Raw genomic sequence first — 57,671 nt, forward strand, 5'->3', positions numbered from 1 at the left:
TAGCAATTTTGATGTTAAATTGTGCCAATTCAGTTTTCAATCCTTCGGCAATGGATTCCATAGCGTGTTTGGAAGCACAATAAGCCGCAACATAAGGAACAGTCCAAAGACCACCCATTGACGTGGTGAATACGATTTTGGCGGCTTTTTTCTGATTCACCCATTTTTTGATAAATCCTTGTGCTAATTGAAGCCCGCCAAAAACATTGACATCAAACATATAACGTACTAAATCCAAAGGCTGTTCCGCGATTGGTCCGCCTTCCATAATTCCCGCATTGCTGATGAGAATATCAATTTCATATTTGTTAATGATGTATTCAATGTCACGGGAATCTGTTACATCTAATTTATCAGCAATTAATTCGATACCTGAATCTTTAGCTTCACGAATCAAATCACTCATTTGCGGATAAACTTCTGCCGTTGCGATAACTTTGTGGCCTTTTTTTGCTAGGTCAAATGCAGCGATTTTTCCAAAACCACTTGCAGCTCCTGTAATTAAAATTGTTTTGCTCATTTTAAATTGATTTAAAAGTTATAGAGCAAATTTGGACTAATTACAATTGTTTTTTGTTGCTGAAAAGTTCAAATATTTATTGGTAAAACGTTCGCTTGGTAATATTGAAGTTGCCTTCAATTTTGCCAAAAAAGTAAAGTTGTTTTTTTAATCCTTAAAAAATGAGTTTTAATGATAGTTCGAATCCTGCTCTCCAAACTAAAAAGCCCTAATTAAAATTAGGGCTTTTTTTATACAAAAATTTCATTGCTAAGAACTAAAATCTTCCGTAAATAAAAAAAACATATAAAAACTACGAATCCTTAGATTCGCAGTTTCTATATGTTTTTAAGGTAATTCCAACTACTCTCTTAACCCTTATAAATATTGGATTAAAAATTATACTATTTTAAATACTCAAAACCAGAAAATTTCAAGTAAACTTTTGTGCAACTTTTCTGTTGATAAAGCAAGGTTTTATCTCATAAATACTGATTTTCAAATCGTATTAGAGTAAATATCTTTTAAACTTTACTTTTGCAATTATTCAAAAAATACATTTAGAGGATCGATGTAAACTTTATTGATTTTATTCTCAAGATTTGTGCAGGCAGCTATATAAGCGATGTAATTTTTATCAATATTCACTTCGTACAAATTATACTTATTATTATCTAAAAGCACGGATGGACTCGAAACATTTATTGTGTTGAGAGGAATAAGCAATCCTCTTCCATCGGCTTTGACAATAGCTTCTTTTCGAGTCCAAAAAGTATAAAAATTATCATCATTAGTAATCTCTTTTTTTTCTTCTTCGGAAAAGACATTCTCAAAATTTTCAAATTCTATTGGTCTTATTTCTTCAATATCAATTCCTAAATTCTGTTTTTCATCGGTACTAATTACACAAACAATATATTCACCTGAATGAGAAATATTAAATCCAAAGTCACTATCCTCAAAATACGGTTTTCCATATTTTGTTTTTTCCATTAACTCAAGAGAATTATTATATCCTAATTGACAGATTGCTTCTTTTAATAACAGTTTTCCATATAGATAGGCATGAGAATCTTGCCATCGCATATATTCTCGTGATCTTTTTTGCATCTCCATTGGTAAAAGGGAAGCGGCTCTTTCAAAAGAATAAATACTTAATTGCTTACATAGCGTATAGTATACTTTTGTCATTATTTTTTAATTTATTTGGAATTTGATAACAGCTTTTTATCATCCTATACACCACTCTAATACAGCTTTTGCACTATGCGCTTTATTTTCAGCTTGTTGAAAAACAATACTTTTAACTCCATCAATTACACCAGGTTCAACTTCTTCTCCTCTATGAGCGGGCAAATCATGCATAAAAACTGCATTAGGAAATTTATTCATTAATTCTTGAGTCACTGCAAAAGGCTCAAAGATCTCTCGCCAATTAGCATCTAATTTTGATGTTCCTGTAGTTTGCCAACGTGTAGTATATACTATATCTGATTCTTTGGGAAGATTTTTTAAATCATGAAATTCTTCGATAATAGTATTTCTTCTGATCCCTTCTTCTTTGGCATACTGCAATAATATTGGATCAATGTTATAATTTGGGGGCGTAAAAAACCTGATTTTCATATTCGGAATTTTAGCTATGGCTAATGCCAGTGCCGTAGTCGTATTATTTCCTTCACCCAGATAAATAATTTCCAAACCAGATAATTCTCCAAAATGTTGTTTGATTGTCGTAAGATCTGCTAATGCCTGCGTAGGATGTTCATCTTCTGTCATTGCATTGACTATGGACATTCTTTTTTGATTTGCAAAAGCTCTAAGTATTTCCGGGCTTTCTGCTGTGCGTAATACAAGACCATCTAACATTTTGGAAAGCACCTGCAAGGTATCCTCCATTGTTTCTCCGGTATTTATTTGCAGATCATTTGGTCCATAAGCAATTATTTGTGCACCTAATCTTAGGGCTGCAGTCGAAAAAGCTGTTCTTGTTCTAGTTGATGTCTTTTTAAAATAAATACCCAGAATTTTTCCTTTTAATTGATGCCCGAGTTCTACCCTATTGTCAGAGTATTCAATACCTCTATCAATTATTTCCAGCATTTCGTTAGGAGACAAATCCTTTAATGATATTATATGTTTTTTCTCAGCGGTTTTTATTAAACTCATCTTTAATTTTTAAATTTTAGTTAATATTTTTTTATAGTCTATAATTCTGCATTAAATGCTAATTACTTTAACAAACTATTCTCAAATAGTTTGATATATCGATTATGTGTAGATTAATATTTAGAAATGTACTGATCCTGTTCTAATTCTATTTTATCTAAAAAAGAATTATAATGTTCGAGTGACTTGTCCCAACTAAAATCTTTTAACATTCCTCTTTTTATAATATTTTCCCAAACCTGCGGCTGATCCCTGTAAACTTTTGTTGCCTGCCTTATAGCTTTACAAAGGCTTTCCTGCTGAAATTCTTCAATGTAAAACCCAGTGCTTTCTTCAGAAAATTCTGTGTGAGGAATTACCGTATCTTTTAATCCTCCTACTGGCCTTACCAGCGGAACTGTTCCAAATTTCATGGAATACATTTGCACCAAACCGCATGGTTCAAATAAGGACGGACAAAGTATCATGTCTGATCCTGCCAGGAATTGATGCGCTTTTTCTTCTGTATAGTTATGTATGTAATTAAATCGTCCTGCGAATTGTTCTTTACAAAGTGTAAGTGTTTTGTGTATACTTCCGTGAAGCCCTTTTTCAGGATTGCCATAAATAATAAGATTTACTCCAGAATCTACTATTTTTTGTACCTGCTTTTGAGATTCTTCGGTGGTATCCCATAAATTGATAAGAAGATTAATTCCTTTTTGTTCTGTTAACCTCGCCATTAAAAGTACAATTGGCGCATCAGCATTATCAAATTTCATTTCATTTACTAATCGCTTTTTCCATTCTGCCTTGATATCCTTATACGAAGTAACATCATAATGCATGTCTAAATAAGGACTGCATTTTGGAGACCATGTAGTATAATCAACTCCATTTGGTAACGTGTAAATCTTTTTTCTATTGATCAATTCTAAGAACTTGAGCCCTACATGCGGAACATCACCTTTTAAGAGTTCTTTTGCATATGATTTACTTACAGTTGCAATACAATTTGCATTTTTAAATGCCAACGCAAAGAACGTAATCACTCCATATTCTTCATGGATAGATATTAATTCATTAAAAACTTCCTCTCCTAATAAATGAATCTGATCTGGGAAAATTTCGCCTTGATGCTCATAATTATGAATTAACACTACTGTATTGCAAAATTCATTTAGAGAATTTAGTAATTCCGGAAAGGCAAAACAACCGCATACATGCCAATCATGAAACATTAAATGTCTTGGATTCATCTCCAGATTTTTTATGAGCTGCAGGGTTGCCTTAGCAAAATAAAAATATACAATAAATGAAAAGTTCAAACCATAAGGATTTCTGCCATCATCGTTTGCCTGATCATTTCCTGTGCTTTCCATATCGCTGAACAACAAGTCGTCGTCCATATTGAGAAAATAAAATTTCACATTATCTTCCTCATAATAATAATATTCAAACCTATAATCTACATTCTGAATATCAATAAAAAATGATCCTTGTAGAGTAAGATTTTCTGTATTCATTCTATTTTTATAATAAAATGAAATGACTATATTTTCTTCTCGTTTAGAGAGGTAAAACGGTAATGTACCTACCACATCTCCCAATCCTCCTCGTTTATAAAACGGGGCCACTTCTGAGGCTAAATGAATTATCATGTTTTTATTTTTTGGTTAGAATTATTGTATTAAAGAAAACTATACAAATTGTTTTTGCTATTGGTTATGATACATAACTTTAGATGAATAGGGATTTAGTGTTATATCATCAGATAAATGAGTCAACTTACATGCAACATCACTAAAATTAAAATAAAAAAGAAGTCGTTGATTATGATGGCTTCTTTGGATGATTAAGGTCTTTTTTTCATTGTCTGCCAGTTCAAATGTAAGATCTCCATAATAAAAAATATCTTTATGCTTAGCTTTAAGCTCATTGAGTTTTTGGAGGTGATCATGTAAATTTTCAGAACCTTCAGTGCCGCTATAAAATTCCATACATCTGCGATTTTGAGGATCTCCTAATCCTTCCATTCTGGTTTCTTCACCATAATAAACCATTGGTGTACCGGGCAAAGCATATAAAAGCGTAAATGCCAAAGCATATTCCTCTTTCTTTTTTATTACCGATTGAAATCTGGAAATATCGTGATTGCTTAAAAAATTCCATGAATATTGGTTCAGCCTGAATGAATTTTTATAATTCATATCTAATATGGTAGAGGCCATCTCTCTCAAAGACATTTTTCCGTTAATGAAAAAAGGAGTTATTACTTCTAAGTACAATGAAAAATTCGTTAAACCATCAATTCCTGTATCAGAAGAAAATATATTGGTATTACTGTCCCAACTTTCAGCAATAATGATGGCAGCGGGATTTATTTTTAAAGTAGCATCAACAAATTTTTTCACAAAACTTTCTGGCATTTCTGTACATACATCCAATCTCCAGCCATCAATTGAGAATCGTTCAGTCCAAAATTTAGCTACATTTATAAAATAATCACTTGTTTCAGGATTAAGAAGGTTAAACTGCGGTAATTCTTCGTATCCGTGCCAACAGGAATAATGGCTACGTCCTTCAGAATATAACGGAAACTGCTCTACTTCAAACCAATCTATATATTTGGATTTTTCTTCATTTTTAACCAGATCTTCAAATGCGAAAAATTCACTGCTGCAATGATTGAGCGTTATGTCTAAAATAATTTTCATTCCACGAGCGTGAATTTTTTCGATTAGCTCATCAAGATCTTTTTCGTTTCCTAATATCGGATCAATTTTAAGATAATCTTTACTATCATAGCGGTGATTGGATCTCGAATATACTATTGGATTTAGGTAAATAAATTCGAATCCCATATTTGAGATATAATCAATCTTTTCTGAAATTCCTTTGAGCGTTCCTCCAAAAAAATCAACAAAATTAGGATTATCGCCCCAATCTTTTAACGTATTGGCTGTGTCTGGTGTTTCAAAATTTAAAAAACGATCTGGAAAAATCTGATAACCTGCACCATGGCAAGTTTTTTTATCTTTTTGCGTTAATTGAACAGACAAGTCATAATTCATAACCTTATCAGGCATTAACTGCCTTTCTAATTCAGAATTTTCATGAAGATAACAAAGTTGGTTTTCGCTAGAAATTTTTATGTAGTAATTGATATTAGTATATTTTAATTCAATTCTGATTTTCCAAAACGATTTGTTTTTATTCGTAAAATGTCTTTTTAGTTCATACTCTTTCCCATTTATTACGATAGCGATATTTTTAATCCATTTCTGATACGATATAAGCCTAAATTCCCATATATCATCTTCAATATGATTTATAAAAGTTTCGTTATTTTCAAATTTGATGGGGCTGAACATTTCAGTTTCCAAAACCAAAGGCGAACGTTTATGAGTATCATGTTCTGAAATAACATTAAGATTGTTATTTATTGGGGTTTTAAAATCTTCATTAATAAAGTAATGATAGAATGATTTTCCTTTTGGCAAATCCAGAGTAACTTGAAAATATCCGTTCCCTCTATGTTTCATTTCTTTTCTAAAATACCGGTCTTTTACCGGAAAGACTCCAATATGAACTTTTTTAACTTTAGTATCTGCTGAAATGTATAATAACTCTTTCTGAACGCTTTTTTTTGACATAAGTAGTTGGATTATGATTTGGTAAGTTATTTGGTCACTGCTTAAAAACTTATTTTTCGAATTTTAAATTTAACTTCGAATACACATTTTAAAAATCAGGAATTAATAATTCGAGAGAAAGAACAAATTGTCCTTTGATTTGGTTAATATCATTTTTAGATTTTCCAATTCCAGAAAATAAGGCATTGTAATACAGCACCAATGCCTTTAAGAAAGGTTGATGCTAAAGTGTTGTTTCTTATAAATGTGATTAAGACGTTTTTTGCATTAAGATGCAGCAATACGTTTTGGCTTTAACAAAAACTTAAATCGTTCTTATTTAAGCTGTTTTCCAGAGTGAGTAAACATCTTTGCTATTTTACTAGTGGATATTCTAGTTTATAAGGTATGCAAGTCTGTTTTTTTTAAAAAAAATTCGGGTTATTTTCGATTAAAAGAAACTGATCTCTTTTAATCGAAAACAAAGCAATTGATTCTTAACTATTCAGATTCGTTTCTAAATAATTTTATCATTTGAACTCATCAACTAAAGTCTTAGATTTAGTTTAATCTATTTTTTTCTTGTTGTGCGCCACCATTTCTATCGGTTGATTTTAGTTTTACATTTCCAAATTTATAGGTAAGACTTAACCTGATTACTCTGCTATCGAAGGTTCTGACAACATCAAAATTGCTATTTGGAAGATTACTAAAAACGCCTCTTTCACCCCAAGTGTTAAAAATATCACTTATAGCCAGTTGGACATTCATGTTACTATCCAAAAAGGTTCTATTAATTCCTAAATCAACTCCGTAATACGATTTAAGATTTAGAACTCCATAAACATTTGATGATATGTAGTTGGCTCTTAATTCTGCTGATGATCTATCGTCAATAGTTATATTATGAGTACTACTTACCTGCCATGCAAGTTTTTCTAATTGAAGTGGTGCTCCTTCAATTTCATCCGTATTATACATATTATAAAAGACCGAAACGTTATTATAAGTTTTCCACCACTTTGCAATTTCAATTGGAGCATTTACATTTAAGCTATAAGATTTAAAGCTATTAAGATTTGCATCTGTTTGTGATATCGAATTCGTAACCGGATCTGTTATAACTATATTTGCAATCACATTTTTTGTATTGCTATAATTTAAATCAAATTTATACTTATTCTTTAAAGTGTATCCCAGCGAGTAAGAGTCTGTATATTGAGGATTTAAATATGGATTTCCAAATCTAAAAGTATATGCGTCGATGTAATACACAAAAGGATTTAATGAAGCATAATTTGGTCTGTCAATTCTTCTTCCATATCCTACATTCAAAGCATTGTTGTCATCTATCTTTTTTTGCACAGAAATAGTCGGAAAAAGATCTGTATAATTTCTACTTACCACACTATTGTTAGTTACAGAATTTCCATCGGACGATGTTTTTTCTGCACGTAATCCTGCTTGAAAAGAGTATGAACCTGACTTGAAATTATAATTGACATAAGCAGCCAGTACCTTTTCTTTATAAATAAATTGATCACTTCGGCTGGCATCATTTACATAATTTCCGTCATCCTGTAGTATATCATATTGCAGTATATTATCCGTTTTTACAGAACTAAATTTTAGCCCTGTTTCTAATTTAGATTTTTCGCTAAATGGATGTGAAAAATCTGCTGTTCCAACATAAATGTCTGCATATTGTGGCGTAAGGTTTCTAAAATTATAAGGAGAGCGATACTCTGTGCCATCTGCATCTAAATAGCGATTACCAAACTGAAAACTCTCATTTTTATTAGACAAAGAGTAGTCATAACTCAAATTCACATTTGTACCTATCGTATCAAGTTTTACGTTGTAATTTATATTTGTTGTTAAATATCTGTTTGGATATTTTCCTATGGTTGATCCTATAATTGTTGAATCAACTTGTTGCATCTGCGATCCGATATCATTTCTTCCATTAATTTTCGAATTTCCTTTTACATTATTTCCGCTAATGATAAAACCTAACGTACTATTGGGAGATATATTTATATCTGCTCCTACTTTGAAATTATTTACTTTAAATTGATATTTTTCAAAAGACGAAGAATTAAAAAAAAGTGATTCTCCTGATAGTCCCGTAAATCGGTCGATATCAATTGTTCCAAAATTTATATTATCCGAATAATCGTAACTCGCAAAAATATTAATCCTTTTATTTCTATGGTTCATCGCTATTCCTCCATTAGTTTTGCGATAAACTCCTTGTCCTTCACTAAAATTTAGATTTATATTGGTTCCTTCGTCCTGGCTTTTTTTCATTATGATATTAATGATTCCTCCATTTCCTGAAGCATCATATTTAGCAGGTGGATTTGTCATTATCTCAATTGATTTAATGCTGCTTGATTGTGTAGAAGTTAAAAGACTTGTCAACTGATCTGGAGAAAGATATGTTTGTTTACCATTAATTAGGATTAAAACATTTGTTTTTCCAACCAAACTGATAGAACCGTTGATATTGCTTACACCTGGCGCTTTATTTAATATGTCTAAAGCTGTATTTCCTGTAGCAAGTGTACTGTTTTCAATATTTATGACAACTCTATCTTCCTTATTTTGAATTAGAGGTTTTTGACCTACAACTGTAACAGTATTAAGAACAATGCTTTCTTCTTCTATCTTTATGGTTCCAATCTCTTTCTTTTTATCTACTTCAACACTGAATATATTAGATTTGTATGTTTTGTAACCTAATACACTTACCGATAAATAATAGTCTCCGGTAGCGACATTTTCAATAACAAATAATCCATTTTCATTAGTAAGGGTTGCTTTAACCATTTTAGAATCTGAAGAATTAAATAATGCCACATTTGTATATGGTAACGCTTCATTTTTTGTTGAAGTTATCTTTCCTTCTATTTTTGTATTTATTGGAGCTTGCGCTGCTACCTGAATTGTTTGAAGTATTACGAAATAATACATGATACTTAACAAAATTGATTTTTTATATGATTTCATAGTCATTTTTTTTTACAAAAAGAGTGCTCTACCCTACAAAGATTTCCTTTTGGGTTGTTTAAAATATGGGTTAAAAACGGATTAGAAAACTAATACTTAGCTCGGTTTTCGAAAAAAATAATGAATGATTAGGTAATATAGTAATAGCCCTATTGATAGAAATATACTCAGAACGCCATAAGGTAAAATTGATTCGTCCATTTTATAAGGCAGAAATTCCTGTACGATTAAACCAATTCCTCCAAAGAAGCTAATAAAAATCCATTTCAGTAATTTTATTTTTCGCTCTTCAGGATCATCTTTCTTTGACTCTAATATGAGACTAATGAGATTTTCATCATTCATATTCGTTTCTATAATTCTCCTTTTGAATCTGTACTTCATCAAATTATTTAGCAGCATTACTATTAACCAAGTGGTTACTGTAATCATTATAAAGGGTGCAATTTTCTCAATCATAATATTGTGTTTTATTAATTAGACAACCATATTGAGTTTAAGGTTGCAATTAAAGCGTAAAAATTTTAAATTATTTTATAATTGTACTCCGATGGTACTAAATACGTTTTTTATTAAGCCTTTGATCGAGAGTTTTACTAAGTAATATTGCACCAATTATAATTAAAATAAACCCTTTGAATTTAGCAATTATAGCTAAAATTGGTATAAAAAAATCTTTTAAACCATATAACATTGCTGCAATTACGCCAACTCCAATAATAAAAGTGATACCAAAAAACCAGTAAAACTTTGTGTCGTCGGCTTGTTTTTTTTCTATTTCTATTCTTCTAATAACTGATGATTTAAATGAATACGAAAGATCCTGTGGCATCTTTTGTTTTAAGTTGTCGTACAAAAAATTGTATGCTTCAAAATCCGGATCGTCTTTCATTTCCAGTAATGTATTTTCTATTTCCGGATTGCTTTCATCCAGAAGTTTTTGGATAATAGTATCTTTATCTACTTTCATAAGTGTTTTTAAAATGATCGTCCATTTTTTCCTTTAACATTTTACGTGCCCTAAACAAATGGCTTTTTATAGTACCCGTTGCCATTCCTGTTGTTTCATGAATTTCCTGAATAGAAAACTCCTCTAAATGATACAAAGTAAGTATCAATCTATACTGTTCAGGCAGGCGGGCTATTAGTTTGTTCAGGTATTCAGTCGTATTAATTTTGATTAATAATTCGTCCGGTCCATCAGTCCCGGTATCAATCGTTTCATTATTTTTTAAATCACTATGCGTTTTATTTTTTTTATTTTTTTTCAGATAATTTAGCGCTGTGAAATAGGCTATTTTTGCTATCCATGTTGACAATTTCGACTCATGCTTGAAAGTACCTATGCCTCTGTAAATTTTCACAAATACTTCCTGGCATACGTCTTCTGTATCCATTTGTTCAGGAAGTATTCTTTTTACAATAGTAAAAATCAAATTTTGATATTTATCTACTAAAAAAGAAAAAACCTTTGTGTCCCCTTTTGCTATTAAGTCTATGATTTCTTTTTCTTCCATCTCGATTATATCAAGTAGACAACGTGAATATATATTTGGTTGCAAAATAACCAAGATAATGCGTTTTTTTTATTTTGATGATTATTTAGTTTAAAAACCGTTTAAAAGATTTCTCTATATAAACGATTATAATTTTCTAATTTACATCAATATTACAAACACATCATCTTAGTTAATCTGCTAATATCTTCATATATCTATTGCCACAAGATTATGTAAATGATTATTAACAATATCAATAACGGCCTGCTGTTCATTTAATAAAAAAAAGTGACCTCCTTTAATGTAATATACAGCGCATTTTTTGGTAGTGTATAATTTCCATTGTTCTGCTTCTTCAACAGTAATTTCTTCATCTTTTCCTACAAGAACAGAAATATCAAAATTAAAAGGAATAATTTCCGGTCTTTCCACAAATGTTTCAGCAATCTTGAAATCACTTCTTAATATGGGAACGAAGATTTCGTTCAGGTCAGAATTCTCAAAAATCTCGCGAGGTGTAACTCCCAAAGATAAAACCGCTTCTTTAAACTCTAACGCATTCATATCGCTGTAAAGTTTTTTGGTTTTTCGAATATGAACAGGTTTCCTTCCAGAAAAAAACACATGCAAAGGAGCCTTTTTTCCAAGATTTAATATCTTTTGAACCAACTCATAAGCCAATAAAGCCCCCATACTATGCCCAAAAATAGCATAATCAGATTCAGATATATCATCTTTTATAATATTGAATATATCATTTACAGCCTCTTCTAAATTGTTATATGGTTTTTCCATAATGCGGTTTCCTCTTCCCGCTAAATTAATGGGACATAATTCTATTTCTTTTGATAAATTTTTGTTCCATTGTTCATATAAATTCGCCGCTCCGCCCGCAAATGGTAAACAGAATAGCTTGATCTTTTTTGTCATTTTAAAAAATTTAATTGAGTATCATTAATTATTGAAAAAGTCTTAATACTTTCTCCATTATATTTTCTCCATCAATTCAAGTACGGTCATTTTTGGATTCTCTTCAATAAGATCAATTATTGATGAAAATTTTTCCCAAAGCTCCTCCATTTGATTGTTATCAAGGTACATCAGCTTATAATTTACATAAATCAGAATTGAGTCGTCATAATGTTGCATTGTACAGTTAACATCAAAATATGATTTATTATTTTCTCTCATCAGATGTTTTGATTTTGATTCAGCAGGTGAACTATCATCAATTCTGGCATAATTTAGAAATACAGGTGCGACAACACCTAAATTCAAATCAAGTTTAGATAAGATTTTTTCATAATTATAAAATCTATAATTAGAAGTTTCGTTGATTGTATCAGAAACACTATTAACTAATTTCCCTATACTTAAATCACTTTCCACATCAATTACAGCTAACATATCAGAAGCCAGATAACCGATTACATCTTCAAATTCTTCAACAACTCTATTTGTTATTGACAACAAAATTCCCGTTGATTTCTTTGATTTCATTTTTCCAATGGCAATTGAGTAAAAAGATACAATTAATAGAAAATAACTTGTTCCAAAATTGTTTCTTATTTTCTCTAACTTTTCAAGTTTTTCATTGTCTATTACAAAAAGATATTGTGCTCCATCTTCCTTTTCAAGAATATCATATATATGCCCATATGCTTCTGTAAAATGCTCGTCCTCTCTATTTTGAAGTTCTAAACATTTTTGTATATCATTTTTCAATGTTGTTTTATAACTGTTGTTAGAATCTTTTATAACCTCAGAATATGGAGTGCCATTCAATGATAAGCTTCTCATAATTTTTTCCTCATAAAAATTCTCAGTTAACAGCTCCGTTTCTTTCCTCAGTTTATTTACTAATATGGCATAGTCTTTAAACTGAATTTTAGGCGGCATTAATTCTCTGTGAGTATTTAGTTTTAAATTATTATATATCTGATTTAATTCAGATTTCATAACTTTCATAGTAGTCTTATCTGCTATGACATGGTGCATCGTAATTATAACTTCTTGGATTTCGCCTGGGAAGTTTAAGATTTTTATAGATATACTTGGCTCTTTCTCAAAATTAAATCTTCTATCAAAGGCCTTAGTCATTTCTCTTTTTTGCACCTCATCTATTGATTCTCCTTCTAGTACAACTACGTTTTCGACAATTTCATTAATGTCAATTTCTGGATGAATTCTTTGTTTTACCTGTCCGTTTTCAAAAAACAATGTTGTTCTAAGAATTTCATGTCTGTCTATTAATTTAGATATTGCATTAATCATGATTTCATTATCCATATGATTAACGGATAAAACTGTGACTACATTGAATGCCAGATCACCTTTTATTCTAAATCTGATAAACTCTTTAGTCTGCTCAAAAGTTGCATCATAAACTGTGCTTTCCTCTAAATTATCTAGTTGATTAAAATCAAACTTGAATAGGTCTACACTATCTTTTTTGATATTTTCTTTATCAGAAACTTGTTGCGTCATCAAACGTATAGTTGCATAATTAAATACATCTTTTAGGTTAAAGTCTTTTGAAAATGTTTTTCGGATTAAGAGATTAAGCTTCATTGCATTTAATGAATGTCCTCCAACATCAAAAAAGTTATCTGTTACACTAATTTTCGAAGCATCAACTCCCAAAGCCTCTGCCCAAATACCTAACATTTTGGCTTCTTCTTCGTTACGAGGCATTTCTATTACTCTATCCAACTTAGTTTCCGGATCCGGTAATGATTTTCTATCAATTTTTCCACTAGCAGTAATAGGCAACTTGTCTAACTTTGTGAAATAAAACGGAATCATGTATTCAGGAACATGTATTCTTAAATAACTTTTCAATTCCTGAATATCCAATTCATCTGAATCAGTGACAAAGTATCCAATCAGGTAATTTTCTTCATTACGGCTGCGATAATCTACTACAGCATTTTTTATTTGAGGATGATTCAATAAAGCGTTTTCTATTTCTCCCAACTCAATTCGATGACCTCTAATTTTTACCTGATGATCATTTCTGCCTTTATATTCAATAGTCCCGTTAGGTAGCCAACGTGCTAAATCTCCTGTCTTATATAATTTATACTTATCCTCACTGTCGAAAGGATTTACAATAAATTTTTCTGATGTTAATTCAGGTTTATTCAAATATCCTCGTGAAGTCTGAACCCCTCCAATTAGCAATTCTCCCAAAACTCCTATTGGTTGAATGTTATTATTGTCTACAATATAAATTTGTGTATTGGCGATAGGTTTTCCAATAGTTACAATTCCTTCCTCATTTGCTGTAAGATCAATAGCAGTAACGTCGATAGCCGCTTCTGTAGGTCCGTAAAGATTATGAAGTTTTACTCCGTTAAACTTTCTTCTAAAATCTTTTACAGCTGCTAATTTCAGTTCTTCTCCACTACATATTACAGCACGTAAATTTGTACTTCCGAAATTTTCAAATGCCAACAGAAAAACTGATAATGCTGAAGGCACAAAATGCATGATAGTGATCTTTTCTTCACTAATAACTTCCTGTAAATAATTTGAATTTTTATGTCCCTCAGGAATTGCAAATACTAGTCTGGCTCCTGATATTAAAGGAAGTAATAATTCCCAAACCGAAACATCAAAACAAAAAGTTGTTTTTTGTAATATATTATCAGCTTCTGTTACCTCCAGATAATCACGCATCCATAAAAGGCGATTATAAATTCCATCATGTTGATTCATAACTCCTTTTGGATTACCCGTAGTTCCTGAAGTATAAATAACATAAGCCAGTGATGTTACCGGAATATTTAGGTTTAGAGATGACTCTGATGCTTCGTCGTATATAGATTTATCGTCAATATTTAGATGTTGTGTGTCACTAAATAAATGCTGATATTTAGATTCTGTTAATACAACAATCGGTTTTGTATCTTCAATAATATAATCTATTCGGTTTTTTGGGTACGCAGGATCGATAGGAACATAGGCGCCACCAGCCTTTAAAATTCCTAATATTCCAATTATCATCTCAAATGAGCGATCTACACATATAGGCACCAAAGTTTCAGTGGTAACTCCTTTCTTTATTAAAACATGAGACAGCTGATTTGAAATACTATCTAACTCAGCATATGTTAATTTTTTTCCATCAAAATGAACTGCTATATTTTCAGGATTAGACTGAACTTGTTTGTTGAATAAATCTAATACAGTTAGATTGTCTTCATATTCTACAGCTGTAGAATTAAACTCTTTTAATAGCTCACGATCTTCATTGTCAGCTTTTGAAAGAATGGTTTCTTTTCTCATCAAAGCTGTTTGACTGTATAAAAACTGATCTAATATTAACTTAAAGTAATTAGCAAGCTTTTTTACGTCTTCCTTGCTAAAAACTGCTGTTGAATATCTTAATAACAACCTGAAACTTTTATTATAAACACCACCATGCTCCTGTCTAAGATCATGAGCTTCTATATGAAAGCCAAAAGGGAAATGCTCATTCAGATAAAATTCAGATAATGAATCTTCTTCTAAAACTATTGAGGCATCATATGCTTCCCATTCTTTAAAAATTTGGAAATCTAAATAATTAAAAGCAACATCAAAAACAGGATTATGCTGACCTGATGGTTCTTTCGTAATTTCTAATATTTTATGAAACGGAACTCTTTCATGATATTTTAGTTTTCTTAATTTATCTTCTATGTATGTGATATAAGCTCCCCAAGTTAAACCTGCAGGTATTTTTGCCCTAAAAGGAATTGTATTTAAAAAGCAACCCAAAAGTCTGTCTCCGTCAGGTGTTAATGGTCTGTTATTGGTAACAATACCAAGTGTTACATCATCTTTATACGTCAACATGTTCATCGTATATATATAAGCTGCAAAGCACAAATGCTTGAAGCTGGTATTATACACTACGGCAAGTTGTTCCAATTCATCTCTAAAATCATTACCTAACTCAAACACGTCGCTTATAAATACATGTTCTGCCTCTGTAGATGGCAATTCAAATCGGGAATAACCTTCTAACTCGTCCTGCCAGTAGCTGATTGAATTTTGGTCTTTTGCAGCTGCGAGCTCACCAGTAATCTGATCTTTATAGGTACTTTGTAAAGGTTTCGGAATATAATTTCTATCTTTTACCAAAGTAGAATACATATTTAGAAATTCTGTTAGGAAAGAAGACAGACTCCAACCATCAAATAATGAATGGTGAAAATCCAACAGTAAATATTGGTAATCATCTCGTACTTTTATAATATTGATACGCCACAATAATGAAAATGAAAGGTCTGTTATTCTCCTCTTTTCTTCCAGTAATTTATTTTTTATAAAAGCTTCCTGCTCTTTCCTGTCAAGGTTAGAAATATCAATAAAATTTACTTCGGGTTCTGCTTTCTTCAGGATGATATGTGCAAAATTCTCCAAATCATAGACCTTGCGCAACGTTGTATGTTTATCGATCATTAAGCCTAAAGCATGCTTAAAGAGTTCAAAATCAAAATTACTTACCGGATAATCATACATATTTTGCTCATGATAAATAATTTCATGAATATCGTTTGATTTACTTTTTAGATACTCGAAAACCATTCCTTTTTCGACACCATTCATCGGGTAAACCACTTCGTATGAATCTAAAAATTTTCCTTCTTTCCTGTAAGCTTCCCCAAACAGGCGCACTTCTTCCTGCGCTTCTTCATAGATCAGGTTGCTAAGGCCATCTTTTGGCGTAACTGTTATCTTCTGCGCCAATTCTTCAATGGTTTGGAAAGAATATAAATCTGCTATTGTAAGTGATGTATTTAGTTTGATGTTGATATTTGAGATCAATCCAATGGCTTTCAGAGAATCACCACCTAAACTAAAATAATTATCTTGTATACCAACTTTTGGAACTTTTAGTACTTCTGCCCATACTTCCGCCATTTTTGACTCTTCTTCTGTAGTTGGCGCTTTATAAGTTTCTCCTAATGATTCTTTATCAATTGACGGCAATTTTGCTATCGCAATTTTATTATTCGAGGTAACCGGAAATTCTTCCATTTTTACAAAATAAGATGGAATCATATATTTAGGCAGGTGTTTGCCTAAATGCGCCCTAAGTGCTGCTACTTCCAGAACTTCTTCTCCTGTGTAATACGCACACAAATAGGCATGCCCTTCTTCTGAATCTCTTTTGATCACCACGCAATCCTGTATGGATTCATGCTGACGTAAATTATGCTCAATTTCTTTTAGTTCTATTCTAAAACCTTTTAATTGCACCTGACTGTCGATACGTCCCAGATATTCTAAATCGCCGTTTTCTAATAATCTTCCCAAATCGCCGGAACGATAGAAACGTTCTCCTTTGCGATAAGGGTTGTCCAGGAATTTGGAATTGGTCAGTTCTTCTTTGTTCAGGTAACCTCTGGTTATTCCTGCACCTCCTACATAAATCTCTCCAGAAACCCCTTGTGGAACTAACTCCCTGTTTTCATCCAGTACATATAATGAGGTCGTTGGAATCGGTTTTCCTATATTACTTATATTCCCTTCTATATCTTCAAGTTCGATTTCCTTATAAGTAGCATGGACAGTCACTTCGGTAATTCCGTACATGTTTACCAATTTCACATCTGGATATTGTTCCTTCCATGATTTCAATTTAAAAGGCACAAGCGCTTCCCCGCCAAAAATTACATAGCGCAGATCATTTAGATATATGTCCTTACGGCTGCATTCGTCCATCAGATTGTTAAATGCCGTTGGCGTCTGGTTTAATACTGTTACTTTATGATTTTTTAAAACCTGTAGGTAACGCGAAGGATCCATCGCTACAAATGATGGTATGATAACCACTTTACCGCCATAAAATAAAGCTCCGTACATTTCCCAAACACTAAAGTCAAAACAGTGGCTATGGAACATCGTCCAGACATCTTTTTCACTGAAATTGAATTGAAACGCATCGTTGAAAAAAAGACGTACAATATTACCATGCTCTACCATAACTCCTTTAGGATTTCCAGTAGTTCCTGAAGTATAGATAATATAACACAAATCTTCCGGACGATTCATCTGCACAATATTGGCTACTTGAATGTCTTTATCTATAACTTTTTCTAATAAAATTTTCTTAACTGCTGATTCTCCCAACAATCCTTCATGTTCCTGATCTGTAATCACAATGGCAGTTTTACTGTCTTCCAGCATGTAATGTATTCTTGCCTCTGGATAACCCGGATCTAATGGCAGATAACAACCTCCGGATTTTAAAATCCCCAACATTCCAACAACGGTATACACATTCTTGTCTACCAATAAACCTACAATGTCGTTGCGGCCAATACCCTGTGAACGTAAATCTTGTGCCAAAATATTGGACAAATTATTTAATTCAGCATATGTGAGTTTATCGCCTTCATATACAACAGCTACAGAATTAGGATGTTTTTCTACCTGTGACTCAAACAGATCAATTATAGTGGAAGATTGTGGATAAGAAACATCAAGAAGATTATTTATGCTGTTATTTATCTCCTTGTCAGACTCCTGAAGAATTGTTTCCTTTTGCAAAAGATCTTCTGTACCAGTTAAAAATTGATCTAATATGGATTTAAAGTAACCGGAAAGTTTTTGTACTTCTTCTTTGCTAAAAACTGCTGTCGAATGGGTTAGAGCTAATCTGAAATCACTGTTATCAGCATATATATGAAAATCTATACTGGTATTATTATTCATATAAAAATTCGATGCCTTAAATTCATTCGGCCTTACTATTTGATCGGTCTTTTGTATTTCAGCATAAAGTCTGAAGTCTATGTAATTAAAAGATATATCAAAAACAGGATTGTGCTCATTTGCAGGTTCCTTCGTAATTTCTAATATTTTATGAAACGGAACTCTTTCATGATACTTTAGTTTTCTTAACTTATCTTCTATGTAATTGATATAGCCTCCCCAAGTCAGACCTGCAGGTATTTTTGCTCTAAAAGGAATTGTATTTAAAAAACAACCCAATAGTTTGTCTCCATCAGATGTCAATGGTCTGTTATTGGTAACGATACCAAGAGTTACATCATCTTTATAACTCAACATATTCATCGTATATATATAAGCTGCAAAACACAAATGCTTGAAACTGGTATTATACGTTAAGGCAAGTTGCTCTAATTGGTCTCTAAAATCTTTTCCAAAATTGAACCACTCACTTCTGAATTTATGTTCTGAATGTTTGACTGGTAATTCAAATCGGGAATAACCGTCCAGTTCCTCCTGCCAGTAGCTGATTGAATTTTGGTCTTTTGCAGCTGCCAACTCACCAATAATCTGATCTTTATAGGTACTTTGTAAAGGTTTTGGAATATAATTTCTATCTTCTAACAACATAGAGTAAGTGCTGGACAGTTCTGTAACAAACCCTGTAAGACTCCATCCATCAAAGAAAGAATGATGAAAATCCAGCAGTAAATATTGGTAATCATCTTGTACTTTTATAATATTGATACGCCACAATAATGAAAATGAAAGGTTTGTCATTCTCATTTTCTCTTCCAGTAATTTATTTTTTATGAAAGCTTCCTGCTCTTTCCTGTCAAGGTTAGAAATGTCGATAAAATTAACTTCAGGTTCTGTTTTCTTCAGGATGATATGCGCAAAATTCTCTAAATCATAAACCTTGCGCAACGTTGTATGTTTATCAATCATTAAACCTACAGCATGCTTAAACAGTTCAAAATCAAAATTACTTATCGGGTAATCGTATATATTCTGCTCATGATAAACAATTTCATGAACGTTTGTGGGTTTACTTTTTAAAGAGTGAAAAACCATTCCTTTTTCGACGCCATTCATCGGGTAAACCCCTTCGTATGAATCTAAAAATTTTCCTTCTTTTCTGTAAGCTTCCCCAAAAAGGCGCACTTCTTCCTGTGCTTCTTCATAGATCAAACTGCTTAAACCATCTTTTGGCGAAACTGTTATTTTCTGCGCCAATTCTTCAATGGTTTGGAAAGAATATAAATCTGCTATTGTAAGTGATGTATTTAGTTTGATGTTGATATTTGAGATCAATCCAATGGCTTTCAGAGAATCACCACCTAAACTAAAATAATTATCTTGTATACCAACTTTTGGAACTTTTAGTACTTCTGCCCATACTTCCGCCATTTTTGACTCTTCTTCTGTAGTTGGCGCTTTATAAGTTTCTCCTAATGATTCTTTATCAATTGACGGCAATTTTGCTATCGCAATTTTATTATTCGAGGTAACCGGAAATTCTTCCATTTTTACAAAATAAGATGGAATCATATATTTAGGCAGGTGTTTGCCTAAATGCGCCCTAAGTGCTGCTACTTCCAGAACTTCTTCTCCTGTGTAATACGCACACAAATAGGCATGCCCTTCTTCTGAATCTCTTTTGATCACCACGCAATCCTGTATGGATTCATGCTGACGTAAATTATGTTCAATTTCTTTAAGCTCTATTCTAAAGCCTTTTAACTGCACCTGACTGTCGATACGTCCCAGATATTCTAAATCGCCGTTTTCTAATAATCTTCCCAAATCTCCGGAACGATAGAAACGTTCTCCTTTGCGATAAGGATTGTCCAGGAATTTGGAATTGGTCAGTTCTTCTTTGTTCAGATAACCTCTGCTTATTCCGGCACCTCCAACATAAATCTCTCCAGAAACCCCTTGTGGAACCAACTCCCTGTTTTCATCCAGTACATATAATGAAGTCGTTGGAATCGGCTTTCCTATATTGCTTATATTCCCTTCTATATCTTCAAGTTCAATTTCCTTGTAAGTCGCATGGACAGTCACTTCGGTAATTCCGTACATGTTTACCAATTTTACATCAGGATATTGTTCCTTCCATGCTTTCAATTTAAAAGGTACAAGGGCTTCTCCGCCAAAAATTACGTAGCGCAGATCATTTAGATATATGTCCTTACGGCTGCATTCGTCCATCAGGTTGTTAAATGCCGTTGGCGTCTGGTTTAATACTGTTACTTTATGATTTTTTAAAACCTGTAGGTAACGCGAAGGATCCATCGCTACAAATGATGGTATGATAACCACTTTACCGCCATAAAATAAAGCCCCGTACATTTCCCAAACACTAAAGTCAAAACAGTGACTATGGAACATTGTCCAGACATCTTTTTCACTGAAATTGAATTGAAACGCATCGTTGAAAAAAAGACGTACAATATTACCATGTTCTACCATAACTCCCTTAGGGTTACCAGTAGTTCCAGAAGTATAGATAATATAACACAAATCTTCCGGACGGTTCATTTGCACAATATTGGCTACTTCAATATCTTTATCTATAACTTTTTCTAATAAAATTTTCTTAACTGCTGATTCTCCCAACAATCCTTCATGTTCCTGATCTGTAATCACAATGCCGGTTTTGCTGTCTTCCAGCATATAATGTATTCTTGCCTCTGGATAACCCGGATCTAAAGGCAAATAACAGCCTCCGGATTTTAAAATCCCTAACATTCCAACAACGGTATACAGATTCTTGTCTACCAATAAACCTACAATGTCGTTGCGGCCAATACCTTGTGAACGTAAATCCTGTGCCAAAATATTGGACAAATTATTTAATTCAGCATATGTGAGCTTATCGCCTTCATATACAACAGCCACAGAATTAGGATGTTTTTCTACTTGTGACTCAAATAAATCAATTATAGTGGCAGATTGTGGATAAGAAACATCAAGAAGATTATTATTTATTTCTAATGTAGTATTCTTTTCTGTTTGTGAAAGCAACGATAGTTCTGCCAAAAGCATTTCCGGATTTTGAGCTATCTGCTTCAATACATTTTTGTAGTAACTAATGAACCTTTCAATTGTTGTTGTTTTGAAAAGATCAGTAGAATATTCTAATTCAAAATTCAGCCCGGATTCATCTTCTTTAGCTCCTAATGTAAGGTCAAATTTAGAAGTTGTCGATTCGATAGGATATTCCTCAATGTCTGCAGTTTTTATTTTAAAAGATTCCTGCTTAATATTTTGTAATACAAATACGCAATCGAATAAAGGATTTCTACCTGGATCGCGTTCTAAACGTAAATCATTTATCAGCTCTTCATAAGGATAGTCATCATTATCAAGATAACTAAGTACTTTTTGATGTAGTAATTGCGCATATCCCTTAAAGCTCAAATTACTTTCTATACTTATTGGTAATGCTAACGTATTGGCAAACATCCCTATAATATCTTCTAATTCATGATGCTTTCTTCCTGCAACCAATGTACCAATAACCAAATTGGACTTTCCGCTAAGTTTTGATAGAACTATAGCATAAACTCCTAATAAGAGTGTGAAAAATGTAATATCATTTTTTCTAACGATTTCATTTAGTTTATGTTTTTCTTCATTAGAGACGCTAAATTTTGCAACACTTCCTTTAAATGTTCTTTCTTTTGGTCTTGGAAAATCATAAGGAAGTTCTAATACATTATGTTTTTCTTCGAATTGTTGCGCCCAAAAGTTTTTTTGGCTTAATACCGAAGCTTGGTGTGAATCGCTTAAAAACCATTCTGCATAATCGCTGAACTGTGTTTGCAAAGGAATTAAATATTTACCTTCATATAATTTAGTGAATTCTCTCATTAGAATCTGTAGAGAAACTCCATCTGATGCTATATGATGCATATCTATCAAGATATAGCGAGTATCTTGTGAAACCTCCATCAATCCTACTCTAATTAAAGGTGGATTACTTAAATCAAATGGTCTGATAAATTCATGAATAGCAGATTTAATATCCGTTTCTGTATTATTTACATGATATATTTCAAAGGGAACATTTGTTAAAACCGTTTGTATAGGTTTATTATCTGAATCTAAACTAAAACGCATACGAAAGCATTCATGTCGTTTGATTAACGACTCAAAAACATTTTTAAGTTTTTCAACATCTAATTCTCCGGTAACCTTTAATACTCCGGTTTGGTTATATGCTAAAGATGTTTTGTTTAACTGGTTAAGAAGAAATATTTTAAATTGAGCCGGTGTTAATGGATACGATTCTTTTTTAGACGCTTTTGGTATTTTACTTTCTATTAAATTAAGATCTTTTCTTTTGTTTAAATAACTTATTAAATCATCTTTATTTGCTCTTAGTTCTTCAATAATAATAGGATTATCGAAACTTTTTGGAACAATTATCTTTAAGTTTTCATCAACAACTTTAAGGTTAATTTCCAGCTCTTTTAATTTTAATAATAACTCTTCCATATTAGAAATATTTTTAATGTTAATTTGGCTTTCCGCCCAATAATGTTTTTATTTTCTGTTTTTGTAGTTGATATGACTAATAACTTTTTCAAGTATGACCCGATATCTTTTAATGCGTAACGAATCTGTAATTCATATGATATTCTGCGTGTTTTGTTACCGCAAACAGAAGTTTGCAGTAATAAAACACTTAAATACTTTAAATTATCTTAGATATTAATCTCTTTTTGCTCGTGTTCTTCTAAGGAGTGTTCTGTACGAATCCACAAGTTTGCATCAATAAAATTCGCCTGTTGTGTAACGGTTACTTTTTGAAAAAGTTCAACAAGTTTCATTTCTATATTGAATATTCGTTTTATTTTATTTGCTATTTGGACTGCAATAAGCGAATGTCCTCCCAACTGAATAAATCCCTGTTCAACACTTATACTTTGAGGATCTACACCTAAAACATCTGCCCATATTTCCACTACCTTCTTTTGAGTTTCAGTAGTTGCCGGCACATATTTATCTGCAACCGTTCTATTAGGAATTGGCAATGAATCTCTTTTTAGTTTACCATTTGAAGTTAAAGGGATTTTCTCTAATTGAGTAAAGAAAGAAGGAACCATATAATCCGGAAGACTAGCGTTAAAGTGCTCTCTTAGTGTTTCTCCATCCAACTCTTCGTTGGATACATAGTACGCAGATAAGTATGCATCATTCCCTAAATTTTGTAGTATTACAGCACCTGCAACAACAGAATTATGGGACAAAAGCGTTTGTTCTATTTCCTGAATTTCAATACGATATCCTCGAAGTTTTATTTGGTTATCCATTCTGCCTTTAAAAGCTATGTTACCATCTGGTAGCCAACATGCCAAATCACCACTTCTATAAACTCTATCTTCGCCATCAATCCAATTTGATACAAATTTTTCGTTCTCGATACCATTACCCAAATAACCTCGAGCAAGACCAGCACCAGCAATACAGAGTTCTCCAAGAACTCCTTGTGGCACAGAGTTACCTAAATTATCTACTATATAAATTCTTTCATTTGGTAACGGAACACCAATTGGCAGTGAGCTGTACTTATCTAATTGTTGAATATCAATTTTATAAAAAGTAGAATCAACACAAGTTTCTGTAGGTCCGTATAAATTATATAAAGTAGTACTATTGGTTTCTGAATTATTATAAAACTTTCTAACCAACTCTTTTGGCAATGCTTCACCTGCTAACAACCATACTTTAAATTCTGGCAAATCAATAGTTCCTTTTAGGCTTCTTAACAGCAATCCTAAATGTGTAGGTGTTCCATCACTTACTTCTATCCTGTTTTTCTTGTAGAAATTATATAATTCTACGCCATCCATTTTCTCTTTTTCCTGACATATGTATAAACAATGTCCTTTTAAAAGAGCGCCAAAAATTTGTTGGCATGAAGCATCGAAATAATAAGAAGCTATAAGTCCTACTCTAAGACCAGATTCGAGATCTTTGTAAACTGTTTGAGCAAGTCCTTCGGCAAGATTTACCACAGCACTGTCTTCTATCAATACTCCTTTTGGAAGACCTGTTGATCCTGATGTGAAAATACAGTACGCTAAATCAGAAGAAGTTCTGTTAATGCCCAAGTTATTCTTATCATATTTATCTATTGAACGAGCATTTATGTCATGAATATCGATAATCTCTTTATATGATTCTAAATGTTCTGTGTGTCCTAATAATAATTTAGAAGCACTCGATTCAATCATATACTTTACACGGTTATAAGGCAATTTAAAATCGATAGGCAAATAGGCCGCTCCACTTTTCAATATCCCCAGAATACCAATTATAATATCCTCAGATCTATTTAATAAAAGGCCAATCATATCGCCTTTTACTACACCCTGATCTTTAAGATAATGAGCTAATTGATTACTACGTTCGTTTAGTTCTTTATAACTAAAAACTGAATTATCGTATACAAGTGCTTTTTGGTTTGGAAAATCAACCACTTGTTTTTCAAATACTTCAACAATATTATTTGTTACTTCAAAAGATATTTTAGACTTGTTAAATTCTTTTATTATAGCTGTTTCCTCGTTATCAAGTATTTTTATATCGCTAATAGAAACATCTGAACTTATCTGATCAATTATATTTTTAAAGTACTTTACAAATTTTTCAATTGTTGACTTATGAAAAAGATCAGTTGCATATTGAAAACTTAAATGCATCTCTTCTTCAAGAATATTTACATTTAGCATAAGATCCATTTGTGAAGTATCTGCTTTAAGAGGATATTCTTTAAGCTCCAAATCTGAAAATTTAGCTTCTATTAACCCAACGTCTGAATACACAAACATTACATCAAAAAGAGGATTACGGCTAGTATCTCTGCTTACATCCAAATCATCAACCAGTTTTTCATATGGATAATCTTGATTCTCTAAACTTTTAATAGAAGTTTCATTTACTCTTTTTAGAAAAGTGTTTAAACTATCCTCTTGGTCAATATGGTTGCGTAAAGCTAATACGTTGATAAAAACACCTAAAATATTCTCTAAATCAGAGTGTCTTCTACCAGATACAGGAGTTCCTACAATCAAATCTTTTTGATTCGTAAGCTTGTATAACATTATTTTAAAAACTCCAAGAACTAAAGAAAACATTGTCACGTTTAGTGTCTTAGCCAGATTATTCAGTTTTTTGGTTTGTTCTATCCCAATTTCAAAATCAATTCCGGCACCATTATGACCAATTACCGACGGACGTTCATAATCTGTTTGTAATGTAAGTATCAATGGTTGTGTTGCAAATACTTCCTGCCAATATTGCTTTTGACTTTCTATATTTTTTTTGTATTCTTTACTTTCTTGCCAAACAGCATAATCTTTATATTGTAAATCAGCTAGAGCTAATTTTTCTCCTTTGTAAAGAGAGATTACCTCACGAATAAATATTCCCAAACTAACTCCATCTGAAATAATATGATGTCTATCTGTAATTAAAATGTGTTTTTCATCATTAATTTTAATAAGACCTACTCGCAAAAGAGGAGCCGAACTCAAATCAAACGGACGAATAAATGTAGAAATTATCTCAGAACTGTTTTCTAAAGTAGCATTTAAGAACTCTATCTTAAAAGGTACTTCTTTTGCTATAGATTGTACAGGATAATCATCTACTAATTGAAAACTTACTCTGAAAATTTCGTGATGTGCTATAATTTTAGAAAAAACTTGCTCCAGTTTTTCTTTATCCAATAAACCCTTTAGAATAAAGGCCTGAGGTTGGTTATATACTGTTGATTTATTATTAAGCTGATTAAGAAAATAAAAGATTTTCTGAGCAGAAGACAAAGGATAAAACTCCATTTTTTTTGCCTCAGGTATTTTGAAATAATCTTCCTGTAAACCTGTATCAATATCTTTGGCTAACTCTTTAATATTTTTATTATTGATAAGTCTTGTTAAACTTAGAGACACCTTAAATGTTTCTTTGATTCTGTTTGCCAGGAAAACCAGCTTCAAAGATTGTCCTCCTAAATCGAAAAAGTTATTGGTAATTCCTATTAGAGAACTATCAAGTTTTAATACTTCTTCCCAAATCTTTACCAATTTTTTTTCAGTTTCAGTTTCAGGAGCTACATAATTATCTACCGCATGCAGTTTATATTCAGGCAAAGATTTTCTATCTACTTTACCATTAGAATTAAGTGGTAATTTTTCGAGCTGCATATAATATGATGGCACCATATAATCTGGTAAATACTGCGCTAAATGATTTCGAAGATCAGCTACCTGATATGCAGTAGAAGCTTCATAATAGGCAACTAAATATTTTTCGTCTTCAGATTCTTTCAATTCTACCACAGAATGACTGATTTCCTCAAATGAATTCAATTGATGTTCTATTTCAGACAACTCTATTCTATAACCTCTTAGTTTTACCTGATCATCTATTCTGCCGCAATACTCCAGATTTCCGTCTGGCAACCATCTTGCTATATCACCTGTAAGATATACTCTTTCTTCGCCATCAATCCAATTGCTTCTAAATTTTTGCGAACTCGTTCTTTCATCACCTACATAATATTGCGCAAGACCATCTCCTGCAATAATAAGTTCGCCAACTGCACCCGGCGGCACTAAATTACCATAAGCATCAGCGATGTAGATTCGCTCGTTTGGAAGAGGTTTTCCTATTGGAATAAAAGGATAATCGTCTAAACGGTCTCTATTTACCTGATAACTTGTTGAATCGACGCAGGTTTCCGTTGGACCGTAAAAATTGTATAATTGTACATTATCTTTTACTAAACCGTAGAATTTTTTTACCAGTTCTTTTGGTAATGCTTCACCGGCTAATATCCACGATGAAAGATTCCCTAAAGATGTATCTTGTACCAAAGAATCAAGTACCAAACGAAGATGAGTTGGAGTTCCATCTGATAAATCAATATTATTTGTTTTATAAAAAGATTTTAGCTTGGCACCGTCTCCACGACTTTCGTTGTCCATTATGTATAAACTATGTCCCTGCAGCAGACAACCATATATTTGTTGTACAGAAGCATCAAAAGAAAAAGAAGCTAAAAGGGCAATATTCAGATTTTTATCTTCATAGGATTTGTATACTTTTTCTTCTAATCCTTTAACCAAATTAATTACACTTCGATGATTCATCATCACCCCTTTTGGTTTCCCACTTGAGCCTGAAGTAAATATGCAATAAGCCATATCTGTAGCATGAATTTCAACAGATATATTATCCGAACTTTGTAAATCTATTTTAGGTGAATCAATGGATTGAACTGGAAGATAGGCTGTGAATCTTTCTAAAAATTTTTCCTGAGTTAGCAAGAAAGCAGATCGACTCTGATTCAACATATAGCTTATCCTTTGTTCCGGCAAACCAGGATCTATTGGTAAATATCCTGCACCTGTTTTTAGTACTCCTAAAATACATACTATCATATTTACAGAACGTTCAAACATAAGACCAACAATATTGCCGGGAACTATGCCTTCGGAAATCAAGTAACTGGCAATCTTGTTAGATCGTTTATTCAGTTCTTCGTAGGTAAGTTTCTCTTCTCCATAACATACTGCAAGTTGTTCCGGATGTTTTTGTACCACATCTTCAAATACGGCAACCAAATTTGTTTCCGTTGGATATTGCAACGCTGTGTTATTAAAATCCTCAACCAGCAATTTATATTCTTTTGCAGGTAGAATATTGATTTTAGATAACTTAACATCAATATTTCCCGCTATTGCTTTTAAAATATTCTTGTAATAAGCTATAAAGCGATCTATTGTTTCTGCCTTAAATAAAGATGTGCTGTAATCGATGTAAAAAACATGCTTTTCTTCTTTTTCAAAAACACGGAATGACAAATCTAGTTTAGAGCTAATGTTATTATAATCAACATGTTTTAAATATAAATCTTTGGATTTGAATTCTGATATATCAAAATTGTAATATTCGAACATAATATCGAATAAAGGATTGTGACTCAGATCTAATTTTAATTCTAATTGCTCAACCAATTTTTCATAAGAGTATTCCTGATTAGAAAAACATTGCAGTGTATTCTCTCTAACATTATCAAGCAAATCTGAGAAGTTTTGATCACCTTTAGGATAATTTCGCAACGCTACTGTATTGATAAATACACCTATTAATTTTTCAAGATCAACGTGTTGGCGACCTGCAGTAGAAGTTCCAATAACTACATCTTCCTGACCTGATAATTTAGATAATAAAACGATGAAAGAAGTTAGCAACAAGGTGTACATGGTAACTTCTTGTTTCGAACACACTTCTGCCAATGTATTGACTTCCTCACTATTTAATTCAAAAGATGCAGTAGCTCCTTTAAAATTGCTAATTCGTGGTCTTGCAAAATCTGTTGGTAAATTAAGAATAGCCGGAACATCTTTATACTGATCCAACCAAAATTCTTTTTGCTTTTCAAGTTGATTTTCTTTTTCCTTATTTTGCTGCCATACGGCATAGTCTTTATATTGAATGCTTAAAGGTTTCAACTCCTGATCATCTAGAAGTGCTGTAAATTCCTCCATAAGGTTTACATACGAAACTCCATCAGTTACAATATGATGCATATCAATAAGCAAATAAGCCGCATTTTTTTGCGTTCTTTTGAGTGCAACTCTAATTAGAGAAGGAATACTTAAGTCAAAACTTTTTATAAAGTTTTGCATCGATTCATCTAAGCTGCTCTCTAAATCTGATACGTCTTCTATATGAAAATCAATGGTGTCGTGAACTTTTTGAACTGGTTCTCCATCTATTAGATGAAATGAAGTTCTTAAAGATTCGTGTCTGTTAATAATGATATTAAAAGCTTTTTCGAACGCTTTAATATCAATATCTCCCATTACTTCAAAAACTGTTGGAACATTATAAGCGGTCATTTCCGGATTTATCTGACCAAGTATAAACGTGCGTTTTTGCGCATTAGACTGCGGATAAAAACTGCTGATTTGGGCAGAAGGAATATGTCCAAAAATTACTTTTGGAGAATTTGATATAAGTTCTGATTGAGCGCCTATAGTACGGTTTTCAAAAGCTTTGCGAATACTAATTTCTATTCCAAAAGATTTGTGAATTCTAGAAATTAATCTAATCAGGATCAAAGAATTACCTCCCAGCTGAAAAAAGTCATCATTTAATCCTATGGAAGTAGCGCCTAAAACTTCTTTCCATATATGAAGTAATTCCTGCTCTACATCTAAACTTGAAGAAACAGTAACATTAGAAAATTCGGTTACGTTATTCTCAATTTTTGAATTGCCATCCGATTTATTATCTTCATCCTTTAGCGAATTTAAAAATTCATCATTTTTTCCGTCTAAATGATCTTTTAAAAGTACAAACCTTTGAATTTTTCCACTTGTAGTTTTAGGAATTTTATCAACGGCTATTACTTTTTCTACTGTTAAGCCAGTTCTTTGCCCAATGTGGTCTTTTATTGTTTTTTCAAGATCAATAAATTCCGAAACTGTACCATTAAACACCATAAATACATAGATATCATCATGATGTTTATCTGGATTGAAAAGACTACAAGTAACTGCTTTTTGAAATTGTATTTGTGGCAATTCATTAATTAAATCGTCCAGATCATTTGGAAAATAATTTTGTCCGTTTACCAAAATCATTTCTTTTTCCCTACCTGTTAAGATTAGGTTATTATGATTTATAAATCCCAGATCTCCTGTATTTAACCATCCGTCTTCAGAAATTGTTTCTGCAGTTTTTTCCTCATCATTATAAAATTCTAATGTAACTGCTTTACTTCTAAGATGCACAATTCCTAGCGTTCCTTCCGGAAGAGTTTGCATGTTCCTGTCGGTAATTTTTATCTCGGTACCCGTAAAAGGACCTAAATTTGCAAATGAAACAGCGTTTATAGAATCGGCGTCTACGATCTCAATTGCGTTACCAACTTTTAATTTGTGTCGGTCTAAGATGTATTCTCTAATTCTATTATCATCTTTGAGCGTAAAAGCTACCCCCAATACCGATTCTGCCAATCCGTAAGCCGGTCCAACTACACCTTTACTAAGACCATAAGGAGAAAGTACGCGTTCAAATTCATCACAAATAGCAACTGATACAGGTTCTGCCCCGTTGATTATCAGTCTTAAGTTATTAAATGATAAACCTTTTAGCTCATCAGGATTCAAATTGTCTATGGTGTGTTTAAAGCCAAAGTTTGGAGAGCCTGAAATTGTTATATTGTGACTGGCTAAACTTTTTACCCATAAATCCGGATACGCGAAAAACACCATAGGTGGCATTAAAAATTGCGGTAGATTTTTTAATAATGGAAATATGTGAAAAAATACTAATCCCAAATCATGCGTTAATGGCATCCATCCAAGAAATGAATCTGTTGCTTGAATGTCAATTAAATTAGACATTGTTTCAATATTATATACAATGCTATCCTGTTTATTCACAATACCTTTTGGATTTCCGGTAGAGCCTGACGAAAATTGAATAAACACAGTATCTGACGAATCTCCCGGAAGAACTGTAGCCAGTTTAGAATAGGTTATTTCGCCAAGAAATATAAATCTATAATCAATATCAACAAAGGTTTCAGAATCATTTTGTAAATATTCCTTCCAACTATCTTTCAAGGTAGGTAAATCAGTTATCAGGTATGGATTATTTAATCTTCCCCATACTTTTCTGATTTTTCGCATTATGTCGATATTTACTCCAAACACAATAGGTACTGGAATAATTTTACCAAAAACACATGCCCAGAATGTAACCAAAAAGTTTTTGTTTGACAGAAACTGAAACACTAATTCGTCTCCGGGTTTTATCCCTTTTTCCTGTAGAACGTGTAACATACCCCTCGCCTCCATATAGAGCTTTTTATAAGAGATATATTCTACTTGATTTTCACTATCTATTAATGTGATACCTGTTTGATCACCTGATTCAATATTTTTCTGAAATATTTCTTGTATAGTCAATTGCTTTAACATTTTAATTTTAGATGTAGATTAAACTAATTCCTCACTCATTACTTGAAAAGAATTTGCAATTATTTTAGTTGACAATTGTCTTACCGAAGGCCCGGTAAGAAATTCAATTGGTGCTATTTCAACAGCAAGACTCTCTTTTATCATTCCCATAAATTCAATTGTCAGAACTGAATCTACACCTAAAAGATTTATACCTTTATCAGGATTGACATTGTCTGCCGAAATTTTCAAAATTCTTCCTAAATGTTTTTTTAAGAGCGTAATAATGAACTCGTGTTGTGAATTTGGATCTAAACCTGATAATTTTTCTCTATTACCTGCCTGTACTTCACTCAAAGATTCTTCCTGATTATTATTCATCTTATCAATTTCGCTGAATAATGCTACACCACTTTTTCCAAAACTCTTTGAGATTATACTCCAATTCAAATCAAAAAATCCAATTTGAGTTGGTTTCTCTTTGACGAAGAAATCGATACCCAGCATTACCTGTTTATTAGTAAAACTGTTGATTCCGCTTCCTTTTAGGATCTTTTCAATATTTTCATTTCTGGAAACCACTCCCGACTCTTTTAAAACACCAAGATTTACTGTAGTTGCTGCCAGATTCAGACCTTTTCTCCAAAGGGCAAACGAATCTAAAAATGCATTGGCAGCCACATAATTTGCCTGACCAATGTTTCCTATTAATGAAGATATCGAAGAGAATAAAACAAAAATATCGAGATGCAATTCCTTGCTCAAATGATGAAGATTCATTGCTCCATCTATTTTTGGTTGAAATACTTTCATGAATCTGTCTTCATTCATATCTAAGAGATAACCATCGTCGAGCACCATTGCGCTATGAAAAATTCCAATAAGTGCTGGTAAATCTTCTTTTATTTTGTTGAAAACTTGTTGGAGATCTTGAAATTTAGAGATGTCTACAGCATAAACCTGGACATTAACTCCTTTTTTCTTCATTTTTTCAACATTCTGTATGGTATCTGTATTTGTTAATCCGCTTCTGCTAAGCAAGGCTATATTTCTTGCACCTTTTTCCACAAGCCAATTTGCAATCTCTAAACCTAATCCTCCTGTTCCTCCGGTAATTAAATAGGTTCCGTCTGTTCTTACTTTCCCTTCTTGTGTATTGGCAACCTGAACAGGTTCATTTTGGAAATCAATTACAACATTACCCAATTGCTTGTTGTCTTTGATTTGATTGAATGCTTCTAAAATATGATCCACAGAGAAAACAGTTGAAGGCAAAGCAGGTAATTCTCCTGATTCTAAATAGTTTACCAAGTCTGCTAACAAACCTTCTATTTTTTCTTTTTTCTCAATCAACATTCGATCAATATCCACAGAAATATAAGAGAGATTGTGATTGAAAAATTTCATATCCATAGAATCATTGCCCATAATATCCTTTTTACTGATGTCTAAATAGATCCCATAAGGAGCTAATGACGAGAAGTTTTGATAGGCTAATTCTCCAGATTCTGAACTTAATATTACATCAACTCCTTTTCCGTTGGTTTCTTTTTTTATGTGTTTTGCAAAATCTAAATTCTCAGAATTATAAATATGCTGAACTCCTAATGTTCTTAAAAAAGAACTGTTTTCATCAGATTCGGTAGTAACAAAAATCTCGGCTCCTATATGTTTAGCATAATTAATTGCTGCCAAACCTACGCCATTAGTAGCATTATGGATAAGTACTTTATCTCCTTTTCCTAAACCTGCCCTATCTCTTAAACAGTAAATAGCAGTCAGGTAACTTATGATAACGCTAGATTCTCCAGTGTTTAAGTTTTCCGGACATTTTACTGCTAAATGTTGTGATGTAACGGTGTATGACTGAAATGTGCCGGGAGCTAATGCTAATACTTTATCGCCAACTTTAAACTTTTTAACATTCGAACCTACGCTCGTAACGATACCTGAACATTCCTGCCCTAAACTTTTTTCAGAAAAAGTTCCTTCTACTAGTTCGTCTGTTATTTTGTGTGCTATTTTTAAACAATCAATATCACTAAAAACAGTATTTTTTATTAAAATTTCTATTTCGTCAGGTCCTGACTCTTTTCGTTTTAAATTTTCAAAGTAAAGATTTTCAAACCAAGGAGTTGCCGGAATTTTTAACTGAAGTGGTTCATTTTGAAAATCAACAGTTTTTAACTTTGTTTGCTCGTCTGTTTCCCAATTAACCATTTTTTTATGATAAACGAGTCCGTTTCTAATGGCCAATTCCTGGTAAGAATCGCTTCTGTTATTTACGATATCTGCTACTTTATTCCACGTTCTTTCAGAAGCTTCAATCGATGAATTTTCTTCTACATCAATTAATCTGACCTGACAATTAGGAACTTCATTGACAATTAACCTTCCCAAACCATGAAAAATACTAGCTTCCAAAGATGAAATCACGTCACTTTCCACGGCTATCTGACTGCCTTTGGTTATTAGAGTTAAGTTAAAATCTGTATCGCTTTTCTCTGAGAAAAACTTAACAATATTTAGAAACGGCATTATTTGGCTTACACATCTTTCACTCGTGTGAAGTTCATCTTCAAGATAATAAAAACCAGTAAAAGGCATTATAACTAAGTTGACTTCTTTATGGTAAGGATTCCAGATGTCATTGATGCTGTTTTCATCTTCTAAATTAATTACAAAATGATTTTCCCCTAATTCTTTAAACTCATTTCCGGATTCTGCAATAATTGTCGATCCTGCCACTAATTCCTGCAAAGGCAAACTATCAGCGTAATTATTTGTAAAAATGTAAGTTAAAGAATCATGTTTGACTTTGTTATAAACAACATTTTCTTTTTCCTGTATCCATTTTGTCTGGAATAGGTTTTTCTTTAGAAAATCATCAGTTTGCAATTCATTTTTTACAAGTCTCTTACATTTAAAGCCTTCTATTAGCATTAACACTTTACCTTCTTCATTACAAATAGTTAAATCTGTAACGATACAATGGTCATCTTTAAATTTCAATATAGAATAACAGTAAATTTCAGTTTCAGGTGCTGAATAAAAATGGATTTTTTTGATTGATACAGGAACAACATCCATGCTCACAAGCGCAATAATTGTTTGAAAACAAGAATCTAACAATGTAGGATGAATAAAATAATCGTCTGCAGCCTGAGCGACCTCATCATGAATAGTAATTTTTGCAACCAATTCTTCTTTTCCGGATCTTATCTCCTTGATACATCTGAAATGAGAACCATAATCGAGTTTAGATTTACTTAATCTTTCATAGATTTCTTTTTCATTTATAACAGTCTCCAAGCTACTTGTTATTGCATTAATGTCTATTACAGGAGTATTTTCCTCAAAATTTCCTATGGCAAATTTACCTGATGACATCTTTGTCCAATGAGCATCTTCTTGTCCGTTTTTACTTTGAATATTATAATTTCCATTGTTTGGATTTACGGATACGTGCAATTTTTGAATTTCATCTTCATTGATGACCAACATTTGAAGAAACTTTACGTTCTCTAACATAAATGGCACTTTCTGACTTATTTCATGCTGAAAAATGTCTATAGCGATACAAATGTAGCCGGCACCCGGAAAAGCTACTTTACCATGTACTACGTGGTCGTTCAAGAAAGGAAAAAATAAATCATTTAACTCAAACTCATAGGCAGCTATTGGCCCGCTTACTTTTTCTCTAAAAAGTAAACTGTTTGCACCATTTGACTGATTTTTTGAAACTGTTTTGGAATCTCTCCATAAATATTCTTTTTGCCAAGGATAAGTAGGCAATTGTATAAAAGGCAATTTGTCAATCCAGCTTTCCCATTTTATCGGATAACCGAGTGTGAACAGTCTCGAAATGTTTTCAAAAAAGTTAAGTTGTTCTCCTTCTCTTTTATTTAGAGTTTGTAATGAATAGCAATCTTTCCTGTTTTTAATGCATTCGTGTATAGAATTTTTTAAGACAGGATGCGGTCCTACTTCAAGAAAAATGGTATAATCATCTTGTAAAATAGTTTCTATCGTTTTTGCAAATAATACAGGTTCTCTTACATTATCATACCAATACTTGTTATCGATTTGATCTCCAGCAATTATATTTCCTGTTACTGTAGAATAAAGATCAATTTTAGTTTCAGATCCTTTTACAGTTTTTAATGCCTCTAATAAATCATCCTCTATAAGTTGCATTACTGGACTATGATATGGCACAGTTACATCTAATAATTGGCAAAAAACTCCCATCGAATCATATTTTTCCTTCAGCATCTTAAGCGATTCTGAATTTCCGGATATTGTTATTGATTTTGGGGCATTGATAGCTGCGATAGAAATATTTTCATAGCCACTGATGGTATCTTTTGCTTCCAATTCAGAAAGTCCAACAGCCAACATTGTACCTTTTCCTTCTGTTTTAGATTGAAGACTGCTTCGATAGTAACTTACTTTGATTGCATCTTTTAGTGATAAAGCTCCTGAAATATAAACAGAAACTACCTCACCAACGCTATGTCCTACAACCGCATCAGGAGTAATACCATAATAATTAAGCAATCTGGTAAGCGCTACCTGAATTACAAAATTTGCGGGCTGTGCAATAGTGGTATCCAGTATTTTTGAGGTTTCTAAAGGCTTGATAAGTTCTTCATAAATAGACCATCCGGAAATAGCCGTGAATTCAGCATCACATTCCATTATAGACTTCTTAAAAACAGGTTCTGTTTCCATTAGTTCTCTACCCATTTTCCACCATTGAGGTCCCATACCGGTATACACAAAAACTATTTTTGGTTTTTTACCTAAAAAACTCTCCTGACTTACGCCTTTTAATAAAATCCCTTCTTCATAAGCTTCTAATTTTTCTATTAAATCTTCTTTTGAAGTAGCAAAAATGGTCAAACGTTCAGAATGATTACTTCTTCTATAGATAACATTACTAAGGATTTGCTCAAACTGTTCACCATTTGCTATGATATATTTCTTGTATTTACCAGCCAACTCTTTTAATGCAGCTGAACTTTTAGCACTTATTGGAAATATAAAATGATTGGTTTTTAATCCCTGAGATTTTTCCTCTGTTGTGGTTGAATTGTACTGTTTTAAAACGATATGTCCATTCGAGCCTCCAAAACCAAAAGAATTAATTGAAGCAAAAGAGTCTTCGCCTTCTGGTAACGATTCCATTGAAGTTGGAATCCTTAAATTGCTTTCTTCATAATTTAAAGCCGGATTTGGATTTTTAAAATGTAAGTTGGCAGGAACTTTATTATTTTTAAGGCATAATGCCGTTTTAATAAGTCCTGCAATTCCAGACGCGGCTTCCAAATGTCCTATATTCGTTTTAACCGAACCAACTAAACATTTGGAATTTCTATCTCCATTTATTGACAGTGCTCTGTTAAGCGTTTTAAACTCAATTGGATCTCCAACTTTAGTTCCTGTACCATGAGCTTCTACATAATGTATTTTATCTGTATCTATAGAGTTCTCTTTGTATATCTTGTTAATCAATTGCAATTGAGCATCTGGATTAGGAACAGTAATTCCATTGGTTCTACCATCTTGATTTGTACCAGTTCCAACTATTGTGGCATATATTCTGTCATTATCTTTAATAGCTTCATCAAGAGGCTTTAATATTACAATTCCAGCACCTTCACCTCTTACATAACCGGCTGCATCACTGTCAAATGCTTTACAGCGACTATGAGTCGAAAGAAATTTTCCTTTACTCATTAGAACAGAACTTTCAGGAGCAAGCATATAATTTACTCCACCAACCATTGCCATAGATGACTCACCATTCCAAATGCTTTGACACGCAAGGTGCGTTGCCACTAATGATGAAGAGCATGCTGTATCTAAGGTAAAAGATGGTCCTTTTAAATCGAATATATAAGATAATCTATTTGATAGCATTGTCATAGCAACACCACTAATTGTGTGTGAGTTAATATGAGATTTGTTTTCTGATGAAGCTTGTGTCAATAAATTATCAAGCATAAATCCCCCAACAAATACGCCTGTATTAGTACCCTTAACTGCCTCAAGTGGTATTCCTGCATTTTCAAGAGCCTCATAGGCAACTTCCATAAGCATTCGTTGTTGAGGATCAAGACATTCAGACTCTCTGGGAGACATATCAAAAAATAAGGAATCAAACTCCAGGACATTTTCTTTAAGAAATCCACCTTGTTGAGCTCTTATTTTTCCTGATCTCGCATCATTTTTACTGTAATATTTTTTATTATCCCATCTGTCAAAAGGGACATTGCCAATAGTGTCTGTTTCATTCAACATCATTTCCCAAAACTTTTCAGCTGAAGAACTCGAACCTGGAAATCTGCATCCTATACCTACGATCGCAATTGGTTTATTTTTATTAGCCATAATTGAATAGTTAATTATTTCTTATTACTCATTTTTTAAATTGATGATACTCTTGTAAGCAGTATTATTTGATGGAAGAAAAATGGATTTAGAAGTTTAATTTCGAACAGAAGATATTTTACGCTTGGTATTTTAATATGAATTATTAAAAAAGCAAATCAAAAGAAACTCGTTTATCATAAATAGTCCCAATCCCGAAATTTCGGTACGGATATATTTAAATAAGGAAAACGCCTTTTTTGAGCTCTATAATTCCATTTATAAACACATTAAAACACTTACAACCAACGGCTTAAATAATATATCCGTAAAAGATGATTTAGCATTAAGTAAATATGAAATCAAGCAGCTATTTTTCTATTCTGATATTTGATTTTTAAGACATGGAGATTTTATGCCTTTTATTCTCTGATTTTTTGAACTTGTAAAACTACCTCCGTAATAAATAAAGGTACTGTCCAGCTTATCCAGCTAGCCAACGCAACAATATCAGGTTCATTGGTAACTTTTAAATAAGATAAAACATCTATAACCACCCTAAAAAGAACAAATGCAAGGGTTACCATGTAACATCGTACCATCCATTCTCTATGTTGCTCAATTTTTCTTTTTATAATTGCAATATATGCCAAAAACGCAGTCACCAGCCATACAACCCCACCAATACCAAGTCCTACATCAATAACCAAATTGCTAGAAGAAGTGCTAATTAGAAAAATCAGGGCCAAGGCAGAAACCAATACACTTATTAAAAAGATATATCCCGTAACACGGTGAAATTGAGGGTATTTAATTCGAATAGTTGGCAAAAATTGAAAAGGTCCTAAAACCATTACTAAGACACCTCCCACTACATGTGGCCATATCCAGACTGCTCTTGGAAAATAATACGGTCCATATATATCTTTTGAAACAATAAGAAAAGGAAAGGCCCTCACAAGTAAATAATACAAGGAGATAAGTCCTAAAATAACTGTAATTATTTTAACTACCCAATTACCAAAACTGCTGTTTTTTTTCTTAGTAGAAACCTGCTCAATATTCAAAAAATTATTTTCCATTTGATGATAAATATCATTATAGTATAATGCGTTGGGTGTAATGCATAAAGATTTAGTTAAACACATAGAAGGCATAGATTTTATGATTCGAATAAAGCAAATCAAAAGAAACTCGTTTCTCACACATAGTCCTGGTCCCGAAATTTCGGGACGGATGTATTTAAGAGTGAAACGCCTTTTTTGAATTCAATAATTCTATGCTTCTATGTGTTAAAAAAATACACCCAACGCATCTAAAAGGTTACCGATAAGAGATTGAAATTCTTTGTAATTGCACTAAATGCGGATTGAAAACTATTGCGGAATGAGCTCAGTTTTGTATTCTAATATTTTACCCATTTCCATTTTGTATACCTTATTTGCGATATCAAAATACTTATCATCATGGGTAATTACGATTAATAATTTGCCTTCATCCTTCATTTTTACAAGTAATTCGTTATAGAAGAAATCTTTAAAGTCCGGATCAAGATCGGCTGCACATTCGTCAAATAAGTAAATAGGACGATCTTCTAAATATGATTTTAAAATTGCCAATCTTTTACGCTGACCTTTAGAAAGGTCAATAGTGCTGTATTCTCCATTTTCAATGTTAACCTTGTCCAACAAACCAAACATACTAAGCCACTCATATACTTGCTCTAAACGCTCATTTTTAATGCCATAGATTTTTTTGAATAAGTAAAAATCACTGTAGATAACAGAATAATATTCTCCTAAATTTTGTGAATCTATGTTTACACCATTAATTAACAATTGTCCGGAATCAGCAGTATAAAGTCCGGTTAATAATTTTAGAAAAGTGGTTTTACCGCTACCATTACCGCCTATTATAAATACAATATCGCCCTGAACTACTTCAAAATTTATTGGGCCAATACCATACGTCATTTCATCTTCGTCTTCACTTTTCTTATAACTAAAACACACATTTTTAACCTCTAATTTTTCAACTGATTCTATGTGCACTGTATTGTCATCTTCAAGAAGTAATGAATCATTTGAATCGGTATTTTGAAGAAAATCCTTGATTCTGTGCCAAGCAATCTTTGCATTTATTATTCCTGGTATTCCGGCAAGCATATTATTAAATGGTCCCCATAAAAACAAAGTTCCAATTACAAAAGTGGTAATCAATTGTTTATCGAATTTAAAAATCATAGGAAAAACCAAACACGTTACACCGATAGCAACGGTAAAGGAAATTTCTGAAAGAAGTGTTTTATTTATATCAATATATGCCGCATTAAGCTGCGATTTATACAAAATGACGTTTCTTTTTTCTATGTCCTTATTGTATTCTACACGTTTCACCTGGTGCAAAACCAATTCTTTAAAACCATTTATCAAACCGGTAACCAAATTTGTAAATCCTTCTCTTTTTTCTCTAGCATCCATTAAAGCATTATTTAAAGGAGCGGCTAAGAAACTATAAATGACAAATATAAATGCCATTGAACCAACAAGAACTGATGCATTTAAAACATCTAATGAGAACAGATAAACAAAAATGATAAATGCAGTAAGTATGTTCGTAAAAATGTGAATGGCAACTTGTGAGAAGTAAAATATAGCTCCAATATCATCATTCAAAATGGTATAAATTTTTCCACTTTCAATTTTTTCATACTTTATATAAGGAATTCTAAAAACATTCCTAAGTATCATTGAATTAAATTCCTGTGCTACTAATGAACCTAAAAACGCTGTTTTTCTTTTACTAAGTCGAATTGTAATTACATAAAAGTAAGTTGCTAATACGAAGAAAATCAATAAATATTTAGTTTCTATTCTACCGGTAACAAATTCACTTACGATCATCACAATAAGTGCATTGGCTAATCCCGGAATTAATGATATCAATAGTAACGACGAAAGAATATTGTGGTATTTATTTTTATGTTCAAAGAAAATAGTTATTCTCGTTAAAAAGTAAAATACTGATATAACTATGCCTAACTGAATAATAGCATCGCTTAAAACTTTATAATTTTGAGATTGAACTGACCAAAAATTTTGGTCGTACAAAGCAATAGGCATAAAATATAAGCATGCAAACAACGGTAGTATAGCCGCAAAACCCACGATATAATTCGAAATTTTTGCAAGAGAGATTTCTCTTTTTCTCTTCTTTTTAATAATTTGAACAACTGCTATTATTGAATATATAATACCTATCAAAGCAAGTGCAGCAGTTAGTATTTCAATTGTAAAAACTGTATTATCCATCAAATTTTTTCTTTAAAATTGTTAATAGTATTTAGATTTTTGTTTTGAAAATTCAATCTGCTTCGCGAGTATAAATGCAAATGTCACTTGATTTTCTATAAGGTAATCAGTAAAATATTACCCTTTGATTGAAGTAATCGTTGGGTTTTGTAGTCGTTATTACATCCTCTTAAATAAGGAAGGATGTTTTATTATTGATTTTGTTTAAGGAGATGTTTTAACCTAATTATCAAGTAAAACACCTACATTTTTATGAAGCGCTAACTTTAAATAGTTATCGGCCATCGCAATGTCAAAAATGGCCATTCCCATAGGATTAAACATAATAGCCTGATCTTCATCCAGAGAATTAAAAAAATTCTCTTTCTGAATAGTTTGAATTTGTGCAACATTTTCTCGTTGCAGGCCATTGGTTTTGTGAAACATTTCTATATCAGTATTTTCTCGGCACACTTCATCCCAATCATCTACAATCATAGCCTTTGAGAACCAACCGAATACCTCCGGTTTATAATCTCGCAAAGAAACATTTAAATGTAGCGATCCGGCTTTTGGCTGTTTATCTATATATCTTTCTGCAGAAACAGTACAGGTAATAAATATATCAACATCTACATAAGCATCTTCCCAATTTTGTACTACAATTACCTTTTCCTTTAGGTTCTCTGGTATTAGTTCTTTATTAACACCTTTTATATCATAGATAAACACGTTTTCTATGTTTTCAGCTAATAATGCGTTACACATATTTAAATGTGTTTGCCCAATAGGTCCAAAACCAATAATTCCTATACTTACTTTTTGGGATTTTCGTTGTTTTATAAACTCTTTTATTATAAAACCACTTACAGATGCCGTTCTAATAGCCGAAATAGCTCCGCTATTTATTACTCCAACAGGTATACCCGTATCAGCTTCATTTAATATAATTACACTATGAGCTCGGGCGATTCCCTTATTAATATTTTCAGGAAAACTTGCAATCCATTTAATACCAGACTTATTGATATTGCCTCCTATAAATGCAGGCATAGCAATGATTCTGTTTTTGTTATTGCCATAACGCAAATATGGTTTAATGGGTTGCGCCATATCGTTTAAAATTAAAGAATGTGTGGCATCCGCAATTACTTTGATATTATTGTTCCAATCAAAGTTTAGCTCGTGAATGTTTTTATCATTTAGATATCTCATTTTGAATTACTTTATTTATAAGATTAAATTTTGTTATGCTAACGTTAGATTGTAGTTTTCTATCATCTCTCGCCATTCAGCATTGTATATTGTATTTATATAGCGCTCACCTCTATCTGCAAATACACACATTACATTAACAGGCTTGTCAACTGCATGCAATTGAAAGTATTTATGTACTGCAGCATAAACAGACCCGGAGGAACCACCTGCATATATATTGTATTTTTCAAGCAATTCGATACAAGAAGTAACCGTTTCATTTTCATTTACCGAAACAACATCGTCTATTTTTGCCGAATCCAGTATTTTTGGTCGTAAACTTGAACCAATTCCCGGTATAAATCGTTTTCTTGATTTTCCACCAAAAATTACTGATCCATCTACATCTACTGCAATAATTTTTGCGTTAGGATATTTTTCTTTTACTTTTTGAGAAACTCCCGTTATCGTTCCTCCTGAGCTTACTCCCATAAACAAATAGTCTAGTTTTTGCCTCGGAATTTCTAAACAAATTTCATTTCCCAATGAATCGTAATATGCCTGAGCATTTAGCGGATTTTCATATTGATTAATCCAATAGATATTTTCAGTATTTTGGATTATTTCTTTTACAGTCCTGATTCTATTTAGCAAGTAGCCGCCTCTCTCGTCAGGTTCGGTTATTTTTATTACCTCTGCTCCTTGCAGTCTAATCATCATTTCATTTACCGGTAAAGTGGTATTATCGATAACACAAATAAATTTTAGCCCTTTTTGTCTTGCGTAAGCTGATAATGAGATTCCAAAATTTCCCGAAGAAGATTCTATCAGTGTGGTTTCACTATTTATAACGCCTTGATTTAGTAAACGGTTGATGATATAAGAAGCCGCACGATCTTTAACACTTCCGGTGGGATTGTAAAATTCAAGCTTTGCAAAAACATTTAAATGTGCATTTTCATTGTTTTTAAGAGCTATTAATGGAGTATTGCCAACTTTTTCTAAAATGTTGTTTATCATACTAATTTATTTAAGTGGAAATTAATTAATGAATTGAATAGGTAATTTGTGCGTTCATTATTCTAACCTGCTAAGTAGCCTACAGGAATTGTCGCCATTATATTTTTATTTAAAGAATCAATTCTGATAATAATTTTATTGCTGTTGCTGATATTTAAAACCTGACACTCTAGTCCAGTTAATGGACCATGAGTTATTGTTCTAAGATCACCGACTTTAAAATTTTCAGTATTGGTTTCAATCTCAGTAAGATCCTTACTTTGCAATAAAAATTCAATATTTTTTATCTCCGTGTCACTTACTTTAGCATACTCCATTCCGAAACGGATATACATACAAGCTCCGCTAACTGAAAGTGCCTTATGAAAATCCATTGAAGAATTAATCTTTACAAAAACATAAGAGGGAAATAGCAATTTATGAATCATTTTTCTTCTGTCTGTTCGTGTACTTTGTACTTGAACTGATGGTAAAAAAGCCTTTATTTCTAAATTATTAAGCCATTCAGATACTTTTCTTTCATGATGACTTTTAACATACAGAACATACCAACCATTTTGAATTGATTTCATAAATAAAAAATAAAAAAAGTGTTTTGGGAATAGCTACGCTGTTCTCTGTTACGAGAATACTTATCTAAATAACTAGTATTAAAAAACTGAAACGCATTAGATTTAATGCTAAAATAGCAGTAGCATTTCTATAAAAATTACGGACTTTGTAGAGAATAATTACGGTACAGTGTAAAAAAAACACAAGTAACTGATTATAAGCAAATCAAGCCACAGTTTTACAACAAGAATGTTGCTTTAAGACTCATTATTAAAGTACAATTATTAAAAATAAAGCATTAATATTCTAAACTGACGAACAAAAAAGTTCTATTATTTTATTGTTTTAATATTGGAATATAGAAAGCTGATTATAATATTTTAAACAGAGATAAAAGCAAAATCATTATAACACTAATAGATTATAATTAAGTTATAATAAAGTCGCAAAGAAGTACTAAATTGAATTTTTAGACGAAAAAAAACATATTAATTTCTGAAGAGATTCCGTGAAGTAGAAGGAAGATAAAAAATCATTTAGTTACTGAAGATTAAAAACGACCTCTATTGTCGTTCCTTCTCCTATTTTTGATTCAATATTAAACTGACCTTGTAATGAATTTACCCTTTCTTTCATGTTAGTTATTCCAATACCATCTTTAATATTTTTAATATCAAATCCTCGCCCATTGTCGATAATTGATATCTTTAAAAAGACATTAGTTTTACTCTCAATTTTAACTTCACAATTTGCGGCATCTGAATATTTATTGATATTTAAAATAGCCTCCTGAATTATGCGGTATAAATTTATTTTGTAGATATTCTTAATAGTAGACCATTCTAAGTTTTCATCAATTACATAATTAAACTTTGTGGAGCTTATCTCTTTTTGATTTTCAAATAAACTTAACAATAAAGCATTGAAATCATTCCCATCCAAAAAAGAACTTCGACTTAAATCATGCGATATAGTCCTGATTTCATTTTCTATGTTTTGTAACTCAAATATAAACTCTTTTCGTTTTTCGATGATTTCTTTATCTACCTTAGAATTATAGAAACCTAAATTCATACGAACACTATAAATTTTGTTCATTATCCCATCATGCAATTCTCTGGCTATTTTAACTTTTTCATTTTCCTTGGCAGCATTAATTTTTTCATTTTGTTCTGTCAATAATAAATAAATTTCTTCATTAGCCTTCTGATGTGTTTTTAAAAACTTTAGTTCTTTGTTTTTATATTTAAAATATCTCGTAACAAAAACTATAACTAATAATAGAATAACACCAAATGAAACAATTAAAATGTAAAAATTCTTCTTAGTCAAAACTTTATTTTCATCTTCAATTCTTGAAGTTTCGTATTCGATTCTTGCATATTTATTATGTGCGTTTTTTTGAACTATATTAATACTATCACTTAATTTGATATATTCATTTGCGTAATAAAAACTTTTATTTTTATCCAAAGTATAAAGCAGTTTTAATGACGTCAAAATTTCATTGCTATTCTTAATTCGAGTTGCAAGTGTATTTGCTTCTTTAAGAATTTCAATCGCTCTAAAAGTATCTTTTTGAGTTAAAAAATATTCGCCAATATGAATTTTTTTATATAAAATATCTGATTCATCACCATTCTTTTTTAGGATTTTCAACGATTTTGAAAACATAGCGTAAACATTATCATATTCTTTATTTTTCATTTTAGAATACGCCAGATTACTAAGGACATTCGCATACAATCTAGGCCATTTTTCTTCTAAATTCTCAGAAAGCAAACCTTTCAATTTTGCAATAGACTTTGAATATTCCCCTTTTAAATCATAAAGATTACAAATATTGATGCTCGATGCGATGTAGTAATTGTGCTCTTCATCTTTATCAATACCTGAAAGCTTCATTTTTTCTAAATTATTCAAAGCCTGTTGATGATACCATAAAGCTTTGTCATAATTGTTTAATTTCTCCAAACAAGTACCCATCAAAGTATTGCAGGAATAAATTAGTCGTTGATCTTTAGATCCTTTTAAGTAATGCAAAGCTTTAGAAATTTCGACTTCGCATTCTGTATAATTTCCGTCATAGAATAAAACATATGCTTTATTAAATAACATCCTTGCCATATTATCAAAATCAGATAACTTAAAATATAGTTTTTCTGCTTGTAAATAATAAAAATAGGCACTGTCCTTTTTTACGCTTCCATAACTATCTCCAATATAATAAAACGCCTTCGCCATGCCCTCTTTATCATTAACATCTTTCGATAATTTGAGAACCAATAGACTAGCACGCAAAGATTTTTTTAGATTATTGTTATAATAATATTCAGTAGATAACTTGAAATAAAAGTTTCTAACAACAGAATCGTTTTCCTCATGCTTTAATACATTAAATATTGAATCTAAATACTTTTCTTTCTTTTTGCTGTCTAAATGATTACTATTAAATAAAAGAGTTTTTTCAATTTCCGAACTGGTAAAATCTGTTTTTTTACATGAAAAAAACATAAGTACCAACAGTAAAGAAATTATTTTAAGAGGTGTAGCCAAAAGTTTAAGTATTATTTTACAATTTCAAATATAGCGTTTTGAAATAAAAATACTATAAAAATTTAACTATAAATCATATGGCACTCGTTAAAATATAAATTAATCTTTTCTTGGTGGTCTTGGAATAATAGGATCGCCTTCTGTAATATTTTCTGCCTGAATAGTATTTTTATTGATTGAATCTTGAATCTTAGCATTCATTTTTTCATTCAAATTTTTCAATGAGTCTTTAGTTAGCGTTTTTATTTGGTTGTTTTGATCTGCCGAAATTTCGTAATCATCATTTGTGCATGAAAAAGTTAACAATGCAAGTGAAATTAATAATCCTGGAATAAATAACTTGTTTTTCATAAGAATAATTTTATTTTATTATTACACAAAAAAACAGCTAACCTTAAATTAAAATGTACGGTAAATCCGTAAATTTTAATTTTAAGCTAAAAATAACTCTACTTAACCCATTAAAAATCAAACATTAAATCCCATTGTAAACTACTTGAATTGACATTACGGAGAATCCGTAATATTTCTTACATTTGTTAAAATCGAATTAAACAAATTTATGAATCTTAATATTTTGATCGTCGACGACCATCCGATGACCGTGGATAGTTACGTCAACCTGTTATCTGATGGCGAATTTCAAGAAGACATTCCAAACTTTATAAAAAGCTATAACTGCGAAGATGCTTACAATAAAATTATTTTTTATTTAAAGCAAAATATTAACATTGATGTAGCATTCCTCGATATAAATTTGCCACCGTATAAACCATTAAATATTAATGATGGTATTGATTTAGCATTTCTTATAAAAGAAAAATTTACAAAATGTAAAATAGTTCTCCTTACAATGCGAAGTGAGCCTTTGACTGTAGACAAAATAATAAAAGGCATCCAGCCTCAGGGTTTTATATCAAAAAATGATATCAATTTTGAGTTATTTCCTGTGATCTGTAAAAATATTATTAATGGCGAAATATTTAGAAGCAGTACAATAGTAGAATCACAAAGGGAACTATTTAAAAAAAATATAAATTGGGACAATCATGATAATCAGATTTTAATATTAATTTCTCAAGGTGTCAAAACGGTTAACCTTCCTGATTATATCCCTCTTTCTATGAGCGCTATCGAAAAAAGAAAAGCAAACATAAAAGATCAGTTACTGCGGGGAAAAGGAAGCGACAAAGATTTGATAGAAAAAGCAAAAACATTAGGATTATTATAAAAAAATCAAATAACCTTTGTTTTTTAAGTTTGATTAAATACAATATTAAAAATTTCATCTTACCCTTTTAAATAGGTTTTATGAGTTCTTTCAGTAGTTTAATTTTTAAATGAAAGATTTTAACTTATTTTTTATTTAAGATCAAAAAAACAAAATAAATTATGAAACAGTATAATCAGAGCTGTACAACATCTGTAATGGTTTCGAGTATAAGATTCGAATCCTGCTCTCCAAACTAAAAAGCCCTAATGAAAATCAGGGCTTTTTTTATGGCAAAATTTCATTGCTAAAAATTAAAAATCTTCAATTCAAAAAAAAGGATAATCAATATAGCCTCGTGCACCGCCGCCTCCAAATAAAGTATGATTATCTGAAATTTTATTTAAGCTCAAATTTTCTTTCACTCTGGCTGGATAATCCGGATTAGTCAAAAAATTTCTTCCAAAACCAACTAAATCAACCAAATTTTCCTGAAGCAATTTTTCAGCTTCTTCAGGAGTTTTATTGCCGGTAGCGATAATGGTATTTTTAAAAGTATCTCTAAGTTTACTTCTGAAATCAATTGGAATTTGAGGTGCCTCATCCCAATCCGCTTCGCAAAGATGAATGTACGCAACATCAAGTTTGTTCAGCTCTTCTGCTGAAAGCATTATCGTTTCAAGAATCTCCGGATCATCCATATCTTTAAAACTAATAAAGGGAGAAAGCCTTACTCCTGTTTTTTCTTTTCCGACTGCATTCGATACCGCTTTTGAAATTTCAAGCAGTAAACGAATTCTGTTTTCCTTACTACCTCCATATTCATCAGTTCTTTTATTGCTATTGCTTCTCAAAAACTGATCGATCAGATAACCATTTGCCCCGTGAATTTCAACACCATCAAAACCCGCTTCAATAGCATTTTTTGCACCTAGAACAAATTCTTTAATTACAATCTCAATATCGCTTTTATTCATTTCTCTTGGTTCGTCTACAGGCACAAAAGTGGCATCACCATTTGGAGCGCCGTCAAAAATGTAAACACTTGTATTTTGAGCCGTTAGTGACGAAGGTGCGATTGGCTGTAACCCGTTTACTTTAGAACTGCTTACTCTGCCAACATGCCACAACTGCAGAAATATTTTACTCCCGTTTTGATGTACAGCATCTGTTATTAATTTCCAGCCTTCTATTTGCTGCTTACTGTAAATTCCGGGTGTTTTGGCATATCCTTTTCCTTGTAGAGAAACCTGAACTGCTTCTGTAATTATAATACCTGCCGTACTTCGCTGGGCATAATATTCTGCCATTAAAGCATTTGGAATATCACCAGGCTGTGAAGCTCTTGAACGCGTCATTGGAGCCATTAAAAAGCGGTTTTCTAAATGATTACCACTTAAATTATAGTGCTGAAATAGTTTTTGATACTTCATCTTATTATGGTTTTAATGGTGATAGTTTTAATAGTAATAGCTTATTCTCTTATAATGCTCTTATCCTGATAAGCCATTTGAGCAATCTCGTCTTTTCGTTTAAAACTAACTCCTTTATGTTTTTGAATATAACTAATGATTTCTGTCGCCGCGCTAACCATTTGCGGCGTTCCTCCTATTCGATCATGAAAACTTATTGACATCTGTCTGCGCTTTGTTTCTGATTCTTTATAAAGCTGGTCAAACTCCATTATAACCTGACGTGCAAACTGATCTGCACTAAAATTTTTCCCTTCTATTAATACAATATCATTACAGCGAATGGTGTATGGAACTACTGCAAAATCATTCCCTTTTACTTTTAATAAAAAAGGTTCATCACGGCTTAAATCGTCAATATGATATTTAAAACCAAGTTCCTGCAGAATTTCCAGTGTATTTGGACCGCGTCTTAACCAATTTGCATTATAACCCACAGGTTCAAAACCGGTTACTTTTTTAATAGCTTCTGCCCCGTCTTTGATGAACTTTTTTTCTGTTTCATATGGCATAGAATATTCTGTTGCCCAGTCCATACCGTGTGCCGCAGCTTCATGTCCTCTTTGTACAATTTCTTTGGCTAATTCCGGATTTTTCAAAACTGCAGATCCCACCATGTGCGAGGTAACCTTGATTCCGAATTTATCCCAATTGTCCAGCATTCTGGGAATTCCTTCTTTATACCCATATTGGTACCAGGTTTCTCCAGGAAGATCTACAAAACCTTTCTGCATATTTTGCGGAAATGGACTTTCAGAATTTACCGGTTGTCCGCCCGCTTCAAACTGCATCGATACCGAAACCACCAAACGAGATCCATCGGCCCATTTAGAAGCAGAATTTTCATTCTTAGTTAATTCGTCTGCTTTAATATCACTTGCAGAAAATGTGTTTATTGGGATCAAACCCGCAAGGCCGGCAAGACCTGCTTGTTTAATAAATGTTCTTCTGTCTTTCATGTATTTTTATTTTAAGATATAGCGTATTTCCTCTTCATTGAATACATTTTATTTCAGTACTTTTTCAATAACCAGCGTTTCTTCGTAGAGTGAAAATTTACTAATCAGATTATTTTCTATTGTTAGATGAATCGCAAGAGGCATTTTAAAATGTTTACCGTTTTTTTTCACCGTTCTTTCAACAAAACCAAAAACCGCTACTTCATTTCCTCTTACTAAAAAAGATTGTGCTTCGAGTTTTTCACTTCCATCAATAAAGTAACTAAAAAGTGTTTTGAATAATTCAGAAATTTCTTCTCTCTTAGAGCGATGTCCCGTCCATGGCATATATTTCGATTCGAAAATATACCAATCTACTTTTTCAGAAACCATAGAAGCTATTTTTTCAGGATCTTTCGCTCCAATATATCCAAAGAATTTCTCTGCAGTTTCTTTTGTTTTGATTTCTTCATCAGTATAAACTTGTGCTTGTGCCGAAAAACCAATCAATAACATTACGGTTATTAATTTTATAGTTTTCATTTTTGATTTAAAGACTACTTTTTCCATAATGATGTTTTTTTTAAATTATTTTGATGCAGCTTTCACGTTAAAAATGAAGCTGCATCGTAATTCCTGTAAAGAATATATTTTTACCTGTTCCGGATGCTTTGATATAATCTTTGGCCTGAAACCAAGTCGCTTCGAGTCTGAAATAAAGATATTGATTAGGCTCCCAAATCATTTCGCTTTCTAACTGATTTCCTATTTTCTTTGCTGTCGTGGTATCTCCGGGATAAATCAAAGTAGTATTTGGCGCATAAATACCATCATTGCTGCTGTATCTCCAAAACATATCATAATCAATTACCCAATCAACGTTTTTGAGAATTTCAAAACTCAATGATGGATGAAAATCAATCAAATTCGAAGGCCCAATTACGGAAGCTAATCCGAAATAAGCACCTCTTGGAAAAAGCGGATTAAAGGTTTGCAAACTTGTATCGCCTTCCGTTTTGTCTCCGCTTATTACTTCGGTTTTAAAACCAATTTCAGGACGAAATTTTACCGTATTAAACCGATATCCTGCATTAATAGAAGCTGTCCAGGCACTAATATTTTTATCTGCAACATTCCCAAATTGGTAAACAGCTTCTCCGTCATAACGCCAGTTTTCTGTTTTACCCCAAATTCGTGTTCCTACAGATTGTCGGTTTTCTTTTCCCGTTGCATCATTAAACGCTGCATGAGCTCTTTCATAACCTAAATAATAAACATCAATATTTTTGATCACCGGTATTTTGTTAAACACCAAATAACTTCCCCATAATTGCCTGTCTTTATTCGATGCATCATCAAAAATACCATCGTGAGCTACAACATAATGTGAATAAAACAAATCTGTTGTAAAATTTTGTCTGGATACAATTGCTTTAATTCCGTCAAAAGATTGCCTGTTATTTGGCCCGTCCCTAACGGCAACCAAACGCTGTGATCCATAAGTGAGTTCCTGTCTTCCTACTCTTAAAATAAGTTTTTTTGCGCCCTCATTTATGAAATTAAAATCTGCAAAAGCCTGATGTACTTCAAGCGGATTTTGTTCTACGGGATTCGGATCAATTCTGCCGTCTGCCATACTGCTTTGTGTCTGAACAAAAGTTCTGAAAAATTTTCCGGCATGAAAATCGGCATGAAATAAATACCTTCCCAAAACATAACCGTCGTTATCCTGCGGACCATCTCCCCAATTTTCATTTTTAGCATAGAAGTACTGAAATCGTATATCGCCCCCAAAACTGATATACGTTTCTTTGGAAGCAGAAAGTGGCAGGAATTTCATTGTTTTATACCAATCATTGCTTGCGGTATCATTTTTTAAAACACTATAATTTTCATCAAATCGCAGTGATTTAAAAGCAGGATATCGTTGTGCAAAACCAGAAAATGAAATCAATAAAACCACAAATAGGATTTTGTTTTTCATAATTCAATTTTAAATTATCTACTTGATATGTGTAATTATTTAAATTACATCCAACGGATTTTATTTATGTTTAAAGTTTTTTAGTGTATCCTCCAAAATATTTTACTGGCGACCAATCCGGAATTACTGGAGCAATTTCAGGATCAAGTATTTTAAATTCTCTTGCACCGTACACTATTTTTCCATTTACAATTGTCAGATCCGATTCGATATTTCGAACTTTATCGGCTGAAATCGTAAAATAATCTTCTGATAAAATCGACATATCGGCATACATTCCTTTTATTAATTTTCCTTTTTCTTTTTCTTCACCCGAAAACCAAGCACTTCCTGAAGAATACAATTGAAGCGCAGTAAATTTATCCAAAACCTGCTCCTTTGGCCAGAACTGCATTCCTCCTAACGTTTTTCCTGTAATAAGCCAATGCATCGCCATCCATGGATTGTAGGTTGAAATACGTGTAGCATCAGTTCCCATTCCTACCGGAATTCCCATTTCGAGCATTTTTTTAATTGGAGGAAGCTGTGTTTTTGGAGCGCCGTACATTTTCTCATACAATTCTCCCTGAAAATACATTCTGAACTGAACTGCAATTCCGCCATTAAGCGCTTTTACACGTTCTAATTCCTGAGGCGTAATGGTTTCGGCATGATCAAAAAACCATCGTAAACCATTAAATGGAATTTCTTTATTTACTTTTTCAAAAACATTCAGCATTCTGTCAATTGATTCACCATAAGTAGCATGCAATCGAAACGGCCATCTGTTTTTAACAAGCAGACGAATAATGGGTTCAAGATCTTTTTCCATTTCATCAGAAAGTACAATTCTTGGTTCCAGAAAGTTTTCAAAATCGGCGGCAGAAGCTACGATGTTTTCTCCGGCACCTTCTTCAGTATAACCGTTGGCAACCAAAAGATTATCGTTTTTATTGATAACCGTTTCGGCAACCCATTTTTCATAATCCTGAAGTTCCTTGCCTTTTTGCTGTGCAAACAAATAGTAAGAGATTCTAAGGTTTAGTTTTCCCTGTTTCGCCAATTCCATAGAAGTTGCATAATCTGATGGGAAATTTTGAGATCCTCCTGCTGCATCAATTACAGAGGTTAATCCAAAACGATTTAATTCTCGATTAAACTGAAGAGAACTGTTGATTCTTTCTTCTGGAGTTAATTTTGTGGTTAATCCCAAAGTAGTATAAATTGCTTTTGGAGTTTCTTTTGCAAACATTAATCCGGTTAGATTTCCGTTTTTATCCTGTTCCAAAACACTTCCTTCATAATGAGTGTCTTTGGTATAACCTAAAACTTCGATTCCTTTTTTGTTTAAAAAAGCTTTGCCGTAGAGATACGTTATAAAAACAGGTTTGTCAGGAACTGCAGCATTTATTTCCTCGATTGTTGGTTGTCTTTTTTCTTCAAAACCATATTCGTTCCAGCCTCCGATAACTTTTATCCAAACGCCCGGCGGAGTTCTTGCTGCTTGTTCTTTAAGCATTTCCATGGCTCTTTTTAGCGTTTTTACTCCATCCCAACGCAATTCTGAGTTATAATTTAAGCCTTCACGAATAACATGAATATGGCTGTCATTTAATCCCGGAACAACGGTTTTACCTTTCGCATCAACAATTTTAGTCGAAGTGGTTTTATAACTTTCTAAAATACTTTTAGAAGTTCCTGTTGCCAGAATAATTCCGTCTTTTATTGCCAGCGCCTGAACAAATTCGCCAGCTTTTTGCATTGTGGCAATTTTTCCGTTGTAAAGAATCAAATCTGCTTTTTCCTGAGACTGAACCAACAGACCAAAGAAGGATAATAGTATTAAAAATATTCGTTTCATTTTTTTAGATTTAATTGATTTGTTTATTTAGAACCTTATTTAGCAAGAAAAAAAGCCAATAAATCTTTCTGAACTTGCGCCGTATTTTCCTGAACCAGCCAATGTCCTGAACCGGCTATTTTAGATTCGGTTACATTTTCAGCAACTAATTTTGAATGCTCTTTTAAGAAAGCAGCGGCAAAATATTCTCCGCCCATAGCAAGCAACGGCATCTTTAGTTTTGTTTTTGCCAAAATTAAATTGTCTTTTCCATCCTGAGGAAATGCTGCAAACCATTTAAAAGTAGATTTTGCGCCATCTTTAACTGCATAAGCTCTAATAAATTCAGCTGTTTCTTCTGGTGTAAAAGGATCTTTAACATGTCCTACTACAGGCCAGAAGCTTGTTAAAAATTCTTTTTCTTTCCCACTCACAATATCTCCTGAAGCCGGCCATGCAAAAAAACCAAACCACCATGCAGAAGCCGAAACTTGTGACCAAACTGGCTCTATACCAGGAAGCAAGGCATCCATTAACGCTACTTTTTTAACTTCACTTCCGTATTGTGCAGCATATGCATAAGCCACCATTAGACCAATATCATGTCCTGCCAGATTGATATTATTATATCCTAATTTCTTTACCAGTTCATGAATATCTTTAGCCATATTTTTTTTATCATAACCTCCTTCTGGTTTATCAGATTCGCCTACACCTCTTAAGTCCGGAGCGATAACCGTAAAATGTTTTGAAAGTTCTGGCAACAGACGATTCCACATGTACCAATTTTGTCCAAAACCATGAACGAGTACAAGAGGTTCTCCTTTACCACCAATTACGTAATGAATTTTTACTCCATTTACTTCTGCATAATCATGTTTAAAATTCGCAGGCGGATTTGCAGGTGTAGTTTCAGGAGTTTCAGAAGATGCAACAGGTGAAGTTTGTGTTGCAGCAGTTTCTTCTGTTTTTTTATTACAGGAAATTAAGGTTATTAGTAAAATACTAACGGTTATGAGCTGGGCTGTTTTACTTTTAAAGTTTAAAAAAGCGGTCTTTAATAATTTCGTTTTCATGATTTTAATTTTAATTAGTTACTAAATAATTGGTTATTATAAATTTTTATGCAGAAAATTTTGCGATCCATTCTCTATAAAGAGTGCAATTTCCTGCCATTCAGGCTTATCTGAAACAAAGTAATTTCTTTCCGAAAAAACCTTGTAATCTGTGATAAATCCATTTTTTAATGTTATGCCACGTTATAAACCAAAATGAAGCCAATTTTTTAAAACATTAAAAATCAATAACTTACAAATGTTTAAAGTTTTAAAACCAACTATATTTCGCTATTTAACGAAAATGCAACAACTTAATATCGTTTTTTAATGAAATGTCAGAATGCAATAGGAAGCTTTATTCCGTCATATAATCTGAGAAGTAAATTCTTTCCTAACGTCGGTGATGTTTTATCAGAAGTGTTGTTAAAATAATCTTTCAGGAAAATCAAGCAGTAAGAATTTTAAGTTCAATTTTATTAATAAACTAAATCTGCTTTCAATAATTTATGCTTCAAAATGTAAAAAGGAGCCCATACTCCTATTTCGGTCTCTTATGCATAAAAATTCGGCACTCATGCCTTTTTTTTAATTTAAAATTTTTCATCGTAGTAATTTTATGAATAAATAATTACCCCAAAAAGCAATCTAAACAAGAATCTACAACATGGAAAATTCAACTAACCTAGAAACACAAACTTGCCCTTATCTGGCGCAACAAGCTGCTACGGCACCAGCGGTAATACCAGACATTACAACTCCAATTTTAACAACTACGAATCAGCCAACAGTTATTGGTACTTCTAATCTTGGACTTTTAAATAATTTTATTGGTACCTGGAACAGTCCCACGGGAGCTAATGCTACGGGTTACAATGTTATGCCATTGCCTCAGGCAGATGTTCCAAGTGGTTATATCACTAAAAACTTCCCTTATTTTGAAGAAATTTCTTTTTCGGCTATAGCGGGCGGAGCACCAAATCGCGAGGGCCGATACACACAAACAAGTGGCGTACTCTTTTATGAACAAAGAGTTTACATTGCTAACAATGCTGATCCAAACGGACAACAACCAATAGAAAACACCTTAATTCACGCCGAAAATGGCTCTTGGCTCTATCACGCAATACAACCTCAACTGGAAGGTCCTTATGGTCCAAATACAGTTCCTGACAATACCATTATTCCCACACAAGATCCAACGACTCAATACAACAAACAAATTTCGGTACCACACGGTGTTTCCATTTTGATGGTTGGAGGACCAGTTGTTACCGGAACAGGCAATCCAATTTTTCCAACCGCCGACAGAACTCAATTACCTTTTACAGACCAATCTATTATTGATCCATCAACCTATCTGACACAGCAATTGGATTCCTTAAATGCCAATGGAATTACAGTTACAAACTATTCCAGCATTACGGTAAGTACTACTAATCATGGTGGCGGAGTAAACAATATCAATTTTGAAAATTCTTTTGGTAAAGTAATTTCAATGGAAACGACTTGGTATGTTGAAACTTTGAGTAACGGAACCGTTCAGTTGCAATACATTCAAAATATTGTTTTACAGTTTTTGATTAATGGAGTTCCTACTGAATTTCTGCATATTGACGCCAATACTTTGCAAAAGGTATAAACATTCGCACAAATCTGAATGCTGAATATGGAATTGGATTAACCGATGACATTGGTAGTTTACAGATACGTATAAAATTTAAAACAATCAAAGATTACAAATAAACCTATTCCTCCAAAAAAAATTAACTACATGGAAACAAAAAAACTTTTTAAATTTTCGGATACGGTAACGAAAGAGAATATCAAGGATGTAATGCAACAAGCAATTGCGCTTGAACTTGCAACTATCCCAACGTATTTATCTACCTATTATTCGATAAACAGAGCACAGGATCAGGACAAATTGTACGCTAAAATCCACGCTCAGCTTTCTCAAGTCGGCGGACGTACTCCTGAAAAAATTGATGAATTGGCACAAGAACTTAAAGTCGACATATTGGTTTATTCCAATAAAGCAGCAGCTTTAATCATGAGTGTTGTGATCGAAGAAATGCTACACCTTGCTCTCGCCTGCAATGTCAAACAAGCTGTTTGTCAAACTGCACCGGATCTTATGGGAATTGGAAAAATATTAACCTTTCCAACACAATTAGACGGACATATTCCGGAGTTTCAAATTAATGCTGCAAAATTATCATTAGATCAATTGACTACTTTTTTGCAGATAGAAAGTCCTGAAGATTTTGTAGATCCTCATAAAGACAAACAATTATTAAATACAATTGAATATCATACTATTGGTAAATTGTACGAATTAATTATTAAGTGCGTAGAAAAAGATTTCCCGGGACCATATGATTACAGACCACAATTGCTTCCTCCGGATGATTCAGGAAATGCGAGACCATTCTATTCTCAAAATTCCATGAATACTGTGCATTATGACAGAGACCACAATCCTCAGTTTGCCAATCATGATGACAGTGGCGGACTTGTTGGAGTATATGATGCTAAATCAGCAATTGAAGCTTTACATCGTATTGTTGAACAGGGAGAAGGACAAAGTAGTAAAGACAAACCACAACATATCTTAGAATGGGGCGAAAATAAAATGCCTGTACCAATGGAGATTATTGATGGAAAGGCCGTTTTTTGGCCAGGTGATT

The 57,671-nt window shown here is 32.4% G+C and carries 29 protein-coding genes (2 of these 29 running past the window's edge); 3 read left to right on the forward strand and 26 right to left on the reverse strand.

Annotated elements, in window-relative coordinates:
• The 20 genes from WN975_RS09825 to WN975_RS09920 form a co-directional block, all read right to left on the reverse strand.
• Window positions 1-520, reverse strand: partial view of an SDR family oxidoreductase gene (locus WN975_RS09825; protein ID WP_337966377.1) — the 5' portion only. The gene continues 272 nt to the left of window position 1, outside the view; 520 of the gene's 792 nt are visible here — the first part of the coding sequence; its start codon is at window positions 518-520; its stop codon lies beyond the left edge, outside the window.
• Window positions 521-1,042: 522 nt separating this feature from the next.
• Complete coding sequence (locus WN975_RS09830) at window positions 1,043-1,690, reverse strand: 4'-phosphopantetheinyl transferase superfamily protein (RefSeq protein WP_337966378.1); 648 nt, start codon at window positions 1,688-1,690, stop codon at window positions 1,043-1,045.
• 39 nt (window positions 1,691-1,729) lie between these two features.
• A complete protein-coding gene (locus WN975_RS09835) occupies window positions 1,730-2,668 on the reverse strand; it encodes a hypothetical protein (RefSeq protein WP_337966379.1) in 939 nt (312 codons plus the stop codon).
• A 113-nt stretch (window positions 2,669-2,781) separates the two neighbouring features.
• Window positions 2,782-4,308 carry a glycogen/starch synthase gene (locus tag WN975_RS09840; RefSeq protein ID WP_337966380.1) on the reverse strand — a complete coding sequence of 509 codons (1,527 nt, stop codon included), beginning with the start codon at window positions 4,306-4,308 and terminating at the stop codon, window positions 2,782-2,784.
• A gap of 57 nt (window positions 4,309-4,365) precedes the next feature.
• The gene (locus WN975_RS09845) at window positions 4,366-6,303 is read right to left on the reverse strand and encodes a glycoside hydrolase family 13 protein (protein WP_337966381.1); all 1,938 of its coding nucleotides are present in this window, start codon (window positions 6,301-6,303) and stop codon (window positions 4,366-4,368) included.
• A gap of 540 nt (window positions 6,304-6,843) precedes the next feature.
• Window positions 6,844-9,294 (reverse strand): outer membrane beta-barrel family protein, encoded by a 2,451-nt coding sequence (locus WN975_RS09850; protein WP_337966382.1) that lies wholly within the window; start codon window positions 9,292-9,294, stop codon window positions 6,844-6,846.
• 96 nt (window positions 9,295-9,390) lie between these two features.
• Entirely contained in the window at window positions 9,391-9,726 is a 336-nt protein-coding gene (locus tag WN975_RS09855; protein ID WP_337966383.1) for a hypothetical protein, read from the reverse strand.
• Between the two features lie 124 nt (window positions 9,727-9,850).
• Complete coding sequence (locus WN975_RS09860; RefSeq protein WP_337966384.1) at window positions 9,851-10,264, reverse strand: hypothetical protein; 414 nt, start codon at window positions 10,262-10,264, stop codon at window positions 9,851-9,853.
• Window positions 10,251-10,811, reverse strand: a complete 561-nt coding sequence (locus WN975_RS09865; protein ID WP_337966385.1) for a sigma-70 family RNA polymerase sigma factor — start codon at window positions 10,809-10,811, stop codon at window positions 10,251-10,253. Before WN975_RS09865 ends, WN975_RS09860 begins: the two co-directional genes overlap by 14 nt.
• A 189-nt stretch (window positions 10,812-11,000) precedes the next feature.
• The gene (locus WN975_RS09870) at window positions 11,001-11,723 is read right to left on the reverse strand and encodes a thioesterase domain-containing protein (protein WP_337966386.1); all 723 of its coding nucleotides are present in this window, start codon (window positions 11,721-11,723) and stop codon (window positions 11,001-11,003) included.
• A 57-nt stretch (window positions 11,724-11,780) separates the two neighbouring features.
• Window positions 11,781-23,027: an amino acid adenylation domain-containing protein gene (locus WN975_RS09875; protein WP_337966387.1), complete on the reverse strand. Its 11,247-nt coding sequence runs from the start codon at window positions 23,025-23,027 to the stop codon at window positions 11,781-11,783.
• Between the two features lie 209 nt (window positions 23,028-23,236).
• Entirely contained in the window at window positions 23,237-31,522 is an 8,286-nt protein-coding gene (locus tag WN975_RS09880) for an amino acid adenylation domain-containing protein (RefSeq protein ID WP_337966388.1), read from the reverse strand.
• A gap of 30 nt (window positions 31,523-31,552) precedes the next feature.
• Window positions 31,553-37,909, reverse strand: coding sequence for a type I polyketide synthase (locus WN975_RS09885; RefSeq protein WP_337966389.1), 6,357 nt, complete (start codon window positions 37,907-37,909; stop codon window positions 31,553-31,555).
• A 401-nt stretch (window positions 37,910-38,310) separates the two neighbouring features.
• On the reverse strand, window positions 38,311-38,970 hold the full coding sequence (locus WN975_RS09890; protein ID WP_337966390.1) for a DUF2306 domain-containing protein: 660 nt from the start codon (window positions 38,968-38,970) through the stop codon (window positions 38,311-38,313).
• A 294-nt stretch (window positions 38,971-39,264) separates the two neighbouring features.
• On the reverse strand, window positions 39,265-41,199 hold the full coding sequence (locus WN975_RS09895) for a cyclic peptide export ABC transporter (protein WP_337966391.1): 1,935 nt from the start codon (window positions 41,197-41,199) through the stop codon (window positions 39,265-39,267).
• 222 nt (window positions 41,200-41,421) lie between these two features.
• Window positions 41,422-42,393 (reverse strand): 2,3-diaminopropionate biosynthesis protein SbnB, encoded by a 972-nt coding sequence (locus WN975_RS09900; RefSeq protein ID WP_337966392.1) that lies wholly within the window; start codon window positions 42,391-42,393, stop codon window positions 41,422-41,424.
• A 33-nt stretch (window positions 42,394-42,426) separates the two neighbouring features.
• Entirely contained in the window at window positions 42,427-43,395 is a 969-nt protein-coding gene (sbnA, locus tag WN975_RS09905) for a 2,3-diaminopropionate biosynthesis protein SbnA (protein WP_337966393.1), read from the reverse strand.
• A gap of 62 nt (window positions 43,396-43,457) precedes the next feature.
• The gene (locus tag WN975_RS09910) at window positions 43,458-43,967 is read right to left on the reverse strand and encodes a UpxY family transcription antiterminator (RefSeq protein WP_337966394.1); all 510 of its coding nucleotides are present in this window, start codon (window positions 43,965-43,967) and stop codon (window positions 43,458-43,460) included.
• A 520-nt stretch (window positions 43,968-44,487) separates the two neighbouring features.
• Entirely contained in the window at window positions 44,488-46,191 is a 1,704-nt protein-coding gene (locus tag WN975_RS09915) for an ATP-binding protein (protein WP_337966395.1), read from the reverse strand.
• Window positions 46,192-46,602: 411 nt separating this feature from the next.
• Entirely contained in the window at window positions 46,603-46,854 is a 252-nt protein-coding gene (locus tag WN975_RS09920) for a hypothetical protein (RefSeq protein WP_337966396.1), read from the reverse strand.
• A gap of 211 nt (window positions 46,855-47,065) precedes the next feature.
• Between WN975_RS09920 and WN975_RS09925 the strand changes: the two genes are divergently transcribed.
• Entirely contained in the window at window positions 47,066-47,734 is a 669-nt protein-coding gene (locus WN975_RS09925) for a response regulator (RefSeq protein WP_337966397.1), read from the forward strand.
• A 308-nt stretch (window positions 47,735-48,042) separates the two neighbouring features.
• On the opposite strand, the gene WN975_RS09930 is transcribed toward WN975_RS09925, so the two are convergent.
• From WN975_RS09930 to WN975_RS09955, 6 genes are all read right to left on the reverse strand, one after another.
• Complete coding sequence (locus WN975_RS09930) at window positions 48,043-49,146, reverse strand: alkene reductase (RefSeq protein WP_337966398.1); 1,104 nt, start codon at window positions 49,144-49,146, stop codon at window positions 48,043-48,045.
• Between the two features lie 41 nt (window positions 49,147-49,187).
• Window positions 49,188-50,144 (reverse strand): polysaccharide deacetylase family protein, encoded by a 957-nt coding sequence (locus tag WN975_RS09935; protein WP_337966399.1) that lies wholly within the window; start codon window positions 50,142-50,144, stop codon window positions 49,188-49,190.
• A gap of 48 nt (window positions 50,145-50,192) precedes the next feature.
• A complete protein-coding gene (locus WN975_RS09940; protein ID WP_337966400.1) occupies window positions 50,193-50,693 on the reverse strand; it encodes a nuclear transport factor 2 family protein in 501 nt (166 codons plus the stop codon).
• Between the two features lie 40 nt (window positions 50,694-50,733).
• The gene (locus WN975_RS09945; protein ID WP_337966401.1) at window positions 50,734-52,107 is read right to left on the reverse strand and encodes an alginate export family protein; all 1,374 of its coding nucleotides are present in this window, start codon (window positions 52,105-52,107) and stop codon (window positions 50,734-50,736) included.
• 70 nt (window positions 52,108-52,177) lie between these two features.
• Window positions 52,178-53,947: an amidohydrolase gene (locus WN975_RS09950; protein ID WP_337966402.1), complete on the reverse strand. Its 1,770-nt coding sequence runs from the start codon at window positions 53,945-53,947 to the stop codon at window positions 52,178-52,180.
• Between the two features lie 35 nt (window positions 53,948-53,982).
• Window positions 53,983-55,002 (reverse strand): alpha/beta hydrolase, encoded by a 1,020-nt coding sequence (locus WN975_RS09955; RefSeq protein WP_337966403.1) that lies wholly within the window; start codon window positions 55,000-55,002, stop codon window positions 53,983-53,985.
• A gap of 646 nt (window positions 55,003-55,648) precedes the next feature.
• Between WN975_RS09955 and WN975_RS09960 the strand changes: the two genes are divergently transcribed.
• Both WN975_RS09960 and WN975_RS09965 read left to right on the forward strand, forming a co-directional pair.
• Window positions 55,649-56,623, forward strand: a complete 975-nt coding sequence (locus WN975_RS09960; protein WP_337966404.1) for a heme-binding protein — start codon at window positions 55,649-55,651, stop codon at window positions 56,621-56,623.
• A 132-nt stretch (window positions 56,624-56,755) separates the two neighbouring features.
• Window positions 56,756-57,671, forward strand: the 5' portion of a protein-coding gene (locus WN975_RS09965) for a ferritin-like domain-containing protein (protein ID WP_337966405.1). The gene runs 605 nt beyond the window's last position; 916 of the gene's 1,521 nt are visible here — the first part of the coding sequence; it begins with the start codon at window positions 56,756-56,758; its stop codon lies off the right edge, out of view.

The organism is uncultured Flavobacterium sp. (assembly GCF_951805225.1).
Taxonomy (GTDB): domain Bacteria; phylum Bacteroidota; class Bacteroidia; order Flavobacteriales; family Flavobacteriaceae; genus Flavobacterium.

Excerpts from the sequence above, each read along its gene's own strand:
- WN975_RS09830 (WP_337966378.1), bottom strand. The coding sequence starts at position 1,690 with ATGACAAAAGTATACTATACGCTATGTAAGCAATTAAGTATTTATTCT.
- WN975_RS09835 (WP_337966379.1), bottom strand. The coding sequence starts at position 2,668 with ATGAGTTTAATAAAAACCGCTGAGAAAAAACATATAATATCATTAAAG.
- WN975_RS09840 (WP_337966380.1), bottom strand. The coding sequence starts at position 4,308 with ATGATAATTCATTTAGCCTCAGAAGTGGCCCCGTTTTATAAACGAGGA.
- WN975_RS09845 (WP_337966381.1), bottom strand. The coding sequence starts at position 6,303 with ATGTCAAAAAAAAGCGTTCAGAAAGAGTTATTATACATTTCAGCAGAT.
- WN975_RS09850 (WP_337966382.1), bottom strand. The coding sequence starts at position 9,294 with ATGAAATCATATAAAAAATCAATTTTGTTAAGTATCATGTATTATTTC.
- WN975_RS09855 (WP_337966383.1), bottom strand. The coding sequence starts at position 9,726 with ATGATTACAGTAACCACTTGGTTAATAGTAATGCTGCTAAATAATTTG.
- WN975_RS09860 (WP_337966384.1), bottom strand. The coding sequence starts at position 10,264 with ATGAAAGTAGATAAAGATACTATTATCCAAAAACTTCTGGATGAAAGC.
- WN975_RS09865 (WP_337966385.1), bottom strand. The coding sequence starts at position 10,811 with ATGGAAGAAAAAGAAATCATAGACTTAATAGCAAAAGGGGACACAAAG.
- WN975_RS09870 (WP_337966386.1), bottom strand. The coding sequence starts at position 11,723 with ATGACAAAAAAGATCAAGCTATTCTGTTTACCATTTGCGGGCGGAGCG.
- WN975_RS09875 (WP_337966387.1), bottom strand. The coding sequence starts at position 23,027 with ATGGAAGAGTTATTATTAAAATTAAAAGAGCTGGAAATTAACCTTAAA.
- WN975_RS09885 (WP_337966389.1), bottom strand. The coding sequence starts at position 37,909 with ATGGCTAATAAAAATAAACCAATTGCGATCGTAGGTATAGGATGCAGA.
- WN975_RS09890 (WP_337966390.1), bottom strand. The coding sequence starts at position 38,970 with ATGGAAAATAATTTTTTGAATATTGAGCAGGTTTCTACTAAGAAAAAA.
- WN975_RS09895 (WP_337966391.1), bottom strand. The coding sequence starts at position 41,199 with ATGGATAATACAGTTTTTACAATTGAAATACTAACTGCTGCACTTGCT.
- WN975_RS09900 (WP_337966392.1), bottom strand. The coding sequence starts at position 42,393 with ATGAGATATCTAAATGATAAAAACATTCACGAGCTAAACTTTGATTGG.
- sbnA (WP_337966393.1), bottom strand. The coding sequence starts at position 43,395 with ATGATAAACAACATTTTAGAAAAAGTTGGCAATACTCCATTAATAGCT.
- WN975_RS09910 (WP_337966394.1), bottom strand. The coding sequence starts at position 43,967 with ATGAAATCAATTCAAAATGGTTGGTATGTTCTGTATGTTAAAAGTCAT.
- WN975_RS09915 (WP_337966395.1), bottom strand. The coding sequence starts at position 46,191 with ATGGCGAAGGCGTTTTATTATATTGGAGATAGTTATGGAAGCGTAAAA.
- WN975_RS09920 (WP_337966396.1), bottom strand. The coding sequence starts at position 46,854 with ATGAAAAACAAGTTATTTATTCCAGGATTATTAATTTCACTTGCATTG.
- WN975_RS09925 (WP_337966397.1), top strand. The coding sequence starts at position 47,066 with ATGAATCTTAATATTTTGATCGTCGACGACCATCCGATGACCGTGGAT.
- WN975_RS09930 (WP_337966398.1), bottom strand. The coding sequence starts at position 49,146 with ATGAAGTATCAAAAACTATTTCAGCACTATAATTTAAGTGGTAATCAT.
- WN975_RS09935 (WP_337966399.1), bottom strand. The coding sequence starts at position 50,144 with ATGAAAGACAGAAGAACATTTATTAAACAAGCAGGTCTTGCCGGCCTT.
- WN975_RS09940 (WP_337966400.1), bottom strand. The coding sequence starts at position 50,693 with ATGGAAAAAGTAGTCTTTAAATCAAAAATGAAAACTATAAAATTAATA.
- WN975_RS09945 (WP_337966401.1), bottom strand. The coding sequence starts at position 52,107 with ATGAAAAACAAAATCCTATTTGTGGTTTTATTGATTTCATTTTCTGGT.
- WN975_RS09950 (WP_337966402.1), bottom strand. The coding sequence starts at position 53,947 with ATGAAACGAATATTTTTAATACTATTATCCTTCTTTGGTCTGTTGGTT.
- WN975_RS09955 (WP_337966403.1), bottom strand. The coding sequence starts at position 55,002 with ATGAAAACGAAATTATTAAAGACCGCTTTTTTAAACTTTAAAAGTAAA.
- WN975_RS09960 (WP_337966404.1), top strand. The coding sequence starts at position 55,649 with ATGGAAAATTCAACTAACCTAGAAACACAAACTTGCCCTTATCTGGCG.